This window comes from Micromonospora sp. PTRAS2, from assembly GCF_054052245.1.
Genome location: NZ_JBSWBU010000022.1, coordinates 1 through 46351 on the forward strand (window position 1 = coordinate 1; position 46351 = coordinate 46351).

43 protein-coding genes and 2 pseudogenes are annotated in these 46351 nt (G+C 75.6%); 28 read left to right on the forward strand and 17 right to left on the reverse strand.

Translation table 11 applies throughout. From position 1 onward, the window contains the following. The 4 genes and pseudogenes from ACVMYR_RS31770 to ACVMYR_RS31785 form a co-directional block, all read left to right on the forward strand. Positions 1-217, forward strand: a pseudogene (locus tag ACVMYR_RS31770) (hypothetical protein); the annotation flags it as partial. Between the two features lie 262 nt (positions 218-479). After that, positions 480-1334: a hypothetical protein gene (locus tag ACVMYR_RS31775; protein WP_457123560.1), complete on the forward strand. Its 855-nt coding sequence runs from the start codon at positions 480-482 to the stop codon at positions 1332-1334. 15 nt (positions 1335-1349) lie between these two features. Then, entirely contained in the window at positions 1350-2321 is a 972-nt protein-coding gene (locus ACVMYR_RS31780) for a pirin family protein (RefSeq protein ID WP_363633400.1), read from the forward strand. Between the two features lie 63 nt (positions 2322-2384). Continuing rightward, positions 2385-3047 (forward strand): hypothetical protein, encoded by a 663-nt coding sequence (locus tag ACVMYR_RS31785; protein WP_431895005.1) that lies wholly within the window; start codon positions 2385-2387, stop codon positions 3045-3047. Between the two features lie 219 nt (positions 3048-3266). Here the strand turns inward: ACVMYR_RS31785 and ACVMYR_RS31790 are convergent, their stop codons facing one another. Continuing rightward, positions 3267-3914 (reverse strand): DUF1345 domain-containing protein, encoded by a 648-nt coding sequence (locus tag ACVMYR_RS31790; protein WP_431895007.1) that lies wholly within the window; start codon positions 3912-3914, stop codon positions 3267-3269. 38 nt (positions 3915-3952) lie between these two features. Further along, positions 3953-4222 (reverse strand): DUF2795 domain-containing protein, encoded by a 270-nt coding sequence (locus ACVMYR_RS31795; protein WP_043968632.1) that lies wholly within the window; start codon positions 4220-4222, stop codon positions 3953-3955. A 186-nt stretch (positions 4223-4408) separates the two neighbouring features. Here ACVMYR_RS31795 and ACVMYR_RS31800 point away from each other — a divergent pair, with 186 nt between their 5' ends. Next, complete coding sequence (locus ACVMYR_RS31800) at positions 4409-4822, forward strand: DUF2267 domain-containing protein (RefSeq protein WP_043968634.1); 414 nt, start codon at positions 4409-4411, stop codon at positions 4820-4822. Between the two features lie 69 nt (positions 4823-4891). Here the strand turns inward: ACVMYR_RS31800 and ACVMYR_RS31805 are convergent, their stop codons facing one another. Continuing rightward, positions 4892-6091: a CaiB/BaiF CoA transferase family protein gene (locus tag ACVMYR_RS31805; protein ID WP_457123561.1), complete on the reverse strand. Its 1200-nt coding sequence runs from the start codon at positions 6089-6091 to the stop codon at positions 4892-4894. Between the two features lie 259 nt (positions 6092-6350). On the opposite strand from ACVMYR_RS31805, the gene ACVMYR_RS31810 reads away from it, so the two are divergent. The 7 genes from ACVMYR_RS31810 (at position 6351) to ACVMYR_RS31840 (ending at position 13097) form a co-directional block, all read left to right on the forward strand. Further along, on the forward strand, positions 6351-7370 hold the full coding sequence (locus ACVMYR_RS31810; protein ID WP_457123562.1) for a TerC/Alx family metal homeostasis membrane protein: 1020 nt from the start codon (positions 6351-6353) through the stop codon (positions 7368-7370). A gap of 76 nt (positions 7371-7446) precedes the next feature. Continuing rightward, a complete protein-coding gene (locus ACVMYR_RS31815; RefSeq protein WP_457123563.1) occupies positions 7447-8037 on the forward strand; it encodes a sulfite oxidase-like oxidoreductase in 591 nt (196 codons plus the stop codon). Next, positions 8034-8780, forward strand: a complete 747-nt coding sequence (locus ACVMYR_RS31820; RefSeq protein ID WP_457123564.1) for a ferredoxin reductase — start codon at positions 8034-8036, stop codon at positions 8778-8780. The genes ACVMYR_RS31815 and ACVMYR_RS31820 overlap by 4 nt, the downstream gene beginning before the upstream one ends. 18 nt (positions 8781-8798) lie before the next feature. Then, positions 8799-9071 (forward strand): DUF6510 family protein, encoded by a 273-nt coding sequence (locus ACVMYR_RS31825; RefSeq protein ID WP_043968643.1) that lies wholly within the window; start codon positions 8799-8801, stop codon positions 9069-9071. Positions 9072-9208: 137 nt separating this feature from the next. Beyond that, positions 9209-10366 carry a ThiF family adenylyltransferase gene (locus tag ACVMYR_RS31830; protein WP_457123565.1) on the forward strand — a complete coding sequence of 386 codons (1158 nt, stop codon included), beginning with the start codon at positions 9209-9211 and terminating at the stop codon, positions 10364-10366. Next, on the forward strand, positions 10363-11628 hold the full coding sequence (locus tag ACVMYR_RS31835; RefSeq protein WP_457123566.1) for a hypothetical protein: 1266 nt from the start codon (positions 10363-10365) through the stop codon (positions 11626-11628). Before ACVMYR_RS31830 ends, ACVMYR_RS31835 begins: the two co-directional genes overlap by 4 nt. Before the next feature lie 269 nt (positions 11629-11897). Beyond that, the gene (locus ACVMYR_RS31840) at positions 11898-13097 is read left to right on the forward strand and encodes an alpha/beta hydrolase-fold protein (protein WP_431895015.1); all 1200 of its coding nucleotides are present in this window, start codon (positions 11898-11900) and stop codon (positions 13095-13097) included. Positions 13098-13116: 19 nt separating this feature from the next. Here the strand turns inward: ACVMYR_RS31840 and ACVMYR_RS31845 are convergent, their stop codons facing one another. Then, positions 13117-14439: an FAD-dependent oxidoreductase gene (locus tag ACVMYR_RS31845; protein WP_431895016.1), complete on the reverse strand. Its 1323-nt coding sequence runs from the start codon at positions 14437-14439 to the stop codon at positions 13117-13119. 162 nt (positions 14440-14601) lie between these two features. Between ACVMYR_RS31845 and ACVMYR_RS31850 the strand changes: the two genes are divergently transcribed. Then, on the forward strand, positions 14602-16266 hold the full coding sequence (locus ACVMYR_RS31850; RefSeq protein WP_431895018.1) for an L-lactate permease: 1665 nt from the start codon (positions 14602-14604) through the stop codon (positions 16264-16266). Between the two features lie 95 nt (positions 16267-16361). Here the strand turns inward: ACVMYR_RS31850 and ACVMYR_RS31855 are convergent, their stop codons facing one another. Next, entirely contained in the window at positions 16362-17765 is a 1404-nt protein-coding gene (locus ACVMYR_RS31855; protein ID WP_431895020.1) for a choice-of-anchor A family protein, read from the reverse strand. 187 nt (positions 17766-17952) lie between these two features. Between ACVMYR_RS31855 and ACVMYR_RS31860 the strand changes: the two genes are divergently transcribed. Then, positions 17953-19254 (forward strand): NAD(P)/FAD-dependent oxidoreductase, encoded by a 1302-nt coding sequence (locus ACVMYR_RS31860; protein WP_077939886.1) that lies wholly within the window; start codon positions 17953-17955, stop codon positions 19252-19254. Positions 19255-19290: 36 nt separating this feature from the next. Here the strand turns inward: ACVMYR_RS31860 and ACVMYR_RS31865 are convergent, their stop codons facing one another. The 6 genes and pseudogenes from ACVMYR_RS31865 to ACVMYR_RS31890 all read right to left on the reverse strand — a co-directional run bounded on the left by ACVMYR_RS31865 (position 19291) and on the right by ACVMYR_RS31890 (position 24355). After that, complete coding sequence (locus tag ACVMYR_RS31865) at positions 19291-20325, reverse strand: AI-2E family transporter (RefSeq protein WP_396788506.1); 1035 nt, start codon at positions 20323-20325, stop codon at positions 19291-19293. Positions 20326-20455: 130 nt separating this feature from the next. Beyond that, on the reverse strand, positions 20456-21247 hold the full coding sequence (locus ACVMYR_RS31870; RefSeq protein WP_363633389.1) for a spermidine synthase: 792 nt from the start codon (positions 21245-21247) through the stop codon (positions 20456-20458). 85 nt (positions 21248-21332) lie between these two features. Then, positions 21333-22022, reverse strand: a pseudogene (locus tag ACVMYR_RS31875) (DUF2267 domain-containing protein); the annotation flags it as partial. A 384-nt stretch (positions 22023-22406) separates the two neighbouring features. After that, positions 22407-23351, reverse strand: a complete 945-nt coding sequence (gene bla, locus ACVMYR_RS31880; protein WP_457123575.1) for a class A beta-lactamase — start codon at positions 23349-23351, stop codon at positions 22407-22409. Between the two features lie 208 nt (positions 23352-23559). Then, positions 23560-23901: an STAS domain-containing protein gene (locus ACVMYR_RS31885; protein ID WP_228987033.1), complete on the reverse strand. Its 342-nt coding sequence runs from the start codon at positions 23899-23901 to the stop codon at positions 23560-23562. Between the two features lie 46 nt (positions 23902-23947). Next, complete coding sequence (locus ACVMYR_RS31890; protein ID WP_256092118.1) at positions 23948-24355, reverse strand: STAS domain-containing protein; 408 nt, start codon at positions 24353-24355, stop codon at positions 23948-23950. Positions 24356-24572: 217 nt separating this feature from the next. On the opposite strand from ACVMYR_RS31890, the gene ACVMYR_RS31895 reads away from it, so the two are divergent. From ACVMYR_RS31895 to ACVMYR_RS31915, 5 genes are all read left to right on the forward strand, one after another. Next, positions 24573-26312: a SpoIIE family protein phosphatase gene (locus ACVMYR_RS31895; protein ID WP_457123567.1), complete on the forward strand. Its 1740-nt coding sequence runs from the start codon at positions 24573-24575 to the stop codon at positions 26310-26312. 41 nt (positions 26313-26353) lie between these two features. Next, positions 26354-27403, forward strand: coding sequence for a cobalamin B12-binding domain-containing protein (locus ACVMYR_RS31900; protein WP_457123568.1), 1050 nt, complete (start codon positions 26354-26356; stop codon positions 27401-27403). An 85-nt stretch (positions 27404-27488) separates the two neighbouring features. Continuing rightward, entirely contained in the window at positions 27489-27836 is a 348-nt protein-coding gene (locus ACVMYR_RS31905) for an STAS domain-containing protein (protein ID WP_077939893.1), read from the forward strand. 68 nt (positions 27837-27904) lie between these two features. Continuing rightward, positions 27905-28351, forward strand: coding sequence for a response regulator (locus tag ACVMYR_RS31910; protein ID WP_043968664.1), 447 nt, complete (start codon positions 27905-27907; stop codon positions 28349-28351). A gap of 163 nt (positions 28352-28514) precedes the next feature. Then, entirely contained in the window at positions 28515-29054 is a 540-nt protein-coding gene (locus tag ACVMYR_RS31915) for an ATPase (protein WP_396788503.1), read from the forward strand. 6 nt (positions 29055-29060) lie between these two features. Here ACVMYR_RS31915 and ACVMYR_RS31920 read toward each other — a convergent pair whose 3' ends face one another. The 4 genes from ACVMYR_RS31920 to ACVMYR_RS31935 all read right to left on the reverse strand — a co-directional run bounded on the left by ACVMYR_RS31920 (position 29061) and on the right by ACVMYR_RS31935 (position 32589). Beyond that, on the reverse strand, positions 29061-29909 hold the full coding sequence (locus ACVMYR_RS31920; protein ID WP_457123569.1) for a hypothetical protein: 849 nt from the start codon (positions 29907-29909) through the stop codon (positions 29061-29063). Between the two features lie 297 nt (positions 29910-30206). Next, the gene (locus ACVMYR_RS31925) at positions 30207-30632 is read right to left on the reverse strand and encodes an OsmC family protein (RefSeq protein WP_077939895.1); all 426 of its coding nucleotides are present in this window, start codon (positions 30630-30632) and stop codon (positions 30207-30209) included. Between the two features lie 11 nt (positions 30633-30643). Beyond that, complete coding sequence (locus ACVMYR_RS31930; RefSeq protein WP_077939896.1) at positions 30644-31615, reverse strand: serine/threonine-protein kinase; 972 nt, start codon at positions 31613-31615, stop codon at positions 30644-30646. A gap of 143 nt (positions 31616-31758) precedes the next feature. Next, the gene (locus ACVMYR_RS31935) at positions 31759-32589 is read right to left on the reverse strand and encodes an FAD:protein FMN transferase (protein ID WP_457123570.1); all 831 of its coding nucleotides are present in this window, start codon (positions 32587-32589) and stop codon (positions 31759-31761) included. A 162-nt stretch (positions 32590-32751) separates the two neighbouring features. On the opposite strand from ACVMYR_RS31935, the gene ACVMYR_RS31940 reads away from it, so the two are divergent. From ACVMYR_RS31940 to ACVMYR_RS31960, 5 genes are all read left to right on the forward strand, one after another. Further along, the gene (locus ACVMYR_RS31940) at positions 32752-33492 is read left to right on the forward strand and encodes a response regulator transcription factor (protein WP_091284281.1); all 741 of its coding nucleotides are present in this window, start codon (positions 32752-32754) and stop codon (positions 33490-33492) included. Further along, positions 33470-34963: a sensor histidine kinase gene (locus ACVMYR_RS31945; RefSeq protein ID WP_396788499.1), complete on the forward strand. Its 1494-nt coding sequence runs from the start codon at positions 33470-33472 to the stop codon at positions 34961-34963. Before ACVMYR_RS31940 ends, ACVMYR_RS31945 begins: the two co-directional genes overlap by 23 nt. A gap of 44 nt (positions 34964-35007) precedes the next feature. Then, a complete protein-coding gene (locus ACVMYR_RS31950) occupies positions 35008-37149 on the forward strand; it encodes an ArnT family glycosyltransferase (protein WP_457123571.1) in 2142 nt (713 codons plus the stop codon). A gap of 4 nt (positions 37150-37153) precedes the next feature. Next, positions 37154-38461: a glycosyltransferase gene (locus tag ACVMYR_RS31955; RefSeq protein ID WP_457123572.1), complete on the forward strand. Its 1308-nt coding sequence runs from the start codon at positions 37154-37156 to the stop codon at positions 38459-38461. A 340-nt stretch (positions 38462-38801) separates the two neighbouring features. Beyond that, positions 38802-39482, forward strand: coding sequence for a helix-turn-helix domain-containing protein (locus tag ACVMYR_RS31960; protein WP_396788643.1), 681 nt, complete (start codon positions 38802-38804; stop codon positions 39480-39482). A 10-nt stretch (positions 39483-39492) separates the two neighbouring features. On the opposite strand, the gene ACVMYR_RS31965 is transcribed toward ACVMYR_RS31960, so the two are convergent. Further along, positions 39493-39891 (reverse strand): VOC family protein, encoded by a 399-nt coding sequence (locus tag ACVMYR_RS31965; RefSeq protein ID WP_077939901.1) that lies wholly within the window; start codon positions 39889-39891, stop codon positions 39493-39495. A gap of 206 nt (positions 39892-40097) precedes the next feature. Between ACVMYR_RS31965 and ACVMYR_RS31970 the strand changes: the two genes are divergently transcribed. From ACVMYR_RS31970 to ACVMYR_RS31985, 4 genes are all read left to right on the forward strand, one after another. Further along, on the forward strand, positions 40098-40247 hold the full coding sequence (locus ACVMYR_RS31970; protein ID WP_165949904.1) for a hypothetical protein: 150 nt from the start codon (positions 40098-40100) through the stop codon (positions 40245-40247). A 17-nt stretch (positions 40248-40264) separates the two neighbouring features. Further along, positions 40265-41695, forward strand: coding sequence for a class I SAM-dependent methyltransferase (locus ACVMYR_RS31975; protein ID WP_396788496.1), 1431 nt, complete (start codon positions 40265-40267; stop codon positions 41693-41695). Next, the gene (locus ACVMYR_RS31980) at positions 41688-43751 is read left to right on the forward strand and encodes a sulfatase-like hydrolase/transferase (protein WP_457123573.1); all 2064 of its coding nucleotides are present in this window, start codon (positions 41688-41690) and stop codon (positions 43749-43751) included. Before ACVMYR_RS31975 ends, ACVMYR_RS31980 begins: the two co-directional genes overlap by 8 nt. A 241-nt stretch (positions 43752-43992) precedes the next feature. After that, entirely contained in the window at positions 43993-45276 is a 1284-nt protein-coding gene (locus ACVMYR_RS31985) for a citrate synthase (protein ID WP_077939903.1), read from the forward strand. Between the two features lie 72 nt (positions 45277-45348). Here the strand turns inward: ACVMYR_RS31985 and ACVMYR_RS31990 are convergent. Then, the coding region (locus tag ACVMYR_RS31990; protein WP_457123574.1) for a glycosyltransferase family 4 protein at positions 45349-46351 on the reverse strand (1003 nt) is incomplete at its 5' end.

Below are 46351 nucleotides of genomic sequence, written 5' to 3' on the forward strand. Positions count from 1 at the left end.
GCGCCCCTCCAGCGGCTGGGGTTCGCCGGAGCAGATCACCGACCCGCAGTACGCGACGACCGCGTTCCTCAAGGGCCTCCGACAGGTCGACGGCTGGCAGGACATGCCCCTGACCGACGCCGCCCAGACGGTGCAGGTCTCCGCCTACCCCGACGCGTACGCGCAGTGGGAACAGCAGGCCGCCGACCTCGTCACCCAGCACTGGAACAACAGCTGACACCACACACACGCACGCCACCCGCCGGCCGGGCCCCTGACACGGGGCCCGGCCGGCAGCGTCTCCGCCCCCGCGCAGCCGAGTGTTAGGAAGGGGCCCCTCCTATACAGAAAGCGTTAACAAGGGGCCCTTCCTTGCAAGCCGAGGGGCGGACTGATCCGAACCCGGGTCGGGTACGTACTGCCTGGCGGGGACCGCGAAAGGGGAGCACATGCCGGGTTCGGAGCATGACGCGTACCGCCGCCCGGGGGTCGCTCCTCCGGTGCCCGCACCGGTCGTCGAGGTGACCGGGGACCCCGTCCCGGAGCCGCCCGCCCCGGCCTGGCCGCGCGGCGTACGCCTCATGGTCGCCGCCGCGGTCGTGGTGCTGGCGCTGGGCGCGGGTGCGGTGGCGGTGACCCTGGCCAACCCGGACCGGCTGGGGGTGGCGTTCTCCGGTGGCCGGCCGGACGTCGGGTCGACGGTGCCGCTGGCGGCCGAGCCCGGCGGCGGGGGAGCGTCGGCGGACGGCCGGGTGCTCACCGCGCCCCTGGCCGGGCGGACCCGGGCGAGTTTCGAGCTGGTCGACGGGCTGACCACGTTCGACCTGCGGATCGACGACCTCGGCGAGGACCTGTACCGGATCGCCAGCCCCGCCGACGGCGGGGTGGATCCCCGGCCGGAGCTCGTCGGCGACCGGATGCGGCTGCGGATGGCGCCGAGCGGGCGGCGCGGTCCGGCCGTCGCGGCGGTCGTGTTGAACTCCCGGGTGACCTGGCGGCTGCGGCTGGCCGGCGGGGTGACCGAGCAGGTGCTGGACCTGACCCGGGGTCGGCTCGCCGGGCTGGAACTGGCCGCCGGGGCCACCCGCGTCGACCTGCGCCTGCCCCGGGTCGTCGGCACGCTGACGGTGCGGCTGACCGGCGGGATCAACCAGCTGGTGGTCCGGGTGCCCGGGGCGCTGCCGACGCGGGTCCGTTCGGGTGCCGGCGCGGGCGCGGTCACCGTCTACGACCGGCACCGTCAGGGGGTGGCGGCCGGCGCGGTGATCAGCTCGCCGGACTGGGACCGCCGGGCCGACCGGGTGTACGTCGACATGGTGGCCGGGGCCAACACGGTGACCGTCGAGGGGGCCTGAGCGTACAGTCGGGCGGTGGATCGTACGGAATCTCTGCCGGCGCAGACCCGTCCGCCGGGTGTGGCGCCCGCCGACCCGGGCAGCGTGTTGCTGCCGGGCCACGACGTGCCGCTCGGCCGCTACACGACGGTGCGTCGGCTGCTGCCGCAGCGTCAGCGGCGGATGGTCGGGGCCTGGTGCTTCGTCGACCACTTCGGCCCGGACGACGTCGCGCAGCGGCCCGGCATGGAGGTGCCGCCCCACCCGCACACGGGCCTGCAGACGGTGACCTGGCTGCTCGACGGTGAGATCGTGCACCGGGACAGCCTCGGCAACGTGCAGCCGATCCGCCCGGGGCAGCTCAACGTGATGACCTCCGGCCACGGCATCGCGCACTCGGAGCGGTCGCCGGCGCAGCATCCGCCGGTGATGCACGGGGTGCAGTTGTGGGTGGCCCTGCCGGACCCGGCGCGGGCCGGTGGGCCGGGCTTCGCCCACCACGAGGACCTGCCGGTGTGGCGCGACGGGGACACCGACGTGACGCTGCTGGTGGGCGAGCTGGGCGGGGAGCGTTCCCCGGCCGTCGTGCACACTCCGCTGCTCGGCGCGCAGCTCACCGCCCGGGGCGCGGCGCCGGCCCGACTGCCGTTGCGCCGCGACTTCGAGTACGCGCTGCTGGCGATGTCCGGTGCCGCCGAGGTGGGTGACGTGTCGGTGGAGCCGGGCGCGCTGCTCTATCTCGGCCTGGGGCGGGAGAGCCTGACCCTGGCCGCCGCCCCGGGCAGCCGCCTGCTGCTGCTCGGCGGGGAGCCGTTCGAGGAGCCGCTGGTGATGTGGTGGAACTTCGTCGGCCGGTCGCACGAGGAGATCGCCGCGGCGCGCGAGGACTGGACGGCGGGCCGCCGCTTCGGGGTGGTGGCGGACGACGCGGCCCCGCCGCTGCCGGCGCCCGCCCTGCCGACCACCCGGCTGCTGGCCCGCACCCGGCACGGCGAGATCGTGCGCTGAGCCGACCGCCCACCCGCCGCCGCCCGCCAGGCGTGGCCGGCGGTGTCGCGGGTAGTCGCGGGCATGCCGACCACCGCGATCTTCAGCATCGAGGACAAGAAGCGCCTGGTACGCCGCCTGGCGGGCGACGGGCGCGGTTTCGCCGAGCAGTACGGCTTCCGGGTCACCAACAACCCGTCCAGCCTGTTCCAGCTGCTCACCCTGTCGGTCCTGCTGGCCCGCCGGGGTGACTTCCGGTGTGCCGTGGCCGCCGCGGCGGCGCTGCGTGACTCCGGTTGGGACAGCGCCGCCCGGCTGGCCCGGTCGTTGCACGCCGACCGGGTGCGCGTGTTGCGCGGGGCCGGGTTGCGCGGCGACGTCGACGCGCTCGCCGATGGCCTCGGCGACCTCGCCCGTACGGTCGTGGAGCGCTACCGGGGCGACCTGCGCCGGCTGCGCGGTGCGGCCCACCACGACCCGGCCGTCGAGCGGACGCTGCTGGCCGGGTTGCCGGGCGTCGACGGCGAGGCGGTGGCGTTGTTCCTGCGCGAGGCGCAGGCGTTGTGGCGGGAGGTGGCCCCGGTGGCGGACCGGCGGGCGCTGGCGGCGGCCCGCCGGCTGGGGCTGGGCGGGTCGGCGGCCGACCTGGCCGTCCTGGCGGGCGGCGGCGAGTCGGAGCGGCTCGCCTGGCTGGTCGGCGCGCTCGCCCGGGTGGACCTGGAGCAGCGGTACGCCGAGCTCACCTGAGGTGCGCTGGCCCACAGTTTTCCCGAGAACTGACCGTTCGGACGATGGTGCCGGTAGGATGATCTCGGCAGTTGACTCCCGGCCTCATCGGGTGGGAGTGGCCGCCCGGCGGTGCGGTCCGGTTCGGGCCGCGTTCACCGTCGGGGCACAGGTTCTGCGTGGCGCCCCGGGTCGCGGTTCGCGGCCCGGGGCGCCCGTCTGTCTGTCGCGGCGGCCCGCTCACCCGGCCAGCCCCACCACCAGGTTCACCGTCGCGGCGATGATGACCGCCCCGAACAGGTACGACAGCAGCGAGTGCCGCAGCACCGTGGTGCGCATCTCGTTGCTGGTCAGGTTCGTGTCGGAGACCTGGAAGGTCATCCCCACGGTGAACGCCAGGTAGGCGAAGTCCGAGTAGCGGGGGCGCTCCCGCTGGTGGAACATCACCCCGCCGTCGGGTCCCGTGTAGTAGATCCGCGCGTACCGGGCGGTGTGGACGGTGTGCACCACGAGCCAGGACAGCAGCACGCTCACCACGCCCAGCCCACCGTACGCGTCGCGGCGCGGCCCCGGCGGGGCGCTGTGCGCATACAGCAGCACGACCGCCACCGCCAGCAGGCTGGCCAGGCAGGCGACCAGCAGCAGCACGTCGCGCACGGCGCGGCTCGGGTCCTCCCGGCCGGCGAGCCGGGCGGTGCCCTCGCCGTCCAGCGGCCACAGCGTACGCCACACCAGCACCAGCCAGCTCAGCGCCGCCGCGTCCCAGCCGACGAGCGGGCCGAGCCGCGGCGAGCCGACGAGCGCGAACAGGCCGCCGGCCAGCAGCCCGACCAGCGCCATCACGAGCAGCTGCGCCGCCGCCGGGGGGTGACCGTCCGCGCGCCGCACCGGCCGCGTACCCACTCGCCCGCGCCGCCGGCGGGCGGTCAGATGCGCCGCAGGTGCTGCGAGACGCGGGTGTGCGGCTCCCGGGCCTGCGCCGCCCGCCGCGCCGGGCCGGCCTCGGGGGCGGCCTCGATGCCGGCGGACCGGGCCACTTCGGTGCCGTTGGCGTAGTCCACGGGGGGCAGGGCCCGCAGGGCGCGCAGCACGTCCGGCGGGGCGCCCTCCCGTTCCGCCTCGCGGACCACGTCGGCCTTGTCCGCCGGGTAGTCGAGGCTGGACAGGTACTGCAGGACGTCGTCGTAGCTCGCCATGGGTGCGCTCCTCGTCGCCGCGATCGGGCTTCCCGACCGGCGGCGGTTACCCACCGTGCGGCCGCCCACGCCCGCGCGGGGGCCTGCGATCGTCGCCGCCCGGCCGCCGTTTCCACCCCCGTCCGGCGGGTACGCGATCCCCTCCTGCGGGCGCGACCGGCCCGAGGCAGCGGAAGGAGCGCCGTCATGAACTACGACACCTTCGTCGACCAGGTTGCCCTGCGGGCGCGGGTCCCGGGCGAGCGGGCCGTCGAGCTGACCCGGGCCACGCTGGAGACGCTCGCCGAGCGGTTGACCGGCGGCGAGGTGCTCGACCTCGCGGCGCAGCTGCCGAAGCCGCTGCAGCTGGTCCTGCGGCCCAGCCCGGACACCGAGGCCGCCGACCGGTTCGGCGCGGCCGAGTTCGTCGCCCGGGTGGGCCAGCGGGCCGGGCTCGACGAGCGGGCCGCCCGGGAGGCCGTCCGGGCGGTCTTCACCACGCTGCGCGAGGCGGTGACCGGCGGGGAGTTCGACGACATCGTGGTGCAGATGCCGCGCGACTACCGGGACATGGTGGAGCCGGCGCTCGCCCCGGGCGCGGCCGTTCCGCGCCGGCCCTGACCGTCCGGCGCGGTTAGGAAGGGACCCCTGTACGACAGAATGCGTTAACAGGGGGCCCTTCCTTGCACCTCAGGCGACCGCGCCGGCGGCGCGCAGGGCGGCGATCCGGTCGGCGGCGAAGCCGGCCTCCGCCAGGACCTCGTCGGTGTGCTCGCCGGGGTGCGGGGGCGGCCGGCGCAGGGCCGTCGGCGTACCGGAGAACCGGGGCGCCGGAGCCGGCTGGGTCGCACCGGCGTGCTCCACGAACACCCGCCGGGCCGCCAGGTGCGGATGCTGCGGGGCCTCCCGCCAGTCGAGCACCGGCGCGACGCAGGCGTCCGAGTCGCCGAGCAGGGCCGTCCACTCGTCGCGGGTGCGGGTGCGGAACAGCCGCGCCCAAGCGGCCCGCAGGGCCGGCCAGTTCGCCGGGTCGGTGCGCTCCGGCGCGTCGTCGCCGGGCAGCGGGAACCCGGTGCGGCGCACCAGTTCGTCGTAGAAGCGGGGCTCCAGGGCGCCGACCGCGAGGTGCCGGCCGTCGGCGCACTCGTACGTGTCGTAGAACGGCGCGCCGCCGTCGAGCAGGTTCACCCCGCGCGGGTCCTGCCACCTGCCGACCCCGCGCAGCGAGTGGATCATCGTGGTGAGCACCGACACGCCGTCCACGATGGCCGCGTCGACGACCTGGCCCGGCGCCCCGGCGCGGACGGCGTACAGGGCGGCGACGACGCCCAGGGCCAGCATCATCCCGCCGCCGCCGAAGTCGCCGAGCAGGTTCATCGGCGGCACCGGGCGCTCCCCGGCCCGGCCGACGCCGTGCAGCGCCCCGGTCAGCGCCAGGTAGTCGATGTCGTGCCCGGCGTACGGGGCCAGCGGGCCGTCCTGCCCCCACCCGGTCATCCGCCCGTACACCAGGCGGGGGTTGGCCGCGAGGCAGTCGGCGGGGCCGAGGCCCAGGCGTTCGGTCACCCCGGGGCGGAAACCCTCGATCAGCGCGTCCGCGCCGCCGGCCAGGGCGCGCACCGCCTCCCGGCCCCCGGCCGACTTGAGGTCGACGGCGATGGAGCGTCGGCCCCGGTTGAGCAGGTCCGGGTGCGGGGTGCCGAAGGCGGCCGGGTCCACGTCGGTGGCCCGGTCCACCCGGATCACGTCAGCGCCCAGGTCGGCCAGCATCATCGCGGCGAACGGGCCGGGCCCGATGCCGGCCAGTTCGATCACGCGTACCCCGGTGAGGGGGCCGACCGGGCCGCTGGCCGACGGGTCCGCGTCGGGGTGGTGCGCGCGCTCGCTCACCCGGACACCATAGGCGCGGGCGGGCGTCCGGGGACAGGCCGCACGGACCGCCACAGCTACCGGGGCATCACCCCTGGTGACGGGCGGGTGTCCGCTTGGCGAGTCGCCCGGGACTGGCCTAACCTGGTCGCACGAGGGGAGTACTTCCCACGAACCATTCCGGTCAGTACGGCGTGCCCCGGGCGCGCCTCGGGTGGTTGCCCACGGAACCGTGGGTGAAGGAGACCTCGAACATGACACGGTGTTCGAGGAGACCCATATGACCGAATCGTCCCTTCTTGCTGCCGGCGCGCTGTCCTCGATCGGCACCCCCACCCTCTGGGCGGTGACCATCGCCGGGGTGCTCGCGCTGCTCGTGCTGGACTTCCTCGTCACCCGCCGTCCGCACGAGGTGTCGATCAGGGAGGCGCTCGGCTGGTCGGCGTTCTACGTCGCCCTCCCGCTGGCCTTCGGCGCGTGGATCTGGTCGCGCTACGGCTCCCAGCAGGGCGTGGAGTACCTCACCGGTTACCTGGTGGAGAAGTCACTCTCGGTCGACAACCTCTTCGTCTTCATGCTGCTGCTGGCCGCGTTCGCCGTGCCGGCCGTGCTCGCCCAGCGCGTGCTGCTCTACGGCATCGCCGGTGCGCTGGTGCTGCGTGCCGTCTTCATCGCCCTCGGGGCGGCGGCGCTGCAGACCCTGGACTTCGCCTTCCTGCTCTTCGCCATCATCCTGATCGCCACCGCCGTCAAGCTGCTCCGCGACGCCCTCTCCGGCCACGAGCAGGAGGTGGACATCAACAAGATGCGGTCGGTGAAGCTGCTGCGCAGGTTCATGCCGGTCGTCGACGAATACCAGGGCACGAAGATGACCGTCCGGCTGAACGGCCGCCGGGCGCTCACCCCCCTCGCGCTCGTGGTGGTCGCGGTGCTCGCCACCGACGTGGTCTTCGCCGTCGACTCGGTGCCGGCCGTCTACGGCATCACCGAGGACCCGTACCTGGTCTTCGCCACCAACGCCTTCGCGCTGCTCGGGCTGCGGGCGCTCTACTTCGTGCTGCACGCCGCGCTCAGCCGGCTCGTGCACCTCAGCTACGGTCTGGCGATCATCCTCGCCTTCATCGGCGTCAAGCTCGGCCTGCACTGGGCGCACGGCATCTGGGCCGGCGTGCCGGAGATCCCGACCCTGGCCTCGCTCGGCGTGATCATCGGCGTGCTGGTCGTCGTCACGCTCACCAGCCTCCGGGCCACCCGCAACGCCTCGCCGGGCGACAAGGAGGTCGTCGCCGACCGGCACTGACCCCGCGCGCGCCCGTCGGTCCGGGCGAACGGTACCGCCGTGCTCCCACAGGTGGTACGACTGACGGGTGGGAATCGTGTCACCAGGCTTCCAGGGCCGGCGCCGCTCCGCGGGGCCGGCCCTGCCGCCCGGGCAGTACCTCACCGAGGACTTCCCGGTGCTCTCCGCCGGCCCGACGCCGAGGGTGCGACCGGACGCCTGGGAGTTCGTCGTCACCACCGAGACCGGCACGGAGCACCGCTGGACGTGGGCCGAGTTCACCGCCCTGCCGCAGGAGACCCCGACGGTCGACATCCACTGCGTGACCCGCTGGTCCAAGCTCGGCACCACGTGGCAGGGCGTCTCGCTCGACGTGCTGCTCGACGGCGTCGACACCGACGCGGCGTACGCGCTGGTCCACTCCTACGGCGGGTACACCACGAACCTGCCGCTGGCCGACCTGCGCGGCGGACGCGCCTGGGTGGTGCACGGCTACGACGGCCGGGACCTGCCCGCCGAGCACGGCGGACCGGCCCGGCTGCTGGTGCCCCACCTCTACCTGTGGAAGTCCGCCAAGTGGGTGCGCGGCATCCGGCTCGGCGTCACCGACACCCCCGGCTTCTGGGAGACCGCCGGCTACCACGACTACGGCGACCCGTGGCGCGAGCAGCGCTACGCCGGCGATTGAGCGCCCCGCTGGCGGCCCCGCTGGGCTGGCGGGTGGCCCGGCTCGTCGAGCGCCGCGCCGAGACGCCGACCGCGCAGACCCTCGTGCTCGACGTTCCCGGCTGGCCCGGCCACCTGCCCGGCCAGCACGTCGACGTCCGGCTCACCGCCCCCGACGGCTACCAGGCCGCCCGGTCGTACTCCCTCGCCGGGCCCGCCGAGGGCGACCGCGTCGCGCTGACCGTGCAGCGCGTGCCCGACGGGGAGGTCTCGCCGTACCTGATCGACACCTGGGCGACCGGCGACCCGGTGGAGGTGCGCGGCCCCGTCGGCGGGTGGTTCGTGTGGCGGCCGACCGAGACCGCGCCGGTGCTGCTGGTCGCCGGAGGCTCGGGCGTGGTGCCGCTGATGGCGATGGTCCGCGCGCGCCGCGCCGCCGGCAGCCGGGCCCCGTTCCGGCTGATCTACTCCGCGCGCACGCAGGCCGACGTGATCTACGCCGACGAGCTGCGCCGCCGGGCCCGCGACGACCAGGGCCTCGACGTGGCGTACGTCTACACCCGCACCGCCCCGGACGGCTGGCGGGGCGAGCCGCACCGCATCGGGCTGGCCGACGTGAACACCCACGGCTGGCCGGCCGAGCTGGAGCCACTGTGCTACGTCTGCGGCCCGACCGGCTTCGTGGAGACGGTGGCGGACCTGCTGGTGGGGCTGGGCCACCCGCCGCGTCGCGTCCGCACCGAACGCTTCGGCCCCACCGGCTGACCGCCGACGAGGAGACCCATGACCGACATGTCCTACCTGGACGGCAACATGCTCGACGGCCCGCTGCGGGAGGTCTTCGCGGTGGACGTCAGCGGGGCCACCGGGCGCTGCGCGTCGTGCGGCGCGACCGGTCCGATGGCGGGCCTGCGGGTCTACTCCCACGCGCCCGGCCTGGTGGCCCGCTGCCCGGCCTGCGCGGAGGTGATGCTGCGCCTGGTGCGCGGGCCCGACCGGGCCTGGCTCGACCTGCGCGGCACCACCTTCCTCCAGGTGCCGCTGCCGCCGGCCTAGCGACGGCCGGGACCGGGCCCGCGGACGGCGCGGGCCTACCGTCGGGTAACCGTTCGGACACGGGGTGTTGCATTCGTCGCCGCCGTCCGCCAGGCTGATCGCCAAGACAGCGATCTGCCGTACGGGGGCGAGGATCGATGGCTTCACTCATCACGTCCGGGTGGTATCCGCAGGTGAAACCCGAGCACGGTCTGCACCGGCTGCCCGGCGGGCGGGTCCGCATCGGCGGCTCGGTCTACGGCATCGCCGCCGAGGTGCTCGACACCACCGGCGCGATCTGGACGACGCTGCGCGCCGCCGACGGCACCCGCAGCGCCGAGGAGATCGTCGCCCGGGTCCTCGCCGCGCATCCCACCGAGACGGCGCGGGCGGTGCGCGCCGCGCTGGACCAGTTCGCCGCCGCCGGCTACCTCGACGACGCGGCGGCCCCCGATCCGCCGGAGCTCACCGACCGCGACCGCGAGCGCTACGACCGCAGCCGCCGCCTCCACCGGTGGATCGACCTGGTCCCGCGCGCCACCTCCTGGGAGCCGCAGGTGGCCCTGAAGCGGGCCCGGGCGGTCGTCGTCGGGCTGGGCGGCACCGGCGGGGCCGTCGCGCTCGCCCTCGCCGCCAGCGGCGTGGGGCGGCTGCACTGCGTCGACCCCGACGTGGTCGAGCTGTCCAACCTCAACCGACAGACCGTGTACGTCGAGGACGACATCGGCCGGCCCAAGGTGGACGTCGCCGTCGCCCGGCTGCGCCAGCTCAACTCCGACATCGAGGTCACCGGCGAGCGGGCGGAGGTGCGCGGGCCGGCCGACCTGCGGCGGCTGGCCGCCGACCGCGACGTGCTGGTGCTCTGCGCCGACCGGCCGGGTGCCATCCGGGCCTGGGCCAACCGGGTCTGCCTGGACACCGGCACCCCGTGGGTCGACGCCGGCTACCACGGCCCGGTGGTGACGGCGGCGGCCTACCTGCCCGGCCTCGGGCCCTGCTACGAGTGCTTCTGGCTGGCCGAGCACGACAAGCGCCGCCGCGACGACCCGGCCGCCGAGTACACGGTGGAGCGGGAGAGCAGCAGCGCCGTCAGCGCCGCCTCCGCCGGGCTCTCCGGCCACCTCGCCGCCCACCTGGCGTCGGCGCTGCTCACCGGCGTGCCGGCCGTGCGCCCCGGCCAGCTCCAGGGGATCAACCTGGTCGCCGCCGACCAGCACTTCCTCATCGCCCACCCGCCGCACCCGCGCTGCCCGGCCGGCTGCGGCGGCGAGGAGGTCGACACGGTGGTCGCCACCGGCCGGACGCAGCGCCGGTGAGCGTCGAGGTGGCCGGCTCCTGCCGGGTCCTGCTGCACGAGCTGCGCCTGCGCCCCGACGGTGACGACTGGATCGTCGGGCGGGTCGACACCGGTGACTTCGTCGCCGTGCCGGAGATCGCGGCGGCCGCCCTGCGGCTGCTCGGGGCGGGGCACAGCGTCGACGAGACCCACCGGCGGCTGCGCGCCGAGCGGGGGCGCGAGATCGACGTCGCCGGGTTCGTCCGCGACCTGGTCGGGTTGGGCTTCGTCGCCGCCGTCGACGGCCGGCCGGTGCCCGGCGCGCCGGTGCCCGCGCCGACCCTGCCCCGGCTGCGCCCGCGGCACGTGCGGTGGCTCGTCGCCCGCCCCGTCGCCGTCGCGGTGCTGGCGGTGACCGGGGCCGCCGCGGTGACGGCGCTGCTCGCCCCCGGCGTCCTGCCGAGCCACCGCGACCTGCTCTGGAGCCCGCACGCCAGCCTCGTGCTGGCCGGCAACGCGGCCGTCGCCTGGTCGATCGTCCTGCTGCACGAGCTGGCGCACCTGCTGACCGCGCGGGCCCACGGGGTGCCGGGCCGGCTGGGGCTGGGCACCCGGCTGCAGTTCCTGGTCGCCCAGACCGACGTGAGCGGCATCTGGGCCGCGCCCCGGTCGGCCCGGCTCACCGTCTACCTCGCCGGCATGGTGGTCAACGTCGTCGTCGCGTCCGTGGCCGTGCTCGTCCGGGCCGCCGCCGCGCCGGGCACCCCGGTCGACCGGGCCGCCGCCGTGGTGCTGCTGCTCGCCGTGCTGCCGCTGCCGGTGCAGTTCCTCGTCTTCATGCGCACCGACGTCTACTTCGTCCTGCAGGACGTGGCGGGCGCGCGCAACCTCTACGCCGACGGCGCCGCGTACGCCCGGTGGTGGCTGCGGCGGGCGACCCGCCGGCCCGGCGCCGACCCGAGCCTGGCGCTGCCCGCCCGGGAACGCCGGGCCGTCCGCTGGTACGCGCTGCTGCTGGTCGTCGGCACCGCCGCCTGCCTCGCCGTGGCCGCCACCGTCACCGTGCCGTTCACCCTCGCGCTGCTCGTCGACGCCGCCGGCGGCCTGCGCCCGGGCGGCGACCCGGTCGACCGGTTCGACGCCGCCGTCACCGCCGCCGTGTTCGGCGGCTCCTGGGCGGTGTGGGGCTGGGCGTGGTGGCGGCGGCACGGGCGGCGGCTGCACGCCCGTCGCCGCGCCCGCCGGGCCGGGCCGCAGGCGGTGGCGGGGATGGCCGGTCACGAGTCGACGGGAGGGAGGTGAGAGACGTGGAGCAGATCGTCATTCGGAAGCTGGACAAGGTGGAGACGACCAGTGCGAGCAACCCCAGCGGCAACTGAGCCGGGGCCCCGCCGGCGCGCCCTCGGCGTGCCGGTGTCGGCGGCGTGGCGGCGACGGCTGCCGTCGGCCGCCCCGCCGCCGCGCCCGCCCCGCCCCGGGCGTCGGCCCCCAGCACCCTGATCCACCGCCCCACCACCCCGATCCACCACCCGCCCCTCCGACCCGATCGACCAGACAGACAGGGACCAGCCGTGCCCGAGACCAGCCCCCGCATCGCCCGCCTGCTGCACGACCTGCGCGCCGGCGGCGCGCAGGTGCTCGCCGACTTCTGGCGGGAGGTCGCCGCCCGGGGCACGCCCCTGATCGAGCGGGTCGACGGCGACAGCGCCCTGGTGACCTTCCTGTGGCGGGGCGAGGCGGCCCAGACCACCACCGGCTGGGGCATCGACCTGACGCTGCGCCGCGTCCCGGGCACCGACCTGTGGCACGGCTCCCAGCGGCTGCCGGTCGACCTGCGCACCATCTACTTCCTGCGGCACGGCTCGCCGGAGCTGCCGACCGACGCCACCGGCCGGGGCCCCACCCACCTCGACGTGCTCAACCACCACCCGTTCCGGTTGCCCGCCGACCCCGCCGACCCCAACGACCGGGAGCTGTGGGCGTCCCTGCTGGAGCTGCCGAAGGCCCCCGACGAGCCCTGGATCCGGCACCACCCCGGCGTGCCCCGGGGCACCGTGCTGAGCACGGGCGTGCGCACCGCCGCGTGGGGCGGCCGGCGACGCGTCGCGGTCTACCGCCCGGCGGTCCCGGCCGCCGGGCCACTGCCCCTGCTGGTGGTCTTCGACGGCTACCTGTCCCGGGCGCTGCTGCGGGTGCCCGCGACGCTGGACAACCTCATCGCCGCCGGGCGGATCCCGCCGACCCTGGCGCTGTTCGTCTCGGCTCCCAGCGGGGCGCGCCGGATGGCCGAGCTGCGCCCGTCGGCCGCGCTGCGTGCGTTCGTCACCCGGGAGCTGCTGCCCTGGGCCCGCCGGCGCTGGGCGGTCACCGACGACCCCGCCCGGCGGGTCATCGCGGGCTCGTCGCTGGGCGGGCTCGCCGCCGCGTACGTGGCGCTGGCCGCCCCCGGGGCGTTCGGCGCGGTGATCGCCCAGTCCGGCAGCTTCTGGTGGCCGGCGTCGGGGCAGCCCGGCGAGCGGGAGTGGCTGACCCGCGCGTACGCCGGCTGGCCCGCCGCGCCCGTGCGGTTCTACCTGGACGTGGGGGACCGGGAGAACACCTGGCCCCGGCCCGGGCAGGTCGACCAGCTCTCCGTCAACCGCCGGTTCCGGGACCTGCTGGTCGCGCGCGGCCACCAGGTGACCTACGCCGAGTACCGGGGCGGGCACGACTACGTCAACTGGCGGCGCACCTTCGCCGAGGGGCTGCTCGCCGTCCTCGGCGGGCCCTGACGCTCACCCGCCCCGACGCTCACCCGCCCCGGGCGCCGCCCCGCAGCACCCGGGCCACGATCGCCGGGCGCAGCAGCCGGTGCGGCGGGTCGACGAGGTTGAGCACCCGCAGGAACGCGGTGCCCAGGACCGCGTCGGTGCGCGCCGCCGCGTGCAGCCGGTGCACGTACGCGTTGACGAGCCGGACCCGCGGCGTGCGGGGCCCGGCCACCTCGGGGAACCGCAGGTCCGTGCCGACCGCGATGGACCACGGCCCGTCGATCAGCCGGCCGGCGCCGCGGAAGAACCGCCGCCACAACCGACGCCGGTCGCCGGCCAGCAGCCGCCGCAGCAGCAGCCCCTCGCCGGCCGCGACCGTCATGCCCTGACCGTAGACGGGGTTGAAGCTGCACAGCGCGTCGCCGAACACCAGGTACCCGTCGGGGAAGCGGCGCAGCCGCTCGTAGCGCCGCCGCACGCTCGCCGGGTAGCGCATCAGCGCCGGCCCGCCCACCGGCGTGGCCTCGCGCACCACCTGGCTGATCAGCGGCTGGCCGAGCGACTCGGCGAACCGGGCGTAGCCCTCGTCGTCCAGGGGCGGCTGCTCGCCGAGCACGCCGCTCAGCGCCACCGCGAAGCGGCCGTCCTCCTGCGCGGCGACGATCCCGGTGCGCGGGCGTCCCGGTACGGCGTTGGTCAACGCGCCGAGCAGGCCGTCGAGGTGGCGGGGGTCCCGCTCGTAGGTGCGGGTGACGTAGGTGACGTCGACGGCGACCCGCTGCTCGGCCGGGGCCGGGTAGCCGAGCGCCGCCAGCCAGGTGGGGCTGCGCGACGCCCGGCCGCAGGCGTCGACCACCAGGTCGGCGTCGAGCCGGTACGCCGCCCCGCCGCGCGGCGTCAGCAGGACCCCGGTGACCCGGCGACGGTCGTCGGAGCCGCACAGGGCGGTCGCCTCCGCGGGCGGGCAGAAGCGGACGTTGGCCAGCCTCTCCACCCGGGCCCGCACCGTGCGCTCCAGCAGGGGACGGCTCACGCCCACCCCGACCAGGTCGGACGCGGACCGGCGCATCAGGTAGCCGTCGTTGTACCAGTGCACCTGCCCGTTGAGGTCGACCAGGGGCGCGCCGGCCGCGTGCAGCTCGTCGCTGAGGCCGTCGAACAGCTCGTCGAGCGCCGCCCGGCCCCGGGCCAGCAGCACGTGCAGCTGCCGCGACTGGGGCACCCCGCGCCGGTGCGCGACCGTGTCGGGCAGCGCGTCGCGGTCGACGAGCGTGACGCTGTCGTACGCCTCGCTGAGCACCCGGGCGGCGATCAGCCCGGCCATGCTGGCGCCCAGCACCACGGCGTTGCCCGCTCGGCTCATGCTGCGACGGTAGGCGGCCCGGGGCGGGGTGTCCTCTCCGAGGTTGCGCAACCGGCCCGGCGGCAGGGCAACCTCGAAGAAGCGTCGCGCGGGGGTCTTGGGTGGGATGAGCCCTACTCCACGCCGCCGGGACCGGGGGGCGTCGCACCCGAGGTGGTCTCGATGTATCAGCAGCCCCTGCAACCGGTGGCCGGGTCGCTCGCGCTGAGCGCCGCCTGCGCCGCGCTGCCCCTGCTCACCCTCTTTCTCCTGCTCGGAGTCGTGCGCGCGCGGGCCTGGGTGGCGGCGTTCGGCGCGCTGGCCGTGGCGGTCGTGCTGGCCTGGGCGCTGTGGCGGATGCCGCTGGCGCAGACGCTGCTGGCCGCCGGCCAGGGCGCGACGTTCGCACTATTTCCTCTCGTGTGGACGTTCGGCACGGCGATCTGGATCTACCGGATGACCGTGCACACGGGACACTTCGACACGCTGCGGCGCGGCTTCGCCCGGATCAGCGACGACCGGCGCGTGCAGGCCATGGTGATCGCGTTCTGCTTCGGGTCGCTGCTGGAGGCGCTGGCCGGTCAGGGCACGCCGGTGGCCGTCACCACGGTCATGCTGCTGGCCCTCGGGTTCACCCCGGTCCGGGCGGCCACCGTGGCGCTGGTCGCCAACACGGTGCCGGCCGCGTTCGGCCCGCTCGGGCTGCCGATCACCACCCTGGCCGGGGTGACCGGGCTGCCCGCCACGGAGCTGGGCATGATGGCCGGCCGGCAGGTCCCCGTGGTGGCGGTCGTCGTCCCGCTCGTGCTGCTCGTCGTCGTCGACGGCCGCCGGGGCGTGCGGGAGCTGTGGCGTCCGGCGCTGGCCTGCGGGGTCGCGTTCGCGCTGGCCCAGTTCGCCACCGCGAACTTCCTGACGGCGGCGCTCGCCGACATCGCGGCCGCCTTCGCGGGGGCGGGCGTGCTGCTGCTCGTCACCCGCCGGGCGCGCCGGCCGGTGCCCGTACCGGCCGGCGACGGCCCGCCGGAGCCCGCCGCGTCGTCGGCGTCCACCGCGCCGCCGGCGGGCGGACCGGGGCCCGCCGGGTCGCCGCAGGGCGTCACGCCGCCGCCGGGCCGGGCGTGGCTGGCGTACGCGCCGTACGTGACCATCGTGGCCGTCTTCGCCGTCTCCCAGGTGCCGGCCGTCAAGCGCCTGCTGGACGCCGGCACGCTCGCGGTCTCCTGGCCCGGCCTGCACGTGCTCACCGCCGCCGGCACCCCGTCGCCCCTGTCGACCTTCCGCTTCGCCTGGCTCGCCGCGCCGGGCTCGCTGCTGCTGGTGGCCGGCCTGGTCACGATGGCGCTGCTGCGGGTGTCCCCCCGCGAGGCCGGGCGGCTGTACGGGCGCACCCTGTACGAGCTGCGGTGGGCCGTGCTGACGGTGGTCGGGCTGTTGGCGCTGTCGTTCACGATGAACGCGTCCGGGCAGATCGCCACCCTCGGCGTCTGGATGGCTGGCGCGGGCACCCTGTTCGCCGTCTTGGCGCCCGTCCTCGGCTGGCTCGGGGTCGCCCTGACCGGCTCGGACACGTCGTCGAACTCGCTGTTCGGCGCGCTGCAGGTCGCGGCGGCGCAGCGGGCCGGCCTCGACCCGGTCCTGCTCGCCGCCGCCAACGCCTCCGGCGGCACGCTGGGCAAGATGATCAGCCTGCAGAACCTCACCATCGCCGCCGCGGCCGTCGGGCTCAGCGGCCGGGAGGGCGACCTGTTCCGGCGGATGTTCGGCTGGAGCGTGCTGCTGCTCGCCCTGATGTGTCTGCTGGTGGGACTGCAGGCCACGCCGGTGCTGTCCTGGATGGTGCCCTAGCCCGGCCCGGCCGCCTGCGGCGGCGTACCCCGTCGAGGTTGCTCTCGGCGGCCGGCCCGGGGCGTTGCCGCGCCCCGGGCCGGTCTCGGCAGCGGTCAGCGGCGGACGCGACGCCGGTCGGCGGCGATCAGCAGCAGGGCCAGGCCGACGCCCACCGCGGCGGCGCCCGCACCGAACAGTGGCAGGCTCGACGACCCGGTGACCGGCAGCGGATGCTTCGTCCGCGTCGGGTGCGGTCCCGGGGAGTACGTCGGCGTGGGCGCGGTCGGCTCCGGCGTGGGCTGGGTGGGGCCGGCCGTGGGGGTCTGCGTCGGCTGGGTCGGGTCCGGGGTCGGCTGGGTCGGGCTGCCCGTGGGGCCGACCGTCGGCGTCTGGGTGGGGGTGGCCGTGGGGCTGCCCGTCGGGGTGGCCGTCGGGCTCCCGGTGGGCTGCGGGCAGTCGAGGGTCGTCGAGAACGGGCGGTCGTGGATCTCGCCGCCGTCGTGGACCAGGCTCCGGGTGATCACGCTGCCCTCGATGTTGCTGTTGGTGAGGGCGTCGACGTCCGCGTTCGGGGCGTAGATCGTGCCCTCCAGGGTCGCGCTGGCGTCGGTGAGGGTGATCGCCGTGGCGGTGGGGAAGTTGAACAGGATGTAGGGGGCCTGCGCGCCGCCCACGCCGGCGAAGTTCGGCACCTGCCAGGTGAACTGGTCGGCCACGTCGGTGGTGTCCACGTTGACCAGCAGCGGCGTGTCGGCGGTGGGCGGGGTGGCGAAGGTGAGGACCGCGATGTTCGCCAGGTCCGTCGCGCTGATGTCCAGCACGTTGGTCACGCCCGGGGTGAGGGTGACCACCGCGTTGCTGCCCGGTGGGACCGGGCGGGGCAGCGGGTCGCCGTTCGGGGTCCGCAGCACGACGTTCTGCGGACACTCGGCGAGATCGGTCGACGTCTGGCGGAAGCTGGCGAACGCGGCGGCGAAGTCGATCGGGGAGGCCGGTCCGACGCTGGCCACCGGCTGGCGGGTGACCAGCTCGATGCGGGGGGACGCGTCGTAGTCGTCGCTGGGCAGCACCCGGGTGTTCACCGCCGCCCCGTTGTTGTCGGTGTCCCGCACCACGGTGCCGGTGAGGTCGCCGATCTTGACGTAGCCGCTGTTGAGGACCTGGAGCCGGGTGCCGGGCACGCTGGCGGCGAAGTCGACCCGGCCCCCGACGACCAGGGCGGTGGGCTCGGCGTCGCCGTCGACGACGAAGTTCCCGGCGGTGGTGAGGGCGATCTGGTAGTTGCCGAAGCTCAGGTTGCCGCCGACGGCGACGGTGCCCTCGTTCTCGGCCCCGATCAGGCGGGCGTCCCCCTCGGTCATCACCAGGAAGCCCAGCGCCGGGTCGACCGGGTTGACGGCCACACGTGGCTCGGCCGCGCCGGAGCGGGTCACCGCCAGAGCCAGGGCCAGGAACGCGGCGAGCCCCACCACGGGGAGCAACGCCAGTCGGGCACGGTGGTTCCGCAGCACAGTCATCTCGCACCAATCCGCGTCAAGGTCACGCGTTGGTAACGAATGGGGGTTTACGTCGTATCTGTGCCGATTCGCGTACCCCTCGAACGGGTGAAGCCCGTTCCGGCGGGTCGCGGCCGGCCGACCGCGACGGGCGAGCCCGTACGCTCTGCCACGTTTGTCCCCGGCGAGGGCGGGAACGGCACCCGTCATGACGAAACCTCGTGTGGTGATCGTGGGGGCCGGGTTCGCCGGTTACCACGCGGCGAAGACGTTGAGCCGGACCGCCCGCAACAGGGCCGAGATCGTGCTGCTGAACTCGACCGACTACTTCCTCTACCTGCCGCTGCTGCCCGAGGTGGCCGCCGGCGTGGTCGAACCCGGGCGGCTCAGCGTGCCGCTCAGCGGCACCCTCGACGGCGTGCGGGTGGTCGTCGGCGAGGCCGACCGGGTCGACCTGCAGAACCGTTGGGTCGGCTACCGGATGCCGGAGGGCGACGGCGGCCGGCTCGCCTACGACCGGCTGGTGCTCGCCGTCGGCAGCGTCAACAAGCTGCTGCCCATCCCCGGCGTGACCGAGTACGCCCACGGGTTCCGCGGCCTGCCCGAGGCGCTCTACCTGCACGACCACGTGGTACGCCAGGTCGAGCTGGCGGAGCTGACCGACGACCCGGCCGAGCAGCGGGCCCGCACCACCTTCGTGGTCGTCGGCGCCGGCTACACCGGCACGGAGGTCGCCGCCCACGGGCAGCTGTTCACCGACCGCCTGGTCGCCCAGCGCCCGCACCTCGACGTCCGCCCCCGCTGGATGCTGCTCGACGTGGCCCCCCGGGTGCTGCCGGAGCTGGACGAGCGGATGTCCCGCACCGCCGACCGGGTGCTGCGGCGGCGCGGCGTCGACGTGCGGATGGGCACCTCCGTGGCGGAGGCCACCCCCGACGGGGTGATGCTCACCGACGGCGAGTACGTGCCCACGTGCAGCCTCATCTGGTGCGTCGGCGTGCGCCCCGACCCGTTCGTCGCCGAGCTCGGCCTGCGCACCGAGAAGGGCCGCCTCGTCGTGGACGAGTACCTCACCGTGCCGGGCTTCCCCGAGGTGTACGCCTGCGGGGACGCGGCGGCGGTGCCCGACCTGACCCGACCCGGCAAGATCTGCACGATGACCGCCCAGCATGCCCAGCGGCAGGGCAAGCTCGTGGCGCACAACATCGCCGCCTCCTACGGACAGGGTCGGCGCCGCCCGTACAAGCACCACGACCTGGGCTGGGTGGTCGACCTCGGCGGCAAGGATGCGGCGGCGAACCCGCTGAAGGTCTCGCTGGCCGGCCTGCCGGCCAAGGCCGTCACCCGGGGCTACCACCTGCTGGCGATGCCCGGCAACCGGGCCCGCGTCGGGGCGGACTGGCTGCTCGACGCCGCCCTGCCCCGCCCGGCGATGCAGCTCGGCCTGGTGCCGGCCAACGCGGTGCCGCTGGAGAGTTCGTCGCCGGAGGTCCCGGCCTACCCCCGCTGACGCGCTCCCGCCCGCGCGAGTTCGCCCCGCGCCCGCCTAACCCCGGCGCGGGGCGAACTCGCGCAGCAGCACCTGCCCCACGCCGACGACGGGGATGGCCAGCAGCGCGCCGACCAGCCCGGCCAGCTCCGCCGCGAACAGCACGCTGACCAGGACCGTGAGCGGGTTCAGCCGGACCGCCCGGGACATGATCAGGGGTTGCAGCAGGTGGTTCTCCACCTGCTGGTAGACCACGAAGAAGACGAGCACCACGATGCCGGCGGTGGGGGAGTGCAGGAAACCGGCGCCGCCGGCGAGGATGGCGCCGATGGTCGCCCCGACCAGCGGCACCAGGTCGGCGATCGCCACCAGCAGCGCGATCACCCCGGCGAACGGCACCCCGGTCAGGACCAGCACCAGGAACGTCAGCGCGCCGCAGATGACGCTGATCAGCAGGTTCCCGCTCAGGTAGCCGGTCACCACCCGGGAGACGCCCTGACCGACCCGCCGCGCCCGCCGCGCCGGCCCCTGGCCGAGCCGCCCCAGCCCCGCCGAGATGATCTTCGGGGCCTCCAGCACCATCAGGTACGCCAGCACGACCACGGTGACCAGCCCGGCGAGGGTCTCCAGCACACTGCGGACCAGCCCCACCGTCGGATCGCGCAGCCGGCTGCCGTACTGCTGCACCTGCGCCGAGTGCCCGACCACGTACTGCCGCAGCCGCAGCCGTTCGAGGGCCTCGCCGAACGGCCCCCGACCGGCCCGGGTCTCCCGCAGCACCTCCGGGGCCCGGTCGGCCGCGCGGCCCAGCTCGTCCAGCAGGGGCAGGACGATCCCCGCCGCCAGCGCGGCGAGCAGGCCGAACGCGGCTAGGAAGACCAGCAGCGTGGCCACCGCGCGGCGCCGCACGAGGCGTCGTTGCAGGGCGTCGACGGGCGGCTTCAGCGCGACGGCGAAGAAGACGGCGACGACCGTCCAGGTCAGCACCCGCCGGGTGGCCCAAGCCAGGGCCAACACGACCAGGGTCGCCAGCACCAGGCCGATGACGATGGCCGCCCGCCGGGCGGTCACCTGGTCCGCGGCGTTCCTCATCCGGCGCGGCTACCCGGGCGGGCGCGGCGGAAACCCCGGCGCGACGCCCCGGCCGGCCCGCCCGGTGCCGCGGTCACCCGTCCGGGCGGGCCCCGCCACCGCAGCCGCCCGCGGGCGCTCCTCTACCGCGTCAGCCGACGCCGAGGGCCGCATCGGTGCCCGGGCGTGCCCCGCCGACGAACTCGTCGAGGGCCGCGCCGTGCAGCACCTGCCCCGGCACCGGGTCGCGGGCCGCCCGCGTCGCCAGCCGGCCCACCGGCAGCCGGCCCGGCCGGCGCGCCGCGGCGAGCACCAGGTTGCCGTAGCGCCGCCCGCGCAGCATCCGCCGGTCGGCGAGCAGGCAGACGTCGGCGAACTCGGCCCGCAGGGTGGCCACCCGGGCGCGGGTGAACACCAGCGGCGGCAGGTCGGTGACGTTGACCAGGAGGATCCCGTCGGGGCGCAGCACCCGGGCCACCTCGGCGGCGAACTCGACGGTCGCCACGTGCCCCGGCATCCGGGCGGCCCGGTAGACGTCGGCGAGGACCAGGTCGTACGCCTGCGCCGGGGCCGCCTGCACCGCCGCGCGCGCGTCGGCGACGTCGACGCGTACCCCCGGCGGTGGCGCGGGAAGTTCCCGGCGGACCAGGTCGACGACGGCCGGATCGCGCTCCACCACGAGCTGTGCTGAGCCGGGCCGTGTCGCCCCGACGTAACGGGGCAGGGTCAGCGCGCCCCCGCCGAGGTGCAGCGCGGCGACCGGCGCGCCGGGCGGCGCGGCGAGATCGACCACGGCGGCCATCCGGCGGACGTACTCGAAGTGCAGGTGGCGGGGGTCGGCGACGTCGACGTAGGACTGGGCGACGCCCCCGGCGAGCAGGGTGCGCCCGGTGCGGCGGGCCGGGTCGGCCACGAGTTCCGGTCCCTCGGCGGCGGAGTGCATCCCGGCACCGTAGCCGGCGGGCGCACCGGCACCGAAGCCGCCGGCCGGGCCGGCGGGCGCGGGGGCCCGCCGGCCCGCGCGCTCAACCGCCGGCCGCCGGGCCGAGCAGATCGCGCAGCCCGTCCGGTACGTGCAGCGCGGCGACGAGGTCGCCGTCGTGGTCGGCCAGCGCGGCGAGCGTCGCCTCCGCCTGCCGCCGGGCCTGTTCCGGGGTACGCCCGCTGATCCGGGCCACCTCGCCGACGAAGCCCGGCAGGTCCCGGTGGCGTTCGATGCCGTCGACGGGCACCACGTCGTGCAGCTTCACGGGCACCGCCTGGAGCAGCCGCTCCCGCGCCCCCTGGTCCAGCGCCCAGGCCAGGGCGAGCACCGTCGCCTCGGCCGCGACCTTCGCCGTGTCGAAGTCGACACCGGCCCGTCGGCCCACGTCGTCGACCAGTTCCCGGTAGCCGATCCCGGCCGCCGCCGGCGTCGCGCCGGGGCCACGCTCGGACCGGGGCGTCGCGCCGGGGCCACGCTGGGACCGGGGCGTCGCGGCGGAGCCACGCTCGGGGCGGGGCCGGGTGGCGGGCGGCGGGGCGGGACCACCCCGGGTGCTGTCCGGCTTGTGCCGCCCGGCCGGCGGCGGCCCGGCCCGCTTGCTCTGGTCCAGGTGGGTGAGCTGCTTGGAGGCGCTCAGGCTCGCACCGGTCTCGCTGGCCTGGCGGCCGCGCTCCCGGGCCTGACGTGCGAGTGCCCGGCGGCGCTGGTTGTCCCCCTCCATCTGCTTGCGCATGACACACCTCGCTCCTTCTCCGGTCCGCTGTCTCCGTCTCCTGTCTCGGCGGTCGCGTTCCCGGCGCGGTCGGGCCCGAAACGGCCCGGGAGCCCCGCCACGCACCCCCGGGTGTCGCTCACCCGGCCCGGGTGAGGGCACCCGACGCGGTGCCACCCCACGAGCGGCCGGGCTGTCGGCTTTCGCCGGCCGTAGGCTCCGTGTCCCGCCGCTCACCCACCCGCGATCTTGCAGTTGCGGCCCCGAAAAAGCGGCTGAAAACGCCCATCGCGGGGGCCCGAAGTGCAAGATCGGCGCACAGCACAGCACAGCACAGGGCAGCACCGGGCGGGGCAGGGCAGCACCGGGCGGGTCGGCACAGGCCCCGTACTCGTGCCGCCGTGTTCAGGAGCCGGGGCCGCGCAGCGCGTCGATCGTCACCCGGGCGGCCTCGGCGATCAGTGCGTCGTCGGGCTGCGCGTCCTTCGCGTCGCGGCGGGACAGCACGGCGAGCACGATCGGGGCACCCTCGGGCGGCCACAGCACGGCGATGTCGTTGCGGGTGCCGTATCCACCCGCGCCGGTCTTGTCGCCGACCTGCCAGCCGGCGGGCACCCCGGCCCGGATCAGCGTCGCCCCGGTGGTGTTGCGCCGGAGCCAGTCGACCAGCACGCCGCGGTCGGCCGCGGACAGGGCGTCGCCGAGCGCGTACGCCCGCAGGGAGCCGGCCATCGCGCGGGGCGTGCTGGTGTCGCGGAGGTCGCCCGGTGCGGCCTCGTTGAGGCTCGTCTCGGTGCGCACCGGGTTGGTGACGGTGTCGCCGATGCCGCGCAGCGCCCGCCCGAGCCCGGCGGGGCCGCCGAGTTCGGTGAACATCAGGTTCGCGGCGGTGTTGTCGCTGTGGCGCACGGCCGCGTCGGCGACCGCGCGCAGGGTCATCCCGTCCGCGACGTGTCGCTGCGTGACCGGCGAGTGGGACACGAGGTCGGCGGGGTCGTAGCGGACGACGCGGTCCAGCTCCGCCTCCGACGTCGCGGCGAGCAGCGCGCCGGCCGCGAGGGCCTTGATCGTCGAGGCGTACGCGAACCGCTCGTCGGCCCGGTGGGCGAGCGTGCGTCCGGTGCCGGTGTCGACCGCGTAGACGCCCAGCCGCGCGTCGAACCGCCGCTCCAGGGCGGTCAGCTCGGCGGGTGGGGGAACCGCGGACGCGGTGACCCCCGACGCGGTGCCGCTGGAGGCAGCGGTGGCCCCGGACGCGGCGGCACCAGGCGCGGAGGCGGCCCCGGACGTGGCGGCATCGGGCGTGGCCGTGTCCGGGGCCGACGTGCATCCGGCCGCGAGACCCACCACGAGCACCGCCCCCAGGGACACCCTCCAACGGATCCAGATCACGCGACTCCCTCCCCATACCCCGACAACACCGACCCCCCACCCCACCCCGCCTCGGCCCGGTGATCAAGAGAAAAGCGTCAAGGTTGATCTCTGCGATGACGCAAACCTCTTGATCACCGAGGCGAAGCGGCCGGCGGCGGGGCGGGGCGGGCCGGCGGGGCGGGGGTCAGGCTGTGGCGGCGGGGTTTGCGGGGTGGTGGGCGGTGGCGAGCACCTCGGCGAGGCCCGTGCGGTCGAGCAGCTGCTGGAGCTGGTCGCTCGTGCCGGTCAACCGGATCGGCCCGGTGCCGTTGCGGTGGATCACCACGAGCGCGCTCAGGCCGGAGGAGTCGCAGAGGGTGATCGCGCCGAGGTCGATCTCCAGCTCGGTGCAGCCGTCCCGGCGCAACCGGGCGGCGGCTTCCACCAGCTCCGGCGCGGTGTCGTAGTCCAGCTCGCCGGCCAGCCGAAGCCGGGCGCGCCCGGGGGCGGGCCAGCTCACCTCGATGGTCAACAGCGGAGCTGCCATGCCTCCATGTTCCCAGCCTAGGGTGATCGACAAACGCTGGGGGGTCTCAGGCGGACGCCGCCGACCGGCGCGAACCGGGCGCTCCCACGGACTGCTCGCCATCGGGCAGCGGGCGGGCGAGCAGCCCGGTGACGCCGGTCATGTCGAGGATGGTGTCCAGGAACCGGGGCGTCGAGCGCAGCCGGAGGGTGGTGCCGCTCTGCTGCCCCTCCCGCCAGGCGTGCACGATCACCGAGAGCCCGGTGCTGTCGATGAACTGCAGGTCGGCGAAGTCGAGCACGAGCACTGACGGGTGCTCGGCGAGCCGCCGGTCCACCTCGTGGCGCAGCGGCGCGGCGGTGGTGAAGGCGAGATCACCACCGACCCGGATGAGGGGCGCGCCGGGCTCGGTCAGATCGACGGACATGGTCAGCGGCGTCGCCTCGGGTTTCCTCCCCTGGGGTACCACGATCACGCCTTTCCGCAGGGCTGCCGGTCGGGCAGGTTCGTCTCGGATCGTAACAATCCCCGGCGGGTGTCGCCCGTCGAGAACGATTCGGCAGCTCAGGGCAGCGTGGGGTGGCGGTACCGGTGGACCGGCGTAGGGTGGGGTGAGGAGATTGGACCACATACGCCGTTTCCGGTGGCCCGCGGGTGTCGGGCGGGTGTCGAGAGGGAGTGGGGCTCAGCTGGTGACTGCTGCCGACGTCAGGGACTGGGACCCGGGCGACGGACGGATCGCCACGCCGAGTGCTGCCCGGGCCCCGGCGTGGTCCGCCGACGTGCCGGTGCGGCCTCCCGCCGCGCTGCCACCCCTGGCTCCCGACCGGGGCCCGCCCGCGCCCGACTGGGCGGAGGTCGTCGAGCACTTCCGCGAGGGCCTGATCGTCTGCGACGACGCCGGCGTGGTGCGCCAACTGAGCCCGGTCGCCGAGCGGCTGCTGCCCGAGGTGGCCGTCGGCGAGCTGCTCGCCGCGTCCGGGGTGGCGGGCCTGCGGACGTCGCCGGCCGGGGGCGAGTTCGGCCACCGGGGCCGCCGGCTGCGCGTCCGCGAGGTGTCGCTGTCCGCCGGCCGGAGCTGCCACTACGTCGAGGACGTCACCGAGAGCGTCACCCGGGCCGACGCCCTGCTGGCCGAGCGGGCCCGTTCGGCCTTCCTGGCCGTGGTGGGGGAGAAGCTCGGCAACCCGCTGCACCCGGATCGTGCGGCCGCCGCCGTGGTCCGGCTCGCCGTGCCGACCCTCGCCGAGGTGGCCGTGCTGGTGCTCGCCCCCCGGTCGGGCCGGGCGCGCTGGTGGCGGGCCACCCGGGTCGACGACGAGGCCCCGGGCGTGGACAGCGGCGTGCTCAACGCCGTCGACCTGCCGGCGGCCATCGACGAGGGGCTGGCCGGCGCCGAGCCGCACACGCTGGACTGGCTCGTCGAGCAGGCGGTCGAGGCGGGCTGGCTGCCCGGCCTGGACGCCGTCGACGTCAGCGTGCGCGTGGTGCCGCTGCCCGGACGGGACCTGCCGGCGGGTGCCCTGCTCGTCGCCCGGCGCTCGGCCCGCTACTACGACGAGGCCGACGTCGACCTGCTCCGCGCGTTCGCGGCCCGGGCCGGCGCGGCGCTGACCACGGCCGTGCTCTACCGCGACCAGGCCGAGGTCGCCGACACCCTCCAGGCCAGCCTGCTGCCGGTGGAGCCGGCCGAGGTGCCCGGCGTCCAGTGGGGCACGGCCTACCGGCCGGCGCAGGCGGGGCTGCGCATCGGCGGTGACTTCTACGGTTCGCACCGGCTGCCCGACGGCGGCGCGGTGTTCTTCCTCGGCGACGTCGCCGGCAAGGGCGTCGAGGCGGCCGTCTTCACCGGCCAGCTGCGCCAGTGCCTGCAGGCCCTGCACCGGGTGGAGTCGCACCCCGCCCGGCTGCTGGGGCTGCTCAACGACGCGCTGCTGGAGACCACCCTGGCGCACGGGCAGGGCCGCTTCGCCACCATGGTGCTCGGCGTGGTGCGTCCCCGGCGCGACGGCGGCGTCACCCTGACCATGTCCGGCGGCGGCCACCTGCCGCCGCTCGTGCTGCGCTCCTCCGGGGAGGTGGAGACGGTCGGCCTGAGCGGCATGCTGATCGGCGTGGTGCCCGACCCCCGCATCGGGGAGGTGACCGTCGAGCTGGCGCCGGGCGAGACCTGCCTGCTCTACAGCGACGGGGTGACCGAGGCCCGGGGCGGCCGGCGCGGCGACGAGCAGTTCGGCGTCGACCGGCTGCTGCACGCGCTCGGCGGCTGCCACCGGATGCCGGCCCCGGCGCTGGCCGAACGGATCGAGCAGGTGACCTGCGACTGGCTGGCCCACGGCGACCACGACGACATCGCGGTGCTCGCGCTGCGGGCGACCGGGCCGCACAGCCGTCCGGCCCGGCACCTGCACGCGGTGCCGGCGCTGCCCTGACCGCCCGCCCGACCGTTCCACCGCCCGAAGGAGACCACCGCGTGACCGTCCCCGCCGCCGTCGGCTCACCGGCCGACGCCTGCCCCGGCTTCCTGCTGGCGTTGGAGTCCGCCGACGAGTACGCGGCGATCGAGACCGCCCTCGGGCTGGTCGACGCCGGGGTGCCGGCCGAACGGGTGCTGCTGGAGCTGGTGGCCCCCGCGCAGGTCGAGGTGGGCCGGCGGTGGGCCAGCAACGCGTGGAGCATCGCCCAGGAGCATGCGGCCACCCACATCAGCGAGCGGGTGGTGGCGGCCGTCGCGGCCCGGGCCAACCCCCGTGCCACCCGGGGGCGGATCGTGGTGGCGTGCATGGACGGCGAGTGGCACGCGCTGCCGCCCCGGCTGGTCGCCGAGGTGCTGCGGCTGCGCGGCTGGCAGGTCACGTTCCTCGGGGCCAGCGTCCCGGCGGCGCACCTGGTGTCGTACCTGCACCGGCACGACGCGCACGCCGTGGCGCTTGCCTGCGCGCTGCCGATGCGGCTGCCGCACGCGTACCGCATGGTCGAGGCGTGTCGCCGCTCCGACGTGCCGGTGGTGGTCGGCGGGCGCGGCTTCGGCCGGGACGGGCGGTGGGCCCGCCGCCTCGGGGTGGCGTGGGCGCCCGACGCGCCGGGGGCGGCCGACCTGGTGGCCGACGAGCGGGCCCTGCGCCGCGTCCCCCCGGTCGACCTGGCCCACCTCGCCGACGACGAGTACGCGAGCCTCGTGAAGCGGCGGGCTGCGCTGATCGACAGCGCCCTGGGCGATCTGCGCGCGCGGGTGCCGGGCGTGCGGGAGTACGACGCGGTCCAGCTCGACTCGACCGTCAGCGACCTCGGCCACATCGTCGACTTCCTCGCCGCCGCCGTCTTCGTCGACGACGGCACGCTGTTCACCGAGTTCGTCGAGTGGTTGACCGGCATCCTGGTCAGCAGGGGGGTGCCGGCCGTGGCGGTGGCCCTCACCCTCGACCACCTCGCGGGTGAGCTGCGGGACTTCCCGCGCGCCGCGGGCTTCCTGGCCGGTGGGCTGGCGCTGCTCGCCCAGCAGGCGGGCGCGTCGGCGCGGTGACCGTGGCGTGCCGGCCTCCGGCGGCCCCCTGCTTATACTTGCTGCACTGCAAGCATTCGGCTGCGATGGAGCGAGAGGGACCACGTTGACGTTCACCGTCACGTACGCCCAGCGGGACGGCGGTGGGGCGTGCCTGCGACTCGCCGGCGAGCTCGACATGAGCACCGCGCCGGAGCTCACCGCGGTGCTCGACCGGCTCACCGAGCAGGGGGAGCGGCACCTGCTGGTCGACCTCGCCGAGCTGACCTTCTGCGACTCCACCGGCATCGCCGCCTTCGTCCGGGGCGACAACCGGGCCACGGCTCGGGGCGGGTGGCTGCGGGTCACCGGCGCCACCGGCCGGGTGGAGCGGGTGCTGCGGTTGACGGGGCTGGCGGAGGTGCTGGGCTACCCGCCCGACACGGGCCACCCGACAGTGCGGTCCGCTCCGTGATGGGCTAGATTTCCCCGCCAGCAGGCGATCGTGAGGTCGCCGTCCGCGTCGACCCGAGGCAGGTTCCCATGGCTGGAAGCACCCCCGGCCCCGTTCGTATCCTCGTGGTCGACGACGACCCGGGCGACGTCCTGATGATCGAGGAGGCCCTCGCCGACTCCGACGTCGACAAGGTGATCGACGTGGTCAGCGACGGCCAGGAGGCGATGGAGTTCCTGCGTCAGTCCGGCCGGCACACCGAGGCCCGCCGGCCGGACGTGATCCTGCTCGATCTGAACATGCCCCGGATGGACGGGCGGCAGGTGCTCGGCGAGGTCAAGCAGGACGACGACCTGCGGACCATCCCGATCGTGGTGCTCACCACCTCCAACGCCGACACCGACATCGTGGGCAGCTACACGCTCCAGGCCAACGCGTACGTGACCAAGCCGATCGACCTGGACGACTTCAACGACGTGGTGCGCCGCATCGACGAGTTCTTCGGGCGGGTCGTCGTGCTGCCCAAGCGGGTCTGACGCCCGCGCCCCCGGGCTGACGCCCCACCCCGCGCCCCGGCTGACGCCGCCCGGGGCGTCGCCGCTCGGATGCTGAACATTTTTCCCGAACGCCCACGCCGCCCGGCCGCGCCGCCGAGGATTCCAGGTGGGGAAGAAACATCGGCTGCCTGGGGGCGACAGTATGAGGTTCTCCGTCGTGGAGTTCGGCTACGACCGGCGGCAGGTCGACTCCTGCCTCGATCAGTTGGCGGTCCGGTTGAGCCGGCTGGCGGCGCGCGCGGAGGGCGCCGCCGGGGCGGGCCGGGACTGGGACCGGTTCCGGGACGAGGCGGCCCGCCTGTGCGAGCTGGTCGAGCACCGGCCCGAGCTGGCCGCCGGGGCCGACGGCGCGCGGGCGGCGCTGGGCGACGTCGAGCGGGAGGCCGCCGGGATCCTGGCCCAGGCCCGGTTCGAGCTGGACGCGGCCCGCGAGGAGGCCCGGCGTGTCCGCGAGCAGGTGTACGCCGAGGCGCTGAGCGCCCGCCGGGACTTCGAGGCCGCCCTGGCCGCGCGCCGACGCCGGGAGGCCCGGGTGGACGAGATCCTCGCCGGGCCGGCCGTCGCGGTGGACACGCCCACGGCCGCGGCGGGCGTGCCGAGCGGCGGCGTGCCGAGCACCCGGGTCGGCACGGCCGGCGTCACCGTCGAGCCGCCGGGCGACTGGGGCAGCCGGGTCGCCTGAGCCGGCTCAGGTCAGCGCCGCCACGACCGTGGTGGCCCGCTCCTCGTGCTGCGCGTACGCGTCGGGGAACGCCGAGATCTGCACGGCCTGGGCCGCGGCGGTCACGCTCATCTCCTCCCAGCCGGGCACCTCCAGCAGCGCCTCGTAGAAGACGCGGGCCGCGTACGCGGGGCGCATCAGGTCCCGGACGGTGCCCCAGCCGCTGCTGGGCCGCTGCTGGAACAGCCCGACCGAGTCGTGGTCGGAGCCGCTGCCCTGGTGCGGGTAGTTGGCGGACTCGGGGAGCACGTCGCTGGCCAGGTTGTGCAGGTTGCTCTCCTGCATGGCGGTGGCCACCGCGACGACGAGTCCCCGCCGGGGCAGCTTCATGTCCCGGCCCACGTCGACGATGGTCTTCGCGTTGTCCATCTGGAGCTGGCTGAGCCCGGCGACGGGGCGGGGGCGCGCCGGCTTGGCGGGCTTCGGCTTCGGCTTCGGCTTGCGGGTGGCGCTGGGGCTGGGCTTCGCCGTCGGGCTGGGCGAGATGGTGACCGGGACCGCCGGGGAGCGGTCGAGGGAGCGGGAGGCGCGCTGCTCGGCCTCGGCGGCGGCCGCGGCCCGATCGACGAGGGCCCCCTGGACCGGCTCCGCGGGGCCGTCGGCCTGGCGGGTGCCGGCGAACGCGGCGACGCCGAGGCAGCAGCTCACCCCCGTGACCAGGGCCGCGCGCACCCGGGTGGACGTCAGCAGCGCGCGCCGGGGCGGGTCGGGACGCCGGTGCCGGCCCACCGCCCGTTCGGCGGAGGCGGCCTCGGCCGGTCGGCCATCCGCTCGGTCGTGGGCCTGCTTCGGTTCGGCGGGTTCGTAGGGACGCACCCGCCGAGGCTAGATAGTCCGCAGCGCCCTGCCACCGGGGTGGTTGGTGGCATGCGTCACAATTTGCGGGTTTCCCCCCGGACGAGCCGCCCGAGAAGGATGGCAACCCGGTCCAAGCTCGCCAATGCCTCGTTTACGGTATGACCGATTCGCCGTTCGGAAAGGCGTCGAGTCGGCGGGCGTGCCACGCGCTCGCGCGGCGACGCCGGGGTCGGGCGTTCGGCCGACGGCCCGGTGCCCGACCGGACGGGCCGGCCCGGGGCCGACCGACGCCGGTCCCGGCGGTGGCGGAGAAGGTCAGCCGCGCCCGTTCTCCGCCGGCGTGACCGTCAACCGGTGCCGGCTGTTGTCACCGCTGGAGAACGGCCACAACCGGTCGGCGTGCGCGACCAGCTCGGCGAGCTGCTGACGGCTCAGCCCGGCGGAGGAGATCGAGGCGTGCACGTCGGCGCGGTAGCGGCCGTCGTCGTCGCGACCCAGCCGCGCCTCCGCGCGCACCTGCACCGTGTGCGCCTCGTCGGTGATCTGCCCGGCCGCCTCCACCGCGGCGTGGTGCAGGCAGGACGCGAACGCCGCCGCCAGCAGCTGTTCCGGCGTCAGCCCCGTGCAGTGCGGCGCCAGCGGGGACGCCAGCGCGGTGGACAACCCGCCGTCGTCGGTGCGGACGTGACCACCCTCGGCGGTGGCGGTGGCCTCGTGCAGCCAGGAACTCGGATCCGGCATCGCGTCTCCCCTCAGTCACCCGCCCGGCTACCCGACGCGCGCCCGGCGAAACCGGGGCTTCCGCCCACCGTCGCCGCCTGGGTCGCCTCGGCCGCCGCCTCCCGGGTCCACGGGGACACCCCGGCGCCGCCGCGCTGCCTCGGCGGGGCCGTGGCGAGCATCGGCACGTACACCCGGGCGTCGACGGCCTCGGCCAGCAGCAGCGCCGCCATCAGGCTGCTCGGCCGCCGCGTCGGGTCGTCGGCCATCAGCTGCCGGCACAGCCCGGCCACCTCCGCCGGCAGGCCGTCGATCGGCGGCAGCGGCTCGGCCGGACGCCGGCGGCGCGCCCCCAGCAGCTCGGTGGTGCTGTCGGCCGGGTACGGCAGCCGCCCGGCGAGGCAGTAGTAGAGCAGCACCCCGAGGGCGTACATGTCGGCCGCCGGGGTCGCCGGCTGCCGGTCGAGCTGCTCGGGGGCCAGGTACGCGGGGGTGCCCACCACGATGCCGGCCGGCGCCTCGTCCGGCACCCCGGCCGGGGTGGCGATGCCGAAGTCCAGCACCTTCACCCCGCACGGGGTGAGGATCACGTTGGCCGGCTTCACGTCCCGGTGGACGATCCCGTGCGCGTGCGCGGCGGCCAGCGCCGCGGCGATCTCGGCGCAGACGCGTACCGCGATGCGCCAGTCCAGCGGCCCGGCGCGCAGGTGCGCCGCGAGGGTCTCCCCCTCGGCCAGCTCCATCACGATGTACGGCACCGGCCGGCCCGGCAGGGTCGAGGACGTGCCGAAATCGTGCACGCTGGCCACGTTCGGGTGCACCAGCCGGGCCGCCGAGCGGGCCTCGGCCCGGATCCGCTCCACCGGGACGTCCTCGCGCCCGGGGGAGATGAGCTTCACCGCGACCGGCCGGTCCAGCACGGTGTCGTGGGCCCGCCACACCTCGGACATCCCGCCGACGCCGATGCGCTGTTCGAGCTGGTACCGCCCGTCCAGCGTCCTCATCGACCGCTCCTCGTCGCTCGCGCCCCGACGCCGCCCGTCGCCGGCGGCGCTGCCTGCCCCGATACCCGGCCCCCGAGCTGGGCAAACCGCCGGGGGTGTCGCCCCGGATCCCCGGCGGGACGGTCCCGCCCGCCGCCGACCGCTCAGCCGGGGGCCGCCGCCACCGCACGGCCGGGCGTCGGGTACGCGACGCCGTCGCCGATCCGCGCGGCGAGCCAGTCCGGGCCGTGCGGGCCGTGGGCCAGCGCCCCTACGGCGAGCATCGCGGCGCGGACCGCGTCCGGGGCGACCACCGTGACCGACGCCCACGGCGAGACCGGCGCCGCGCCCGTGCGCGGATCCAGCACCCCGCCGTCGACCCGCACGTCGGCGGTGGCCAGCCCGCCAGCGGTGAGCGCGACGACCCGGTCGCCGGCGGCGACCGGCCAGCCGCCCGGCGGGGCGGGACCGGCGACGGCGACCCGGTTCCCGACGCCGACCAGCACCCCCGCCCCGGTGCGGGCCGCGATCCGCTGCGCGCAGCGCCGGGCGAGCTGGGCGGTCGCCGTGGCGGCCAGGCCCAGCGGCAGGGTCGGCGGCAGGGCCAGCAGGTCTCCGGCGAGCGTCACCGCCCGCCAGTTCGCCACCGGGACCGGGCCGGCCGCCGCGCCGCCGCAGACCGGCAGCAGCCCCGGCGTCCGCCGACGGCGCAGCCGGGCCGCCTCGACGGTGGGGTCCACCGCCCCGTCGCTGGCCTCGGCCGCGCCGAGCGCGACGCCGACGAGGTCCCGCAGCAGCGGGCCGACCGGCACCGGCCGGCCGGCGGCCCGCAGCGCCCGGGCCAGCGTGGCGTCGCCGCGACGCAGACCGGCCAGCAGCAGCGTCAGCTCCCGGCGGGCCGCCGGCAGCACGTGCCGGTCGGTCACCGCCACCCGCACCGGCCGGCCCCGGTGCGTCCAGCGGCTCTCCCAGGTGTGGCCCGGCTCCCTGTCCATGCCGGGCAGCCTGCCGGGCCCGGCTGGACCGGGCTTGGGGCGCGGCTGTGCCCGGGCTGTGCGGCGGCGGGCCGGATCGGGCCCCGCCCGACTCCCACAGCTGGTACACAGGATCTGCTGGGGTGGGGCACAGCGGGCGTGCCCACGATGGGGGGCATGGTCATGGAGGGGCAGGCCGCGCAGGGCCGCATCGAGCTGCGCCGACCGGACGGCGAGCCCGTCCGGGTGCTGGTGGTCGACGACGAGCCCACGCTCACCGACCTGCTCTCGATGGCCCTGCGCTACGAGGGCTGGCAGGTCCGCACCGCCGGCAACGGGATGGCGGCGCTGAGCACCGCCCGCCAGTTCCAGCCGGACGCGGTGGTGCTCGACGTGATGCTGCCCGACCTCGACGGCTTCCAGGTGCTGCGCCGGCTGCGCGAGCACACCCCGACCGTGCCGGTGCTCTTCCTCACCGCCCGCGACGCGGTCGAGGAGCGCATCGCCGGGCTCACCGTCGGCGGCGACGACTACGTGACCAAGCCGTTCAGCCTGGAGGAGGTGATCGCCCGCCTGCGGGCGCTGCTGCGCCGCTCGGGCTTCGCGATCGCCACCCGGGAGGACGCCGTGCTGACCGTCGGCGACCTCAGCCTCGACGAGGACAGCCACGAGGTGCGCCGCGGCGACCAGTTGATCACCCTCACCGCCACCGAGTTCGAGCTGCTGCGCTACCTCATGCGCAACCCCCGCCGGGTGTTGAGCAAGGCGCAGATCCTCGACCACGTCTGGAACTACGACTTCGGCGGGCAGGCCAACGTCGTCGAGCTCTACATCTCGTACCTGCGGAAGAAGATCGACGCCGGGCGGGCGCCGATGATCCACACGCTGCGCGGCGCGGGGTATGTCCTCAAACCCGCCGACTGACCGGGCGCGCCGGTGGCTGGCCGGCTGGTCCCTGCGCACCCGGCTGGTGGTGACCGTGGTGGCGCTGCTCGCCTTCGTCAGCGTCGGCATCGGCGCGCTGACCACGGTGGCGCTGCACCACTTCCTGATCGCCCAGGTCGACGACCAGCTCACCTTCGACCAGCGCCGCCGCCCCGGTGACCGGCCGCCGTGGTTCACCAACCCGCCCCCGTCGTCGCAGCGTCCCGTCGACCTGCCGCCCGGCTTCCCGGCCGGCTCGATCGCGGCCCGGGTCGTCGACGGCCGCGTCCAGTCGGCGACCACCCGCACCGCGGCCGACGCGACCGAACAGCTCGCCGCCGACGCGGCCGCCCCGCTGGCCGGGCTCACGCCCGACGGCCGTCCCCGCACCATCGACCTCGGCGAACGGGGCGACTACCGGGCCGTGGCCCGGCAGTACGTCGACGGCCAGACGCTGATCTTCGCCCTGCCGCTGGAGGGCGTCGAGGAGACGGTCTGGTGGATGGTGCTGGCCCAGGCCGGCGTCGCCACCGCCGGCCTGCTCGTCGCCGGCAGCCTCGGCGCGCTCATCGTCCAGGCCACCCTGCGCCCGCTGCGCCGGGTCGCCGCCACCGCCACCCGCGTCACCGAGCTGCCGCTGGACCGCGGCGAGGTGGCCCTGTCGGTGCGGGTGCCGGCCGCCGACACCGACCCGCGCACCGAGGTCGGCCAGGTCGGCGGCGCCCTCAACCGGATGCTCGGGCACGTCGCCGCCGCGCTCGCCGCCCGGCAGGCCAGCGAGACGCGGGTACGCCAGTTCGTCGCCGACGCCAGCCACGAGCTGCGCACCCCCCTCGCCGCCATCCGGGGGTACGCCGAGGTCGCCCGCCGGGGTCGCGACCGCGTCCCGCCGGACGTGGCGCACGCGCTGCGCCGGGTCGAGTCGGAGAGCACCCGGATGACCAGCCTCGTCGACGACCTGCTGCTGCTGGCCCGGCTCGACTCCGGCCGGCCCCTCGCCGTCGAGCCGGTGGACCTGACCGCCCTCGTCGTCGACGCGGTCAGCGACGCCCACGTCGCCGGCCCCGAGCACCACTGGCAGCTCGACCTGCCCGAGGCGGAGCTGGTGGTGCCGGGCGACGCCGCCCGGCTGCACCAGGTGGTGGCGAACCTGCTGGCCAATGCCCGGGTGCACACCCCGCCCGGCACGACCGTCACCGCCCGGCTCGCCGCCCAGCCCGACGGGGTGGTGCTCACCGTCACCGACGACGGCCCCGGCATCCCGCCCGACCTGCAGGGCGAGGTCTTCGAACGCTTCGCCCGGGGCGACAGCTCCCGCTCGCGCGCCCACGGCAGCACCGGCCTCGGCCTGGCCATCGTGGCGGCCGTGGTGGACGCCCACCACGGCCGGGTCGAGGTCTCCAGCCGCCCTGGTCGCACGGCGTTCACCGTCGTGTTGCCGGCGTTCACGGACCCCACAGCCACCGCATAGGCCGCCCACGGCCCGTCGCCAGTGGGGTCGCGCAGAGTGGCGGCATGGACAAGACAGAGAGCCTGCTGACCCTGCCCCCGCCGGCGTCGACCGGCCCCACGCCGACGGACGCCACGGCCGCCGCAGGCCCGCCCGCGCGTGGGCGGCGGGACCCGGCCTGGGTACGCCCGGCGCTGGCGGCCCTGCTGCTGGCCACCGCGCTGCTCTACCTGTGGGGGCTGGGCGCGTCCGGCTGGGCCAACTCGTTCTACTCGGCCGCCGCCCAGGCCGGCTCGCAGAGCTGGAAGGCGTTCTTCTACGGCTCGTCGGACGCGGCGAACGCGATCACCGTCGACAAGACGCCGGCGTCGCTGTGGCTGATGGCGCTGTCGGTGCGCGTCTTCGGCCTGAACAGCTGGGCGATCCTCGTCCCGCAGGCCCTGCTCGGCGTCGCCTCCGTCGGCGTGCTGTTCGCCACCGTCCGCCGCTGGTACGGCCCGGCGGCCGGCCTGATCGCCGGCGCGGTCCTCGCCGTCACCCCGGTGGCGACGCTGATGTTCCGGTTCAACAACCCCGACGCCCTGCTCGTGCTGCTGCTGATCGGCGCCGCGTACGCCACCGTCCGGGCGGTGGAGACCGCCGGCACCCGGTGGATCGTCCTCGCGGGAGCGCTGGTCGGCTTCGGCTTCCTCACCAAGATGCTCCAGGCGTTCCTGGTGATCCCGGTCTTCGCGGGCGTCTACCTGCTGGCCGCGCCCACCGGCTTCTGGCGGCGGGTACGGCAGGTGCTGGCCGCCGGCCTCGGCGTCGTGGTGGCCGCCGGCTGGTGGGTGGCGATCGTCGAGCTGGTGCCGGCCAGCGCCCGCCCGTACATCGGCGGCTCGCAGGGCAACAGCATCCTGGAGCTGACCCTCGGCTACAACGGGCTGGGCCGGATCACCGGCGCGGAGGAGGGCAGCGTCGGCGGTCGCGGGCCGGCGTCCGGGCAGACCGGGCTCGGGCGGCTGTTCGACACCGAGAACGGCGGGCAGATCTCCTGGCTGCTGCCGGCCGCGCTGATCCTGCTGGTCGCCGGCCTGCTGCTGGCCGGGCGGGCGGCGCGTACCGACCGCAGGCGGGCCGGGCTGCTGCTGTGGGGCGGCTGGCTCCTGGTCACCGGCGTCATCTTCAGCTTCATGTCCGGGATCTTCCACGCGTACTACTCGGTGGCGCTGGCCCCGGCCGTCGGCGCCCTCGTCGGCATCGGCGTCACCCTGCTGTGGCAGCGCCGGACGACGGGCGTGCCCCGCTGGCAGGCGCTGGCGGCGACCGTCACCCTGGCCGTCACCCTCGCCGTCACCGCCTGGTGGTCGTGGCGGCTGCTCGGCCGCAGCCCCGACTGGTACCCCTGGCTGCGCACGGCCGTGCTGGCCGGCGGCCTGGCCGCGGCGGTGCTGCTGGTCGTCGCCGACCGGCTGGCCCGACGGGCCGTCCCGGTGCTCGTGGCGCTGGGCGCGACGGCGGCGCTCGCCGGCCCGGTGGCGTACTCGATCCAGACCGCCGCGACCCCGCACACCGGGTCGATCCCCAGCGCCGGCCCCGCCGTGCAGGGCGGCTCCGGCCCGGGCCGGGGCGGCTTCCCCGGCGGCGGCCGGATGCGTGACGGTGGCCAGAACGCGCCGGGCGGCCAGAACCGTACCGACGGCCAGTTCGCCTTCCCCGGCGGTGCCCAGGCACCGGGCGGCCAGGTTCCCGGCGCCCCCGGCGGCGGTCAGGCCCAGGGCGGCGGTCAGGCCCAGGGCGGCGGCCAACTGCCCGGCGGGGGCGGCCAGGGCCGTGGCCCGGCCGGCGGCGGCATGGGCGGCCTGCTGGACTCCCGGGAGCCCAGCGCCGAGCTGCGCAGCCTGCTGGAGGCCAACGCCGTCGACTACACCTGGGTGGCGGCCACCATCGGCTCCCAGAACGCCTCCGGCTACCAGCTCGCCACGGGCGAACCGGTCATGTCGATCGGCGGGTTCAACGGCAGCGACCCGTCCCCGACGCTCGCGCAGTTCCAGCGGTACGTGGCCGAGGGCAAGATCCACTACTTCGTCGGCGGCAGCGGGTTCCGCGCCAACGGTGGCAGCTCCGCCTCGCAGGAGATCGCTGCCTGGGTCGCCGAGGCCTTCGAGGCGAAGACCGTCGACGGCGTCACCGTCTACGACCTGACCAGCGGACAGGAGGGCTGAGCCGATGACCGCATCCACCGAGCCGCGCCCCACCGTGGACGCCCGCGTCGCCGCCCCGCCCGCGGTGCTCGACGTGGTGATCCCCGTCTACAACGAGGAGACCGACCTCGGGCCCTGCGTGCGGCGGCTGCACGCGCACCTCACCGCGCACTTCCCGTACCCGTTCCGGATCACCGTCGCCGACAACGCCAGCACCGACGGCACCCTGGCCGTGGCCGGCGGCCTCGCCGTCGAGCTGCCGCAGGTCACGGTGCGGCACCTGGACGCCAAGGGCCGGGGGCGGGCGCTGCGGGCGGCCTGGTCGGCGTCGGACGCGCCGGTGCTGGCGTACATGGACGTGGACCTGTCCACCGACCTGGCCGCGCTGCTGCCACTGGTCGCGCCGCTCATCTCCGGCCACTCCGACCTGGCGATCGGCACCCGGCTGGCCCGCACCTCCCGGGTCGTGCGGGGCACGAAGCGGGAGGTCATCTCGCGCGGCTACAACCTGCTGCTGCGCGGCACCCTCGCGGTGAGCTTCTCCGACGCCCAGTGCGGGTTCAAGGCGATCCGCGCGGACGTGGCCGCCGGGCTGCTGCCGCTCGTGCGCGACACCGGGTGGTTCTTCGACACCGAGCTGCTGGTGCTGGCCCAGCGGGCCGGGCTGCGCATCCACGAGGTGCCGGTCGACTGGGTGGACGACCCGGACAGCCGGGTGGACATCGTCGCCACCGCCCTGGCCGACCTGCGGGGCATCTGGCGGCTGGGTCGGGCCCTGCTGACCGGGTCGCTGCCCCTGGCGGAGCTGCGCGCGCAACTCGGCCGGGCCCCGCTGGCCCCGCCGCCGGCCCGGGTGCCGGTCGGGCTGCCGCGCCAGCTCGCCCGGTTCGCCGCGGTGGGTGTGGCGAGCACGCTGGCGTACCTCGTGCTCTTCGTCGCCACCCGGGGAGCGCTCGGCCCCCAGTGGGCGAACCTGACGGCGTTGCTGGTGACGGCCGTGGCGAACACGGCGGCGAACCGGCGGCTGACCTTCGGCATCAGCGGCGGCCGGCACGCCGGCCGCCACCACCTGCAGGGCCTGCTGGCGTTCGGCCTGGGCCTGGCGCTGACCAGCGGCTCCCTGGCGGCCCTGCACGCCGTCGCGGCGGCACCACCCCGCGCGGTCGAGCTCACGGTGCTGGTGGCGGCCAACCTGGCCGCCACGGCCCTGCGCTTCGTCCTGCTGCGCGCCGCGATGCACCACCGCCGATCGCCGGCCGCCGTCGCCGGGCACCGGGACCAGCCCGCGCCGGTGAGCGAGGCGGCCACGCCGCCGGCTCATGACGCTGGGTAATCTCCGATCGACTGGCTCCACTCCCGGCGAACCTCTTTGCTCTGCACCCGCATGCGCAACGGTGCACGTTGCGTAACCGGCGGCGACGCGTCCCGCCCGACCTGATCCGATGAAGGTCAAGCTCAGCCGCATGTTGCGGATGTGGGTGCAGAGCAAAGGAGGCGCGAGACGTGGGACGAGGTCCGGAGGTCGTGACTGAGCGCAATGTCGGACCCGGACGCTGCGGAGCGTGACCGAATGCTGGCGGCGCAGGCGAGACTGGGCGGCGTGAAAGCGGGAGCGGCGGGAGCGGAAGGCGGTGCGGGTGGCAATGCGGCGGCAGCGTGGGATGCTGGGCCGGATGTACCAGGAACGGCCGGCGGCGCTGCCCGGAGCGGTGCTGTGGACCGCCACCAGCGACGGCACCCCGAGCCGGGTGCTGCCCGACGGCTGCCTCGACCTGCTCTGGTCCAGCCGCTCCGGGCTGCTGGTCGCCGGCCCCGACCGCACGGCGCACCTGAGCGTCTCCGCGTCGGGGGAGCGGTGGCTGGGGCTGCGCCTGCCGCCCGGCGTCGGCCCGGCGGTCTTCGGCGTCCCCGCCGACGAGCTGCGCGACGCCCGGGTCCCGCTGGAGGCGCTGTGGGGCCGGGCGGCCCGCGAGGCCGCCGAGCGGCTGGGCGGACCGCCCACCGGCGCCGGGCTGGCGGCGCTCGCGGCCGACCGGCTCGCCGCGGCCGGCGGCCCCGACCCGCTCGGCGCGCGCGTCGCCGGGCTGCTCGCCGCGGGGCGGCCGGTCGCCGGGGCCGCGGCCGAGGTCGGCCTGACCCCCCGGGCGCTGCACCGACGCTGCCGGGCCCTGTTCGGGTACGGCCCGAAGACCCTCGCCCGCATCCTGCGGATGCGCCGGGCGCTCGCCCTGGCCAGGGCCGGGACGCCGCTGGCAGAGGTGGCCGCCGCCAGCGGCTACGCCGACCAGGCGCACCTGAGCCGGGACGTGCGCGACCTGGCCGGCGTCGCGCCCGCCGCCCTGCTGCGCGGCTGAACCGCCCCGGTCAGCCGGCCGGCAGCGGGGCGAACAGGTCCACCCCGTTGCCCTCGGGGTCGTGCAGGACGGCGTACCGCTGGCCCCAGACCGCGTCCCACGGCGGCAGGTGGCCGTGGAACCCGGCCCCGGTCAGCTCGGCCCAGCGGCGGTCCACCTCCGCCGGGTCCGCGCACCGGAACGCCAGGCTCATCCGGGGCGAGCCGGTCGGCGGCGTCCAGCCCGGGTCGAAGGAACGGATCGTCTCCACCGTGTCCCAGGCCAGCCGCAGCCCGTTGTCCAACGTGAGCTCCACGTGCGGTTCGGCCTCCGCGCCGGCCGGGATGTCCAGCCCGAGGCGGCGGTAGAAGTCGAGGGTGCGGGCCATGTCGGCGACCGTCGTGCCGACGAGATCGAACTGAGGTGTCATACCGCCGACCGTACGGCCGGGGTGGCCGGGCGTCTTGAACGGAACGGACACCGCGCCGATCGGGCGGGCCGGAGTGGCCGGTGTTGCCTCGACGGGACGGAGCGTCGCGTACGGTGGCAATGAGACAAGTCCGGCTTTTGGGCACGAATACCCCAGAGTGGCGGGTGCCCGGGTCGGCTCCGAGACGGCGAGGGGAAGGAGCGGCCGTGATGCACCTGGCCTACCTGGATGCGGGATCCGGCAGCCTGATCGTGCAGGCGGTGGTCGGCGGGGTGGCCGGAGCGGCGGTGGCCGCGAAGCTGTACTGGCGCCGGCTGACGGCCCGGTACCGCCGCCAGCGCACCGACCGTTCCTGAGCGGGGGCACACCGGCGATGACCATCCCGCACACCGACGTCCGGACCGATCCGGGCTCGTTCCGCGACCCGGCCAACCGGGTCTTCTACGCCGACGGGGAGGTGCTGCGCGGCCTCGACGCCCGGGCGGCGCGCGACTGGCGGGCCCTGTCCACCAGCGACTTCTTCCCGCCGCTGCTCGCGGCCGGCAAGGTCTGCGGCACCGAGGCCGTCGAACCGGCCCGGTTCGCCGCCGTGGCCGGCGCGCAGTGGGCGGCGGTGCTGCGCCACGAACGCATCCCGTTCGTCTCCCACCCGTACGAGTGGTCGTTCGGCATGCTGCGCGACGCCGCCCTGCTGCACCTGGAGATCCTGCGCGCCGCGCTGACCGCCGGCTTCACCACCAAGGACGGCTCGGCCTACAACCTGCAGTGGCGCGGCGTCGAGCCGGTCTTCATCGACGTCGGCTCGTTCGAGCCGGCCCGCGACGGCGAGCCCTGGGCCGGCTACCGGCAGTTCTGCCAGACCATGCTCTACCCGCTGCTGCTCACCGCGCACCTCGGCGTGGACTTCCAGCCCTGGCTGCGGGCCCAGGTCGACGGCATCCCACCGGAGCAGATGCGCCGGCTGTTCACCGGCGTCCGGCGGCTGCTGCCCGGCGTGCCCACCCACGTGCACCTGCACTCGGCGATGCAGCAGCGCAACGCCGACGCGGCCAGCGGCGAGGTACGCGAGCAGTTGCGCGGTGCCGGCTTCTCCCGGGAGCTGGCGTTGGCCGCCGTCCGCCGGATCGAGCGGCTGGTCCGGCGGCTGCGCCCCCGCCACGTGCGCAGCCACTGGGCCGACTACCAGCGCACGTGCAGCTACTCCGCCGCCGACCGCGCCGCCAAGGAGCGCTTCGTCGAGCTGGCGCTGACCGCCGCGGGACCGCCCGGCCTGGTGCTCGACCTCGGCGCCAACGACGGCCGGTACGCCCGCCTCGCCGCCCGGTACGCCGGCTACGTCGTCGCCGTCGAGCAGGACCCGGCCGTGGTCGACGAGGTGTACGCGGCGCTGCGCGCCGACGAGCAGCGGCGGGTGCTGCCGCTGGTGATGGACCTGGCCGATCCGTCGCCCGGCGGCGGCTGGCGCGGTGTCGAGCGGGCCGCGTTCGCCACCCGAGGACGGGCCGACCTGGTGCTGGCCCTCGCCGTCGTGCACCACCTGGCGATCGGGCGCAACGTGCCGCTGCCGCAGGTCGTCGACCAGCTCGCCGACGCCTGCCTCCCCGGGGGTCGGCTGGTGGTCGAGTTCGTCCACCCCGAGGACCCGATGGCCCGGCGGCTGCTGGCCAACAAGCCTGCCGGTCTCTTCCCCGACTACCGGCCCGACGAGTTCGCCCGGCTGCTCGCCGCCCGGTGCCGCGTCGAGCGGCGGGTCGAGCTGCCCGGCGGCACCCGGACGCTCTACCAGGCGGTGGTGGGTGGCTGACGCGGCCCTCGCGCCCGTACCGCCGGCCGCCGCGCCGCCCGCCGCCGCGGCGACCCCGGACCGCCCCGGAAGGCCGGCCGGCTGGCGGGCCGAGCTGCGCCGGCTGCTGGAGGTGACGGCCCTGGTCGGGCTGGTGGTCACCCAGCCGATGCTGGACGTGCTGGGCCGCAGCCCCGACTTCTTCCTGTTCCACCGGGCCACCCGGGGCGAGATCCTGGCCCTCGTCGCGCTGATCGCCGTCGCGCCCACGGTGGCGCTGGCGCTGCTCGGGGCGGCGAGCCGGCTGGCGGGGCGGTCCGCCCGCTCGGCCGTGCACACGGTGCTCGTCGGCCTGCTGCTGGCCGCCCTCGCCGTGCAGGTGGGCCGGCACGTCACGCCGCTGCGGGGCGTACCGCTGCTGGTGGTCGCCGTGCTGGCCGGCGCGGCCGGGGCGGCGGCGCACCGGCGGTGGCGCGGGCCGGGCCTGGCGCTGCGGGTGGCCGCGGCCGGGCCGGCGGCCTTCGTGGCGCTGTTCCTGTTCGCTTCGCCGGCCTCGGCGGTGGTGCTGCCGCGTGGCGGCGCCGGCGCGGCCGGGGTGGCCGCCCCGGGCGGGCACCCGCCGGTGGTCATGCTGATCCTCGACGAGCTGCCCCTGGTCTCCCTGCTCGGCCCCGACGGGCGGATCGACGCCGCCCGCTACCCGCACTTCGCCGAGCTGGCCGGCGGCTCCACCTGGTACCGCAACGCCACCGGGGTCAGCGGCTGGACGCCGTACGCGCTGCCGGCCATGCTCACCGGCCGCTACCCGGCGAAGCCGGTCGCCCCGCACTACTCGCAGTACCCGGACAACCTGTTCACCGCCCTCGGCGGCCTGTACGACATCCGGGCCGAGGAGAGCATCACCCGGCTCTGCCCGCCCAGCCGGTGCGACCAGCCGGTCAGCCCCCGGCAGGGGCTCGGCACCCTGGTCCGGGAGAGCGGGAAGCTGCTGCGCCAGGTCACCGCCCCGGTCGACAGCCACGTCGACCCGGAGGAGTCCTACCGCGAGCAGACCGCCGCCGAGGCGGGCCTGGACGCCGCCGAGCCCGTCCCCGCCGACCCGAAGTTCCGCTGGGACCGGCTGAACGCCAACCAGCCGGCCCGGTTCGCCAGCTTCCTGGCCGGGCTGCGCCCCAGCGACCGGCCCACCCTGCACTTCCTGCACCTGCTGATGCCGCACGCGCCGTGGCAGTTCCTGCCCTCGGGGGCCCGCTACGCCGCCCCGGAGGACCTGCCCAACGACGGCGCGGGCTGGGTCGACCTGGCCCGGCGGCGGCACCTGGCCCAACTGGAGTACACCGACCGGCTGATCGGCGAGACGCTGCGTACGCTGCGCGCCACCGGCCTGTACGACCGGGCCCTGGTGATGGTCACCGCCGACCACGGGGTCAGCTTCGACAACGGCGCCCAGGGGCGGGGGATGGACGCGATCCGCGCGGCGGCCGGGCAGGTGGCGTGGGTGCCGATGTTCGTCAAGGAGCCCGGGCAGCGCGCCGGCCGGGTCGACGACCGCAACTGGGAGCACGTCGACCTGCTGCCCACCGTCGCCGACTACGCGCACGTGCGGATCCCCTGGCAGGTCGAGGGGCGCTCGGCCCGGCAGGCCCCGCGCGAGCGCGCCGACAAGCGCTTCTACGACCAGCCGGCGGAGCCGGTCACGATCTCCGGCGGGGTGCCCGCGCCGCCGCCGCTGCCGAAGCCGCACCCGCTGGTCGGCACGACCGTGGGCCAGCGGCCGGCCGGCGGGTCGGCGCGGGTCGCCGACCTCGCCGCCTTCCGCGCCGTGGACCCGGACACCGGCGAGCTGCCGGCCCTGGTCTGGGGCACGGTGCCGGCTTCGGTACGCGACGGCACGCTGCTCGCCGTCGCCGTCAACGGGCGGATCGGGGCGGTCGTCCCGGTGGTGCCGCCGGATGTCGGCGGTCGCCGGTTCGCGGCCTTCCTCACCGACGACCGGTTGTTCCGCGCCGGGGACAACCGCGTGGACCTGTACCAGATCGGCCCGGGCGGCGAGCTGCGTCACCTGAGTATTTCCTGAGAGTTTCGTTCCCGCTGCCCACCGGGCCCCCGGTCACGCTTCGTGCGTGATCGGGGGCCTTTTGTCACATTGGCCCCGTTCGAGGTCGGTCCCCGGCCCCCGGGTTTCCGCGCCCACCTCCCGGGAATCGGGTGACGCATACCTCACCTGCGGAACCACGACGGGCGGTGTCCCCGCAACCGTGTTTACGGTAAAAGCGAAGGCAATTTCAACGTAGATCTGCCGGCGAAGCGAGGAACACATGACGGAAGTCAAGCTCGATCACCCCGGTGGGCAGCTGTCGATGCCGGTGCAGTCGGCGGTCGAGGGCCCCGCCGGCATCGGCGTGAGCAAGCTCCTCAAGGAAACCGGGATGACAACGTACGATCCCGGTTTCGTGAACACCGCGGCCTGCTCCTCCGCGATCACCTACATCGACGGCGACGCGGGCATCCTGCGGTACCGGGGCTACCCGATCGAGCAGCTGGCCGAGAAGTCCTCCTTCCTGGAGGTCTCGTACCTGCTCATCTACGGTGAGCTGCCCGGCCAGCAGCAGCTCGACGAGTTCAGCGAGCGGATCCGGCGGCACTCGCTGCTGCACGAGGAGATGCGTCGCTTCTTCGACGGCTTCCCGCGCGACGCGCACCCGATGGCCGTGCTCTCCTCGGCCGTCAGCGCCATCTCGACCTTCTACCAGGACAGCCTGGACCCGTTCGACTCCGACCACGTCGAGATGTCCACGGTCCGGCTGATGGCGAAGGTCCCCACCATCGCCTCGTACGCGTACAAGAAGTCGATCGGGCAGCCGCTGCTGTACCCGGACAACTCCCTGGGTTACGTGGAGAACTTCCTGCGGATGACGTTCGGCGTGCCGGCGGAGCCGTATGAGGTCGACCCGGTCATGGCCAAGGTGCTGGACATGCTGTTCATCCTGCACGCCGACCACGAGCAGAACTGCTCCACGTCGACCGTGCGGCTGGTCGGCTCCAGCAACGCCAACCTCTTCGCCTCGGTCTCGGCCGGGGTGAACGCCCTGTTCGGCCCGCTGCACGGCGGCGCCAACCAGGCCGTGCTGGAGATGCTGGAGAAGATCCAGCTCGACGGCGGCGACGTGCAGTCCTTCGTCCGCAAGGTCAAGGACAAGCAGGACGGCGTCAAGCTGATGGGCTTCGGCCACCGGGTCTACAAGAACTACGACCCCCGGGCCGCGATCGTGAAGAAGGCCGCGCAGGACGTCCTCGGCCGGATGGCCAAGCCGGACCCGCTGCTGGACATCGCGATGCAGCTGGAGGAGATCGCCCTCGCGGACGACTTCTTCGTCTCCCGCCGGCTCTACCCGAACGTGGACTTCTACACCGGCCTGATCTACAAGGCCATGGGCTTCCCGACGAAGATGTTCACCGTGCTGTTCGCCCTCGGCCGGCTTCCCGGCTGGATCGCCCAGTACCGCGAGATGCTCGGCGACGCGGAGACCAAGATCGGCCGCCCGCGGCAGATCTACATCGGCTCCCCGGAGCGCGCGTACGAGCGGCCCGCCGACCGCTGACGCTGCCTGTGCGCTGTTAAGAAGGGCCCCCTGCTATGCAGATTGCGTTAACAGGGGGCCCTTCCTTGCGCCTCAGCGCAGGCCTGCGGCGGCCAGCAGGTTGCCCTCGGCGACCCGCAGCGGGGCACCGCCCCCGCTCATCCGCCGCTCGGCGCGCTCGGCGGTGAACGCCGGGGCCTTGGCGATCGCCGAGGCGTACGCGTCGGCCGTGCGGCGCGCGATGGCGGCCCAGCCGTACCGCTCGTGGACCATCCTGCGGGCCCGGCGGGCCAGCGCCCGGGCGCGCTCGGTGTCGGACAGCAGGGCGTGCACCGCCTCGGTCAGCCCCGCCGGGTCCTGCGGGGCGAACGTCATCCCGGTCACGCCCGGCTCGACGATCTCGGCCAGGCCGCCCGTCGAGGCGACCGCGAGGGGCGCGCCGGCCGCCGCCCCCTCCAGGGCGACCATGCCGAACGGCTCGTAGATGCTCGGCACCGCGAAGCAGTCCGAGGCGGCCATCACCGCGGGCAGGTCGGTGCCGCCGAGGAAGCCCGGCATGCTGACCGTGCCGCCGAGGCCGAGCCGGTGCACCTCGGCCTCCAGCGCCGGCTTGTACGGCCCGTCGCCGACGATCACGGCGCGCAGCCCCGGGTGCCGCTCCCGCAGCCGGGGCAGCCCGGCCAGCAGGTGCTGCACGCCCTTCTCGTAGACCAGCCGGCCGGCGAAGGTGACCAGCGGGCCGTCCCCGGCGAACCGGGCCCGTGCCGAGGCGACCGCCGACGTCGGCACCTTCCAGCGGTGCGGCTCCACCCCGTTGGGCACCACGTCGACCCGGGCGGCCGGCACGTCGAACAGCGCGCCGACCTCATCGCGCATGTACGCCGAGCAGACGATCACTCGGTTGGACTCGCCGCTGAGCCACTGCTCGACGCCGTGGATGGTGCGGTTCATCTCCTGCGGCAGCCAGCCCTGGTGCCGGCCCGCTTCCGTCGCGTGGATCGTGCTGACCAGCGGGATGTCGAGGTGGTCCCGCAGGGTCATCGCGGTGTGCGCGACGAGCCAGTCGTGGGCGTGGATGACGTCGTAGGAGCCGGAT

What these genes read in the sequence shown, in the direction of transcription:
- ACVMYR_RS31785 (WP_431895005.1), top strand. Translation starts at nt 2,385, where the DNA reads ATGCCGACCACCGCGATCTTCAGCATCGAGGACAAGAAGCGCCTGGTA.
- ACVMYR_RS31810 (WP_457123562.1), top strand. Translation starts at nt 6,351, where the DNA reads ATGACCGAATCGTCCCTTCTTGCTGCCGGCGCGCTGTCCTCGATCGGC.
- ACVMYR_RS31960 (WP_396788643.1), top strand. Translation starts at nt 38,802, where the DNA reads ATGTACCAGGAACGGCCGGCGGCGCTGCCCGGAGCGGTGCTGTGGACC.
- ACVMYR_RS31850 (WP_431895018.1), top strand. Translation starts at nt 14,602, where the DNA reads ATGTATCAGCAGCCCCTGCAACCGGTGGCCGGGTCGCTCGCGCTGAGC.
- ACVMYR_RS31825 (WP_043968643.1), top strand. Translation starts at nt 8,799, where the DNA reads ATGACCGACATGTCCTACCTGGACGGCAACATGCTCGACGGCCCGCTG.
- ACVMYR_RS31925 (WP_077939895.1), bottom strand. Translation starts at nt 30,632, where the DNA reads ATGCCGGATCCGAGTTCCTGGCTGCACGAGGCCACCGCCACCGCCGAG.
- ACVMYR_RS31930 (WP_077939896.1), bottom strand. Translation starts at nt 31,615, where the DNA reads ATGAGGACGCTGGACGGGCGGTACCAGCTCGAACAGCGCATCGGCGTC.
- ACVMYR_RS31985 (WP_077939903.1), top strand. Translation starts at nt 43,993, where the DNA reads ATGACGGAAGTCAAGCTCGATCACCCCGGTGGGCAGCTGTCGATGCCG.
- ACVMYR_RS31965 (WP_077939901.1), bottom strand. Translation starts at nt 39,891, where the DNA reads ATGACACCTCAGTTCGATCTCGTCGGCACGACGGTCGCCGACATGGCC.
- ACVMYR_RS31915 (WP_396788503.1), top strand. Translation starts at nt 28,515, where the DNA reads ATGAGGTTCTCCGTCGTGGAGTTCGGCTACGACCGGCGGCAGGTCGAC.
- ACVMYR_RS31975 (WP_396788496.1), top strand. Translation starts at nt 40,265, where the DNA reads ATGACCATCCCGCACACCGACGTCCGGACCGATCCGGGCTCGTTCCGC.
- ACVMYR_RS31855 (WP_431895020.1), bottom strand. Translation starts at nt 17,765, where the DNA reads ATGACTGTGCTGCGGAACCACCGTGCCCGACTGGCGTTGCTCCCCGTG.
- ACVMYR_RS31795 (WP_043968632.1), bottom strand. Translation starts at nt 4,222, where the DNA reads ATGGCGAGCTACGACGACGTCCTGCAGTACCTGTCCAGCCTCGACTAC.
- ACVMYR_RS31945 (WP_396788499.1), top strand. Translation starts at nt 33,470, where the DNA reads ATGTCCTCAAACCCGCCGACTGACCGGGCGCGCCGGTGGCTGGCCGGC.
- ACVMYR_RS31910 (WP_043968664.1), top strand. Translation starts at nt 27,905, where the DNA reads ATGGCTGGAAGCACCCCCGGCCCCGTTCGTATCCTCGTGGTCGACGAC.
- ACVMYR_RS31885 (WP_228987033.1), bottom strand. Translation starts at nt 23,901, where the DNA reads ATGGCAGCTCCGCTGTTGACCATCGAGGTGAGCTGGCCCGCCCCCGGG.
- ACVMYR_RS31860 (WP_077939886.1), top strand. Translation starts at nt 17,953, where the DNA reads ATGACGAAACCTCGTGTGGTGATCGTGGGGGCCGGGTTCGCCGGTTAC.
- ACVMYR_RS31940 (WP_091284281.1), top strand. Translation starts at nt 32,752, where the DNA reads ATGGAGGGGCAGGCCGCGCAGGGCCGCATCGAGCTGCGCCGACCGGAC.
- ACVMYR_RS31830 (WP_457123565.1), top strand. Translation starts at nt 9,209, where the DNA reads ATGGCTTCACTCATCACGTCCGGGTGGTATCCGCAGGTGAAACCCGAG.
- ACVMYR_RS31950 (WP_457123571.1), top strand. Translation starts at nt 35,008, where the DNA reads ATGGACAAGACAGAGAGCCTGCTGACCCTGCCCCCGCCGGCGTCGACC.
- ACVMYR_RS31935 (WP_457123570.1), bottom strand. Translation starts at nt 32,589, where the DNA reads ATGGACAGGGAGCCGGGCCACACCTGGGAGAGCCGCTGGACGCACCGG.
- ACVMYR_RS31800 (WP_043968634.1), top strand. Translation starts at nt 4,409, where the DNA reads ATGAACTACGACACCTTCGTCGACCAGGTTGCCCTGCGGGCGCGGGTC.
- ACVMYR_RS31955 (WP_457123572.1), top strand. Translation starts at nt 37,154, where the DNA reads ATGACCGCATCCACCGAGCCGCGCCCCACCGTGGACGCCCGCGTCGCC.
- ACVMYR_RS31865 (WP_396788506.1), bottom strand. Translation starts at nt 20,325, where the DNA reads ATGAGGAACGCCGCGGACCAGGTGACCGCCCGGCGGGCGGCCATCGTC.
- ACVMYR_RS31845 (WP_431895016.1), bottom strand. Translation starts at nt 14,439, where the DNA reads ATGAGCCGAGCGGGCAACGCCGTGGTGCTGGGCGCCAGCATGGCCGGG.
- ACVMYR_RS31870 (WP_363633389.1), bottom strand. Translation starts at nt 21,247, where the DNA reads ATGCACTCCGCCGCCGAGGGACCGGAACTCGTGGCCGACCCGGCCCGC.